The organism is Desulfuromonas carbonis (genome assembly GCF_054658035.1).
The window spans coordinates 166718-223438 of record NZ_BAAHXR010000003.1 but is presented as its reverse complement, the minus strand read 5'-3'; the positions used below and the strand labels follow the sequence as shown (position 1 = coordinate 223438).

Annotated in this window: 52 protein-coding genes (2 of these 52 only partly in view); 48 read left to right on the top strand and 4 right to left on the bottom strand. The window is 62.3% G+C overall.

What is annotated here, in order from left to right:
• The 27 genes from purH to ACYQ8E_RS07880 all read left to right on the top strand — a co-directional run.
• A protein-coding gene (gene purH / locus ACYQ8E_RS08010; protein WP_066728130.1) for a bifunctional phosphoribosylaminoimidazolecarboxamide formyltransferase/IMP cyclohydrolase crosses the window boundary here: on the top strand, positions 1-1530 show its 3' portion. The gene continues 36 nt to the left of window position 1, outside the view; 1530 of the gene's 1566 nt are visible here — the last part of the coding sequence; its start codon lies beyond the left edge, outside the window; the stop codon is at positions 1528-1530.
• 211 nt (positions 1531-1741) lie between these two features.
• Entirely contained in the window at positions 1742-3016 is a 1275-nt protein-coding gene (gene purD, locus ACYQ8E_RS08005; protein WP_066728128.1) for a phosphoribosylamine--glycine ligase, read from the top strand.
• A 33-nt stretch (positions 3017-3049) separates the two neighbouring features.
• A complete protein-coding gene (gene purE / locus ACYQ8E_RS08000; RefSeq protein ID WP_066728126.1) occupies positions 3050-3574 on the top strand; it encodes a 5-(carboxyamino)imidazole ribonucleotide mutase in 525 nt (174 codons plus the stop codon).
• A gap of 95 nt (positions 3575-3669) precedes the next feature.
• Positions 3670-5043, top strand: coding sequence for a cytochrome c biogenesis protein ResB (resB, locus tag ACYQ8E_RS07995; protein WP_066728124.1), 1374 nt, complete (start codon positions 3670-3672; stop codon positions 5041-5043).
• Positions 5044-5246: 203 nt separating this feature from the next.
• The gene (gene ccsB / locus ACYQ8E_RS07990; protein ID WP_066728123.1) at positions 5247-6104 is read left to right on the top strand and encodes a c-type cytochrome biogenesis protein CcsB; all 858 of its coding nucleotides are present in this window, start codon (positions 5247-5249) and stop codon (positions 6102-6104) included.
• 205 nt (positions 6105-6309) lie between these two features.
• Complete coding sequence (locus ACYQ8E_RS07985; protein WP_066728122.1) at positions 6310-8274, top strand: cytochrome c3 family protein; 1965 nt, start codon at positions 6310-6312, stop codon at positions 8272-8274.
• 289 nt (positions 8275-8563) lie between these two features.
• Positions 8564-9688 (top strand): 6-bladed beta-propeller, encoded by a 1125-nt coding sequence (locus ACYQ8E_RS07980; RefSeq protein ID WP_066728121.1) that lies wholly within the window; start codon positions 8564-8566, stop codon positions 9686-9688.
• Between the two features lie 309 nt (positions 9689-9997).
• Positions 9998-10987, top strand: a complete 990-nt coding sequence (locus tag ACYQ8E_RS07975) for a cytochrome c3 family protein (protein WP_459860609.1) — start codon at positions 9998-10000, stop codon at positions 10985-10987.
• A 36-nt stretch (positions 10988-11023) separates the two neighbouring features.
• Positions 11024-12139, top strand: coding sequence for an NHL repeat-containing protein (locus tag ACYQ8E_RS07970; RefSeq protein ID WP_066728118.1), 1116 nt, complete (start codon positions 11024-11026; stop codon positions 12137-12139).
• A gap of 204 nt (positions 12140-12343) precedes the next feature.
• Positions 12344-13039: a cytochrome c3 family protein gene (locus tag ACYQ8E_RS07965; RefSeq protein ID WP_066728117.1), complete on the top strand. Its 696-nt coding sequence runs from the start codon at positions 12344-12346 to the stop codon at positions 13037-13039.
• Between the two features lie 633 nt (positions 13040-13672).
• Positions 13673-15787: a hypothetical protein gene (locus tag ACYQ8E_RS07960; protein WP_157471903.1), complete on the top strand. Its 2115-nt coding sequence runs from the start codon at positions 13673-13675 to the stop codon at positions 15785-15787.
• A 316-nt stretch (positions 15788-16103) separates the two neighbouring features.
• Entirely contained in the window at positions 16104-17075 is a 972-nt protein-coding gene (locus ACYQ8E_RS07955; protein WP_459860607.1) for a glycosyltransferase family 2 protein, read from the top strand.
• 130 nt (positions 17076-17205) lie between these two features.
• Positions 17206-18942: a hypothetical protein gene (locus ACYQ8E_RS07950; RefSeq protein WP_459860605.1), complete on the top strand. Its 1737-nt coding sequence runs from the start codon at positions 17206-17208 to the stop codon at positions 18940-18942.
• Positions 18943-18947: 5 nt separating this feature from the next.
• On the top strand, positions 18948-20462 hold the full coding sequence (locus ACYQ8E_RS07945; RefSeq protein ID WP_066728111.1) for an ArnT family glycosyltransferase: 1515 nt from the start codon (positions 18948-18950) through the stop codon (positions 20460-20462).
• A 36-nt stretch (positions 20463-20498) separates the two neighbouring features.
• Entirely contained in the window at positions 20499-21701 is a 1203-nt protein-coding gene (locus ACYQ8E_RS07940; RefSeq protein WP_459860602.1) for a glycosyltransferase family 4 protein, read from the top strand.
• Positions 21702-21743: 42 nt separating this feature from the next.
• Positions 21744-22397: a winged helix-turn-helix transcriptional regulator gene (locus tag ACYQ8E_RS07935; protein ID WP_459860600.1), complete on the top strand. Its 654-nt coding sequence runs from the start codon at positions 21744-21746 to the stop codon at positions 22395-22397.
• Positions 22394-23728, top strand: a complete 1335-nt coding sequence (locus ACYQ8E_RS07930; protein ID WP_459860598.1) for a flippase — start codon at positions 22394-22396, stop codon at positions 23726-23728. Before ACYQ8E_RS07935 ends, ACYQ8E_RS07930 begins: the two co-directional genes overlap by 4 nt.
• A 17-nt stretch (positions 23729-23745) precedes the next feature.
• Positions 23746-24555 (top strand): class I SAM-dependent methyltransferase, encoded by an 810-nt coding sequence (locus ACYQ8E_RS07925; protein ID WP_459860596.1) that lies wholly within the window; start codon positions 23746-23748, stop codon positions 24553-24555.
• Between the two features lie 102 nt (positions 24556-24657).
• Positions 24658-26034, top strand: a complete 1377-nt coding sequence (locus ACYQ8E_RS07920) for a DUF362 domain-containing protein (protein WP_459860595.1) — start codon at positions 24658-24660, stop codon at positions 26032-26034.
• A gap of 3 nt (positions 26035-26037) precedes the next feature.
• On the top strand, positions 26038-27090 hold the full coding sequence (locus ACYQ8E_RS07915) for an ATP-grasp domain-containing protein (RefSeq protein WP_459860593.1): 1053 nt from the start codon (positions 26038-26040) through the stop codon (positions 27088-27090).
• Positions 27087-28247 carry a glycosyltransferase family 4 protein gene (locus ACYQ8E_RS07910; protein WP_459860591.1) on the top strand — a complete coding sequence of 387 codons (1161 nt, stop codon included), beginning with the start codon at positions 27087-27089 and terminating at the stop codon, positions 28245-28247. The genes ACYQ8E_RS07915 and ACYQ8E_RS07910 overlap by 4 nt, the downstream gene beginning before the upstream one ends.
• 5 nt (positions 28248-28252) lie before the next feature.
• On the top strand, positions 28253-29470 hold the full coding sequence (locus tag ACYQ8E_RS07905; protein ID WP_459860589.1) for a glycosyltransferase family 4 protein: 1218 nt from the start codon (positions 28253-28255) through the stop codon (positions 29468-29470).
• Between the two features lie 3 nt (positions 29471-29473).
• Complete coding sequence (locus ACYQ8E_RS07900) at positions 29474-30271, top strand: glycosyltransferase family 2 protein (protein ID WP_459860588.1); 798 nt, start codon at positions 29474-29476, stop codon at positions 30269-30271.
• A complete protein-coding gene (locus tag ACYQ8E_RS07895; RefSeq protein ID WP_459860586.1) occupies positions 30268-31341 on the top strand; it encodes a glycosyltransferase family 2 protein in 1074 nt (357 codons plus the stop codon). The genes ACYQ8E_RS07900 and ACYQ8E_RS07895 overlap by 4 nt, the downstream gene beginning before the upstream one ends.
• On the top strand, positions 31338-33104 hold the full coding sequence (locus ACYQ8E_RS07890; protein WP_459860585.1) for a tetratricopeptide repeat protein: 1767 nt from the start codon (positions 31338-31340) through the stop codon (positions 33102-33104). The genes ACYQ8E_RS07895 and ACYQ8E_RS07890 overlap by 4 nt, the downstream gene beginning before the upstream one ends.
• Positions 33101-34603, top strand: a complete 1503-nt coding sequence (locus ACYQ8E_RS07885) for a tetratricopeptide repeat protein (RefSeq protein WP_459860583.1) — start codon at positions 33101-33103, stop codon at positions 34601-34603. The genes ACYQ8E_RS07890 and ACYQ8E_RS07885 overlap by 4 nt, the downstream gene beginning before the upstream one ends.
• 26 nt (positions 34604-34629) lie before the next feature.
• On the top strand, positions 34630-35370 hold the full coding sequence (locus ACYQ8E_RS07880; protein WP_082820354.1) for a tRNA1(Val) (adenine(37)-N6)-methyltransferase: 741 nt from the start codon (positions 34630-34632) through the stop codon (positions 35368-35370).
• On the opposite strand, the gene ACYQ8E_RS07875 is transcribed toward ACYQ8E_RS07880, so the two are convergent.
• Together ACYQ8E_RS07875 and ACYQ8E_RS07870 are read right to left on the bottom strand one after the other, a co-directional pair.
• Positions 35352-35864 (bottom strand): DciA family protein, encoded by a 513-nt coding sequence (locus tag ACYQ8E_RS07875; RefSeq protein WP_066728092.1) that lies wholly within the window; start codon positions 35862-35864, stop codon positions 35352-35354. The two genes, ACYQ8E_RS07880 and ACYQ8E_RS07875, sit on opposite strands and share 19 nt — an antisense overlap.
• A complete protein-coding gene (locus ACYQ8E_RS07870; RefSeq protein WP_231875337.1) occupies positions 35861-36175 on the bottom strand; it encodes a hypothetical protein in 315 nt (104 codons plus the stop codon). The genes ACYQ8E_RS07875 and ACYQ8E_RS07870 overlap by 4 nt, the downstream gene beginning before the upstream one ends.
• Before the next feature lie 118 nt (positions 36176-36293).
• On the opposite strand from ACYQ8E_RS07870, the gene ACYQ8E_RS07865 reads away from it, so the two are divergent.
• The 13 genes from ACYQ8E_RS07865 to ACYQ8E_RS07805 all read left to right on the top strand — a co-directional run bounded on the left by ACYQ8E_RS07865 (position 36294) and on the right by ACYQ8E_RS07805 (position 45357).
• Positions 36294-36566, top strand: a complete 273-nt coding sequence (locus ACYQ8E_RS07865) for a putative Se/S carrier protein (protein ID WP_066728091.1) — start codon at positions 36294-36296, stop codon at positions 36564-36566.
• An 80-nt stretch (positions 36567-36646) separates the two neighbouring features.
• Entirely contained in the window at positions 36647-37999 is a 1353-nt protein-coding gene (gene ffh, locus ACYQ8E_RS07860; protein WP_459860581.1) for a signal recognition particle protein, read from the top strand.
• Positions 38000-38086: 87 nt separating this feature from the next.
• Positions 38087-38356 carry a 30S ribosomal protein S16 gene (gene rpsP, locus ACYQ8E_RS07855; RefSeq protein WP_066728089.1) on the top strand — a complete coding sequence of 90 codons (270 nt, stop codon included), beginning with the start codon at positions 38087-38089 and terminating at the stop codon, positions 38354-38356.
• Between the two features lie 62 nt (positions 38357-38418).
• Positions 38419-38652: a KH domain-containing protein gene (locus ACYQ8E_RS07850; RefSeq protein ID WP_066728088.1), complete on the top strand. Its 234-nt coding sequence runs from the start codon at positions 38419-38421 to the stop codon at positions 38650-38652.
• Entirely contained in the window at positions 38652-39191 is a 540-nt protein-coding gene (rimM, locus tag ACYQ8E_RS07845) for a ribosome maturation factor RimM (protein WP_066728087.1), read from the top strand. Before ACYQ8E_RS07850 ends, rimM begins: the two co-directional genes overlap by 1 nt.
• Positions 39181-39927, top strand: coding sequence for a tRNA (guanosine(37)-N1)-methyltransferase TrmD (gene trmD / locus ACYQ8E_RS07840; protein ID WP_066728085.1), 747 nt, complete (start codon positions 39181-39183; stop codon positions 39925-39927). The genes rimM and trmD overlap by 11 nt, the downstream gene beginning before the upstream one ends.
• Positions 39924-40481, top strand: a complete 558-nt coding sequence (locus ACYQ8E_RS07835) for an RNA methyltransferase (protein WP_066728083.1) — start codon at positions 39924-39926, stop codon at positions 40479-40481. Before trmD ends, ACYQ8E_RS07835 begins: the two co-directional genes overlap by 4 nt.
• 107 nt (positions 40482-40588) lie before the next feature.
• Complete coding sequence (gene rplS / locus ACYQ8E_RS07830) at positions 40589-40936, top strand: 50S ribosomal protein L19 (protein ID WP_066728080.1); 348 nt, start codon at positions 40589-40591, stop codon at positions 40934-40936.
• Between the two features lie 102 nt (positions 40937-41038).
• Complete coding sequence (locus ACYQ8E_RS07825; protein ID WP_066728078.1) at positions 41039-41680, top strand: ribonuclease HII; 642 nt, start codon at positions 41039-41041, stop codon at positions 41678-41680.
• A complete protein-coding gene (locus ACYQ8E_RS07820; RefSeq protein WP_066728076.1) occupies positions 41677-42042 on the top strand; it encodes a YraN family protein in 366 nt (121 codons plus the stop codon). Before ACYQ8E_RS07825 ends, ACYQ8E_RS07820 begins: the two co-directional genes overlap by 4 nt.
• Before the next feature lie 114 nt (positions 42043-42156).
• Positions 42157-44118, top strand: coding sequence for an NAD(+) synthase (locus tag ACYQ8E_RS07815; RefSeq protein WP_066728074.1), 1962 nt, complete (start codon positions 42157-42159; stop codon positions 44116-44118).
• Positions 44081-44968, top strand: coding sequence for a 16S rRNA (cytidine(1402)-2'-O)-methyltransferase (rsmI, locus tag ACYQ8E_RS07810; RefSeq protein ID WP_066728072.1), 888 nt, complete (start codon positions 44081-44083; stop codon positions 44966-44968). The genes ACYQ8E_RS07815 and rsmI overlap by 38 nt, the downstream gene beginning before the upstream one ends.
• Complete coding sequence (locus tag ACYQ8E_RS07805; protein ID WP_066728070.1) at positions 44968-45357, top strand: response regulator; 390 nt, start codon at positions 44968-44970, stop codon at positions 45355-45357. Before rsmI ends, ACYQ8E_RS07805 begins: the two co-directional genes overlap by 1 nt.
• Positions 45358-45388: 31 nt before the next feature.
• Here ACYQ8E_RS07805 and ACYQ8E_RS07800 read toward each other — a convergent pair whose 3' ends face one another.
• Positions 45389-45664 carry an acylphosphatase gene (locus tag ACYQ8E_RS07800; protein ID WP_066728069.1) on the bottom strand — a complete coding sequence of 92 codons (276 nt, stop codon included), beginning with the start codon at positions 45662-45664 and terminating at the stop codon, positions 45389-45391.
• Entirely contained in the window at positions 45651-47681 is a 2031-nt protein-coding gene (gene ligA, locus ACYQ8E_RS07795) for an NAD-dependent DNA ligase LigA (RefSeq protein WP_066728066.1), read from the bottom strand. The genes ACYQ8E_RS07800 and ligA overlap by 14 nt, the downstream gene beginning before the upstream one ends.
• 178 nt (positions 47682-47859) lie before the next feature.
• Here ligA and ACYQ8E_RS07790 point away from each other — a divergent pair, with 178 nt between their 5' ends.
• The 8 genes from ACYQ8E_RS07790 to mraY all read left to right on the top strand — a co-directional run.
• Positions 47860-49122 carry an HlyC/CorC family transporter gene (locus ACYQ8E_RS07790; protein WP_066728064.1) on the top strand — a complete coding sequence of 421 codons (1263 nt, stop codon included), beginning with the start codon at positions 47860-47862 and terminating at the stop codon, positions 49120-49122.
• 161 nt (positions 49123-49283) lie between these two features.
• Entirely contained in the window at positions 49284-49739 is a 456-nt protein-coding gene (locus tag ACYQ8E_RS07785; RefSeq protein WP_066728062.1) for a division/cell wall cluster transcriptional repressor MraZ, read from the top strand.
• On the top strand, positions 49739-50683 hold the full coding sequence (rsmH, locus tag ACYQ8E_RS07780) for a 16S rRNA (cytosine(1402)-N(4))-methyltransferase RsmH (protein WP_066728061.1): 945 nt from the start codon (positions 49739-49741) through the stop codon (positions 50681-50683). Before ACYQ8E_RS07785 ends, rsmH begins: the two co-directional genes overlap by 1 nt.
• Before the next feature lie 47 nt (positions 50684-50730).
• The gene (gene ftsL / locus ACYQ8E_RS07775) at positions 50731-51048 is read left to right on the top strand and encodes a cell division protein FtsL (RefSeq protein ID WP_066728060.1); all 318 of its coding nucleotides are present in this window, start codon (positions 50731-50733) and stop codon (positions 51046-51048) included.
• Between the two features lie 46 nt (positions 51049-51094).
• Positions 51095-53059 carry a penicillin-binding protein gene (locus ACYQ8E_RS07770; RefSeq protein WP_066728058.1) on the top strand — a complete coding sequence of 655 codons (1965 nt, stop codon included), beginning with the start codon at positions 51095-51097 and terminating at the stop codon, positions 53057-53059.
• A 36-nt stretch (positions 53060-53095) separates the two neighbouring features.
• Complete coding sequence (locus ACYQ8E_RS07765) at positions 53096-54619, top strand: UDP-N-acetylmuramoyl-L-alanyl-D-glutamate--2,6-diaminopimelate ligase (protein ID WP_231875336.1); 1524 nt, start codon at positions 53096-53098, stop codon at positions 54617-54619.
• Positions 54616-56004 carry a UDP-N-acetylmuramoyl-tripeptide--D-alanyl-D-alanine ligase gene (locus tag ACYQ8E_RS07760; protein WP_066728054.1) on the top strand — a complete coding sequence of 463 codons (1389 nt, stop codon included), beginning with the start codon at positions 54616-54618 and terminating at the stop codon, positions 56002-56004. Before ACYQ8E_RS07765 ends, ACYQ8E_RS07760 begins: the two co-directional genes overlap by 4 nt.
• 21 nt (positions 56005-56025) lie before the next feature.
• Positions 56026-56721, top strand: partial view of a phospho-N-acetylmuramoyl-pentapeptide-transferase gene (gene mraY / locus ACYQ8E_RS07755; RefSeq protein ID WP_459860575.1) — the 5' portion only. 381 nt of this gene lie beyond the right edge of the window; 696 of the gene's 1077 nt are visible here — the first part of the coding sequence; the start codon lies at positions 56026-56028; its stop codon lies beyond the right edge, outside the window.

Here is a 56721-nt window from a genome sequence, read left to right as displayed (position 1 = left end):
GACAAGACCGGCGTCGCCGCCCTGGCGCGGGAACTGGCCGGTTTCGGCGTCGAGCTTCTCTCTACCGGCGGCACCGCCAAGCTGCTGCGCGAGGAGGGGCTCACCGTCAAGGATGTCTCCGAATTTACCGGCTTCCCCGAAATGCTCGACGGCCGGGTCAAGACCCTCCACCCCAAGGTTCACGGCGGCCTGCTCGGTATGCGCGACAACCCGGCCCATGTCGCCAAGATGGCCGAGCACGGCATCGAGCCGATCGACATGGTCGTTGTCAATCTCTATCCCTTCGAAGCGACGGTGGCCAAGGCGGACTGTTCCCTGGAGGACGCCATCGAGAATATCGACATCGGCGGGCCGACCATGCTGCGCAGTGCGGCGAAGAACAACCGCGACGTCACCGTGCTGGTCGACCATGCCGACTATGCACCGGTACTGGAGGAGATGAAAAACGCCGGCGGCGCGGTCTCCCGCACGACCAACTTCCGTCTCGCCGTCAAGGTCTACCAGCACACCGCCGCCTACGACGGCGCCATCTCCAACTGGCTCGGCCGCCAGCTCGGGGAAGAGGATGCCACCTTCCCGCCGACCTACACCCTGCAGGTGCACAAGGCCCAGGGAATGCGCTATGGCGAGAACCCCCACCAGGGGGCGGCCTTTTATGTCGAGAAGAGGGCCAAGGAAGCGTCGATCGCCACCGCCCGCCAGCTGCAGGGGAAAGAGCTCTCCTACAACAACATCGCCGATACCGACGCCGCCCTTGAGTGCGTCAAGCAGTTCAGTGAGCTGCCGGCCTGCGTCATCGTCAAGCACGCCAACCCCTGCGGCGTCGCATTCGGCAAGGATCTGCTCGAGGCCTACCAGCGCGCCTTCTCCACCGATACCGAGTCGGCCTTCGGCGGCATCATCGCCGTCAACCGCGAACTCGATGGTGCCACCGCCAAGGCGATCTGCGATCAGCAGTTCGTCGAGGTGATCATCGCCCCCAAGGTGACCGCCGAGGCGATCGCCGTGGTCGCCGCCAAGAAGAACGTGCGCCTGCTCGAATGTGGCTTCTGGCCGGCCAAGCCGGCGCCGCGCCTCGACCTGAAACGGGTCAATGGCGGGCTGCTGGTGCAGGACGCCGACCTCGCCCTGCTGAGCGAAACCCGGGTGGTGACCAAGCGCCAGCCGACGGCGAAGGAGATGGAGGACCTTCTCTTCACCTGGCAGGTCGCCAAGTTCGTCAAGAGCAACGCCATCGTCTACGGCAGGGACGGCATGACCATCGGCGTTGGCGCCGGCCAGATGAGCCGCGTCAACTCGGCGCGTATCGCCGCGATCAAGGCCGAGCACGCCGGTCTCGCCGTCCAGGGCTCGGTGATGGCCTCCGATGCCTTCTTCCCCTTCCGCGACGGCATCGACAACGCCGCCGCCGCCGGCATCGTCGCGGTGATCCAGCCGGGCGGCTCGATCCGCGACGAAGAGGTGATTGCCGCCGCCGACGAACACGGCATGGCGATGGTCTTTACCGGGATGCGGCATTTTAGGCACTAGGAAGCGAGCACTTCACGCCGATCTCGGCGTTGCCCAGCGTGCGGACCTCGTCGACGTACGGTGTACGCCTCCTCGGGCCGCCCTTGGGCGCCTTGAGCTCGACGCAAATTGCTCGCTTCTTCATCAGGCTGCGGGGTCCGCAAATCCACTAATGGATTGGGGAGGGAATCAGTTTGGCGTCGGTTTTTGATTTAAACCAAGGAGTTTGCTGATGAAGATTCTGGTGGTCGGCGGCGGTGGCCGCGAGCACGCCCTGGTCTGGAAGATTGCTCAGTCGCCACTGGTCGACAAGATCTACTGTGCACCGGGCAACCCGGGCATCACGGAAATGGCCGAATGCGTCGACATCCCGGCCGACAAGATCACCGCCCTCTGTGATTTCGCCCTCGACCAGGCGATCGACCTCACCGTGGTCGGGCCGGAGGTGCCGCTGACTCTGGGTATCGTCGACCTCTTCCAGGCGGCCGGGCTTGCCATCTTCGGCCCCAGCAAGGCGGCGGCCCAGCTGGAGGGGAGCAAGAGCTTCTCCAAGGACCTGATGGCCAAGTACGGCATCCCGACCGCCGCCTACCGGACCTTCACCGAGCGGGAAGCGGCGGCGGCCTACATCCGCGAGCAGGGCGCGCCGATTGTCGTCAAGGCCGACGGCCTTGCTGCCGGCAAGGGGGTGATCGTCGCCACCAGCGTCGAGCAGGCCCTCGCCGCCATTGACGAGATCATGCTCGACAAGGTCTTCGGCGCCGCCGGGGCGAGCGTCGTGGTCGAAGAGTTCATGGCCGGCGAAGAGGCCTCCTTCTTTGCCTTTACCGACGGCAAAAATATCCTGCCGCTGGCTTCGGCCCAGGATCACAAGCGGATCTTCGACAACGACGAGGGCCCCAACACCGGTGGCATGGGGGCCTACTCCCCGGCGCCGGTGGTCACCCCGGAGCTGTCCGAAGAGATCGTCACCACCATCGTCCGGCCGACCATCGACGGCATGGCCGCCGAAGGGACGCCCTATTGCGGCATCCTCTACGTCGGCTTGATGATCGAGGCGGGGCGGCCGCGGGTGGTCGAGTACAATGCCCGCTTCGGCGATCCCGAGGCCCAGCCGCTGCTGGTGCGAATGAAGTCGGATGTCGTTCCGGTGCTCCTCGCCTGCGCCCGCGGCGAACTGACCCAGGCTGCCCTCGAGTGGCATGACAAGGCCGCCGTCTGCGTCGTGATGGCGAGTGGCGGTTATCCCGGAAAATTCGTCCAGGGCTACCCGATTCGCGGCATCGGCGCCGCCGAGAACCTGGACGATCTGGTCGTGTTTCACTCCGGCACCGCCCGGCGCGATGAGGTGCTGGTCAACGCCGGCGGCCGGGTGCTGGGGGTTACCGGGCTGGGGAGCGATGTCGCCGCGGCGATTGCCAGGGCCTATGCCGGTGTCGAAAAGATCAGCTGGCAGGACGTCCACTTCCGGCGCGACATCGGCCGCAAGGCCCTGCAGAGAACCTAAGTCACGGAACGAAACCCTTTCGGAGCGCGTGTCATGAGCGAAAACAAACCCCTGGTTGGCATCCTGATGGGGAGCGACAACGATTACGAGGTGATGGTCGAGGCCGCCAAGGCCCTCAAGGAGCTCGGCATCGGCTTCGAGATGACCGTCTCCAGCGCCCACCGCACCCCGGAGCGGACCGGCCACTACGTGCGCAGCGCCCGGGAGCGGGGGCTGAAGGTGCTGATCGCCGGCGCCGGCGCCGCGGCTCACCTCGCCGGGGTGATGGCGGCCGAGACCACCCTGCCGGTGGTGGCGGTGCCGATCGATTCCTCGGCCCTCGACGGGCTCGACGCCCTGCTGGCGACGGTGCAGATGCCGGCCGGGATCCCGGTGGCGAGCATGGCGATCGGCAAGGCCGGGGCGCGCAACGCCGGCATCTTTGCCGCGCAGATCCTTGCCACCAGCGATACGGCCCTGGCCGGTCGCCTGGCCGACCTGAAAAAGTCGATGGCGGCCGGCGTCGAGGCCAAGGCCCAGGCACTGCAGCGGCGCCTCGCCGAAGACAAGCTGATCTGAAGGTCGTACTCCCGGGAGGGGATTGACAGGCCTGCGGCACGATCCCTGCAGCCCTTCGCCGGTCACCGATCACCGCCAACCTCAGGAGACCTATTGTGAGTTCCCGGGACCAGAAATTCCTCACCGCTTTCTGGGATTTTTTCTGTTCCCTGAAGCTGACTATCGCCACCCTGATCCTGCTCGCCATCACCTCGATCATCGGCACCGTGGTGCAGCAGGGGAGATCGCCGCAGGAGTATCTGCAGGAGTACAGCGAGACGACCTACCGGGTGCTGACCGCGCTCAACTTCACCGACATGTACCACTCCTGGTGGTTCCTCGGCCTGCTCGAGATTTTCGCCCTCAACCTCATCGCCTGCTCGATCAAGCGCTTCCCCAAGGTCTGGAAGACGGTCCATGAACCGGTCCTGGCCCCCGCCGAGAGCTTTTACCGCACCCTGCCCAACAGCGAAGAGGTGGTGGTCAAGGGAGAGGGGATCGAGGCGCTGCGCGAGCGCGTCGCCGCCCTGCTCGGCAAGGCTTTCGCCACACCGGTGGTCACCGCCGGCGAGGAGGGAGCGGTTCACCTCTTTGCGCAAAAAATGCCCTGGGCCCGTTTCGGGGTCTACGTCACCCACCTCTCGATCATCATCATCTTTGTCGGCGCCATCATCGGCTCGCTCTGGGGCTACAAGGCGTTTGTCAATATCGTCGAAGGGACCGCCACCGACAAGGTCTGGGCGCGGGGGGCGAGCGAACCGATCGACCTCGGCTTCCAGGTGCGCTGCGACGACTTTTCGGTCTCCTTCTACGGTGGCGGCGGAGGCGGCCGGCCCAAGGAGTTCAAGAGCGTGCTGACGGTCATCGACGGCGGCAAAACCGTGGTCGACCAGCGACCGATCATCGTCAACGACCCGCTCACCTACAAGGGGATCACCTTCTACCAGTCGAGCTACGGGCCGACCGGCGAGCCGACCATCAAGCTGCGGGTCAAGGTTCGCGCCAGCGGCGAGGTGCAGGAGCTCGCCGGGCGCCAGGGGCAGCGTCTGATGTTGCCCGGCGGCGGCAGCGTGCGGGTCGTCGACTCGACCGAAGCGTTCCAGGATTTTGGTGCGGCGGCGCGCATCGAAGTGGTCCCGCCCGAGGGGGAGGCCCGCTCCTTCGTCGTCCTCAAGGCGTTTCCCGAGTTCGACGCCCAGCGCGGCGGCGACTACATCTTCAGCCTGCTCGACATGGAGCAGCGCTACTACACCGGGCTGCAGGTCGCCAAGGACCCGGGGGTGTGGGTAGTCTGGCTCGGCTGCGCGATGCTGGTGCTCGGCTCGATGACCGCCTTCTTCCTCTCCCACCGGCGCATCTGGGTCACCCTGCTCCCCCTCGCCGGCGGCAAGGTCGGGGTCAAGATCGGCGGCAGCGCCCATCGCAACCAGCCGGCCTTCGAGATCTTCTTCGACGACCTCAAGAAACAGCTCCGCGACGAACTCAAGTAGTTTCCGTCCGGAAACGGCTCTTTTCCGCCGTGGCGGCGTCAATCTTCGGCCTTGCTTGTGCGGCGTACCGGTGTACGCCTCCGCGCAAGTCCTCGATTTCCTTGCCACAACGAAAAATGCCTCGTTTCCGATTCGGAAACCACGCCGTGCCCATCTGGAGTTACTAGGCAGGATTTAAACGTCCTTAAGGAGGACCTAGCGCTATGACCAGCACAACGCTCTTCAATCTTGTCACCATCGGCTACTTCTCGGCGATGATTCTGTTCCTGCTCTACCTCGTCACCCACAGCAAGACCATCTCTCTGCTCGGCAACATCCTCGCCTACCTTGGCTTTGCGGCGCAGACCGCGGCGATCGGGCTACGCTGGTACGAGTCCTACGCCCTGCTCGGCGACGCCGGCCGGGCGCCGTTGTCGAACCTCTACGAGTCGGTGGTCTTCTTCACCTGGACCATTCTGCTGATCTACATCCTCGTCGACCTGAAGTACAAGCAGCGGGCGATCGGCGCCTTTGTTGTCCCCTTCGCCTTTCTCGGCATGACCTGGGCCCAACTCGGCCTCAACGACGCCATCGATCCGCTGGTGCCGGCACTGCAGAGCAACTGGCTGACCTACCACGTCATTACCTGCTTTCTCGGCTACGCCGCCTTTGCGGTCGCCTGCGGGGTGTCGATCATGTACCTGATCAAGGTCGGCAAGGAGGGGGGGAGCGGCGACGCCCCGGCCGGCGGCATCCTCGCCCTCTTCCCGAGCGCCAAGGTCCTCGACGACATCAACTACAAGGCGATCATGATCGGCTTTCCGCTCCTGTCGCTGGGGATCATCACCGGCGCGGCCTGGGCCAACTACGCCTGGGGGACCTATTGGAGCTGGGACCCGAAGGAGACCTGGAGCCTGATCGTCTGGTTCATCTACGCCGCCTTTTTGCACGCCCGCTTCACCCGCGGCTGGGTCGGCAAGCGCGCCGCCTGGCTCTCTATCATCGGCTTTGCCGCCACCATCTTCTGCTACCTCGGCGTCAACCTCGTCCTCTCTGGCCTCCACTCCTACGGCGGCGGCTGAACGGGCCGCTCCGCTCCTGTGGCGTGGAATTTGCACATTTTGCTCTCCCCATACCTGGTTTGCCCTGGCTGCTTCCGACATCCGGAAGGAGGCGCCGGGGTCTGCCTGTCTGCTGCAGCGGTCCCGGCCTTGGGCATAGCGCTTATGCTACCCCGTGGAATCGCTGGTCATGGTTTGTGATTGTTCCCGGGAGGAGAGGTCTGTTATGAAACGGATGGCCCTGTTGCCGACGGTCGCGGCACTGCTACTGCTGATGGCGGTGCCGGGTTGGGCGGCGGATAGTTGTGTGACTGCGAACTGCCATGCGGTGATGGGAAAGGCGCGCTTTGTTCACGGCCCGGTCGCCGCGGCCGAGTGTGACCTCTGCCACGAAGCGACCGGCAAGGCCCACCCCGGCGGCAAGGGGGCGTTCAAGCTGGCGGCAGCCGGGAGCGCGCTCTGCTATCAGTGCCATGACAACAAAAGCGACGGCATGAGCAGCGTCCACCCGGCGCTGGTCGATGGTTGCACCGGTTGCCATAGCCCCCACCAGAGCAGCTACCCCAATTTCCTCTACCAGGAGGGGACGGCCCTCTGTCTGAGGTGCCACGAGGATAAAACGGCCGGCATGGCCGACGTCCACCCGGCTCTCGAATCGGGGTGCACGAGCTGCCATGACCCCCACGCCGGTAAGGCGAAGGGGATGCTCCCTGAAGCCGGCGCCGCGCTCTGCCTGAGCTGCCACGACGATCCGCGCCAGGGGAAGGCGGCGTTGCACCCACCGGTCGCGGAAGGGGACTGCACCGCCTGCCACAACCCCCATGCCGGCAAGGCGAAGGGGATGCTGCCGGCGTCCGGGCCTGCCTTCTGCGAAGAGTGCCACGACAGCAAGACCGCCGGAATGGCGGATATCCACCCGATCATCGAGAGTGATGGCTGCACCGGCTGTCATGACCCCCATGGCGGCAAGGTGAAGGGGATGCTCCCGGCGAGTGGGGCCAAGCTCTGCTACAGCTGCCACGAGAGCAAGACCAAGGGGTTAAAGGTCCTGCATCCACCGGTGGCCGACGGCGACTGCACCGCCTGCCACAGCCCCCACGCCGGCAAGGCGAAGGGGATGCTGCCGGCCGCCGGCTCCGGGCTGTGCAACGAGTGCCACGAGAGCAAGACCGCTGGCAAGGCGCACGTCCATACCCCGGTGGCGGATGGCGAGTGCACCTCCTGCCACGGTCCCCATGGCGGCAAGACCAAATTCATGCTGCCGGCGACGGGCGCCAGGCTGTGCAATGAGTGCCATGACGACAAGGCCGCGGGCAAGGTGGTGCACAGCCCGGTCAAGGACGGGGACTGCACCTCCTGCCATGATGTCCATGCCAGCGCTGCGGAGAACCAGCTCGCCGCGCCCGGCAACGAGCTCTGCTTCATGTGCCACGACGACAAGGCGCAGCTGGGAACGATGGCCGATGTTCACCCGATCGTCGCTGACGGCTGTACCAACTGCCACAATCCGCACAGCGCCGGGCAGAAGTACCTGCTGCCGGCCCAGGGGGATGCCCTCTGTTTTTCCTGCCACGACCAGATCGAAGCCGAGACCAGAGGCTCTTCCCGGCATGGCGCCTTGACCGATGGCGGCTGCAGTGCCTGCCACGACCCCCACGGCACCGGCTATCCGAAGATGTTCTCGGGGCCGGCCGCCTCGATGTGCTATGGCTGCCACGAAGAGATGGAGCTCAGGATCAAGGCGCAGAAGTACGGGCATGAGCCGGTGGCGGCAGGCGAATGCTGGGCCTGTCACGCCCCCCACGGCTCGGATTATCCCCCTCTGCTCAAAGCGGCCTACCCGCAGGAGTTCTATGCCAGCTACAGCGCTGAGCGCTATGCCCTTTGCCTGACCTGCCATGATCGCACCGCCTTTGAGTACGCCCGTACTTCGGAGGCGACCAATTTCCGCAACGGCGACCGCAACCTGCACCGGGTGCATGTCAACAAGCCCGACAAGGGGCGGGTCTGCAAGGTCTGCCACGGTGTCCATGGCGCCGATCAGCCGAAAATGATCCTGAGCAAGGTGCCCGACTTCGGCCAGTGGGAGATTCCGATCAACTTTGTGCCAAACAAGGCCGGCGGCACCTGTTTCGTCGGCTGCCATAAGCCGAAGAGCTACAACCGCTACAAGGCGGTGGAGAACCCGTAAGGCGAGATTGGGGCTTGCGCTCCCGGCCCGGGCTGCTTATCCTTGGCGAGTTCGCAAGACCTTGAATCCAGAGTCAAGACCTGGTCGCCGCAGCAATTGCCGATGAATGTCGATAAGGCGGGGGCTTTTGGGTCTCCTGGTTTGGCCCTGGCCTGCGAAAATGTGTGTAAGGTTTTGGAAAGATAGGAGTTTCCCCGGCTCAGTACCGCAATTTCCGGGGCAAACGCAAGCAGTTTCTCCCCGCTGGTTGTTCGAATAGGGCGGGATGGAGCAGGAGAAGACAGTGACGATGGAACTTTCCGCTTCCAGGGTACTTCGTTTTGGCCTGATCCTCGGGGTCCTGCTGCTGGTTGGCGCCTGCGCTCCGCCGCCGGCCAAGGAGACCCAGCGCTTCTTCTGGCCGCTGCCCCCCAACCAGCCGCGGATCGAGTACATCGGCTTCATCCAAAGCGACCAGGACGTCAGGGAGGGCGGCGAAAATGCCTTGAAAACCGCAATTTTAGGGCGAGAGAGACCCCAGCCACTTTTCGAAAAACCAATGGCGGTGCTCGGGCGCAAGGATTCGGTCCTGGTCACCGACGCCGGGCTCGGCAAGGTCCTTTTTCTCGATTTTTCCGGGCACCAGATTCGCTACCTGCAGAACAAGGATGGCAAGGATATTCCCTTTCGCCTCCCCGTCGATCTCGCCGAGGATGACCAGGGACGGATTTACGTAGCCGACTCCCTGCAGAAGGCGATCTTCGTCTTTTCTCCGGAGGGCAAGGAGCTCTATTCCTTTAAAAGCGGGGAGCTGAACCGGCCGGTCGGCCTCGCCGTCGATTCTGCCCGCCAGCGGCTGCTGCTGGTCGATGCCGAACGCCAGGCCGTGCTGCTATTTGGCCTGGAAGGGGACTTCCGGGGAAGTTTCGGTAAACGTGGAAGTGGTGAGGGGGAATTCAACTTCCCGCTCGACCTCGATCTCGATCCGCAGGGGAACATCTACGTGCTCGATTCCCTCAATGCCCGGGTCCAGATCTTCGACCCCGAGGGGCACTTTCTGCGGACCTTTGGCAGCCGGGGTACCAATCCCGGGTCGTTTCAGCTGGCCAAGTCCATTGCCGTCAGTCGCTTCGGCCAGATCTACGTCACCGATTCGCTCGCTCACAACTTCGTGATCTTCGACCTCCAGGGCCGCTACCTGCAGACTATCGGCGGCAAACACTGGAGCGGCAGCGGCAAGGTCGTGCCGGGCGGGTTTTACATGCCCGAAGGGGTCGACGTCGATGCCGAAGGGAGCATCTGGATCGTCGATGGCCTGAATCGCATGCTCCACCACTACCAGTACCTGACCGAGGCCTACCTGCAGGCGCACCCCATCGAGCCGGGGCAGGCCTACCTTCCGCCAGCGCTGAAGAATATGGATAGGGTGCAGTGACGGCCGGGACCTTGCAATGCCGATCAAAATGATGCTGGCCACAGATGAACGCAGATAATGGCCGGTTCTTGAAACCCTGATCGGGTTTTGGATTTCCATCTGCTAAAAATCAGCGTGTATCTGCGCACGAATAGGGTTTCGGATCTGCCTCGTTTGTCGCCGCCAGCGCCATGGACGCGTTCGATTGCAGTGAGCAGAAATTTTCGCCAGCCTTGGCATGCGTGTCGCAGAAAATGTCGAAAGGACCCCGGATATTCGCGAAAACGCGAACCTGCCGGACTGAATCCCGTTAACAAGCAAGGGCGACTCATGAAAAAACTGACCAGGATTTTGCTGTACGTCTGGGCGCTCGGTCTGCTCGGCGCGCTGCCGGCCCGGGCGCTCCAGCTCGTCTACCCGGCCGACCAGACCTCCGTCCACCGCTCCGATTTTCTGATCATCAAGGGGAGCGATCAACCGCCGCTGGAGGGGATGTCGGTCGAGATCAACGGCGCCAAGAGCGACGTCATCGACATCTCCGGCGCCGATTACCGGGCCGCTTTCCAGGACTTCCTGATCCTGCAGCCCTCCTTCGACCCGGGGCGCAACGTCGTCAAGGTTGCCGGCTATCGCGGTGGCCAGGTGGTGGCGAACCAGACCGCGACCGTTTACTACCTGCCCGGACCCTACGATCTGCCACCGACGGACTTTCCGACTTTCGTCATGCACCGCCCGGAAAAGGAGGCCCTCTGCGCCGGCTGCCACAATATGAACCCGACTCCCGAACAGCTGGCCCAGACCACGCCGGACACCAACCCCTGCGCTGCCTGCCACCGGCGCATGTTGCAGGACAAGTACGTCCATGGCCCGGCCGGGGCCTTTCGCTGCGCCTACTGCCACCAGCCCGACAGCCAGCCCAACCGCTACCAGTCGCCGGATGGTGACGCCGGTCTCTGCAACCAGTGCCACCAGGAGAAGGTTGACGAGTTCAAAAAAAACAAGTTCGTTCACGGCCCGGTGGCGGTCGGCCTCTGCAGCGTCTGCCACGATGCCCATGCCAGCAACAACCCTGCCCAGGTGGTGCTGCCCATCAATGATCTGTGCCTGAGCTGTCATGCCAAGGTCTCAGGGGCCCCCCACGTAGTGCGCGGCATCCGGGGCGAGGCCCATCCCCTCAGGGGGGTCCAGGACCCCTCCCAGCCAGGTCGGGAGCTGTCCTGCGTAAGCTGCCACAATCCCCACGGCGGGAAGACGGAGTATTTCTTCGTTCGCAACATAAATGGGCGTTTCAGTCTCTGCGAACTTTGTCACCAAAAGTAGTTCGTTAATGGAACCAATTACTTTCAAGGATTACTGATGATGAAAAGAGAACTCTGCCGGACCCTTGTCGTTTTCGCTGGGCTGCTGATCTTTGCCGGCTGTGCCAAGCCTCCAGCCCCCATGAAGGTTTACTGGCCTGCACCACCCGATACCCCGAAGATGGAATGGATCATGACCTACTACTCCGAGGACAGCTTCCCCAAGACCGAGGGTGAGAAATTCGCGGAGAACATCGTCGGCAAGAAAGAGCTGCATTTCTTTCAAAAGCCCATGGGGGTCGCCTCCGACGGGCACGGCAAGATGTACGTAGCCGATATGGACCTGCACAACCTGCGGGTGGTCGACTTCAATGCCCGGACGATGGAGTTCTTTTCCAAGTCGCCGATCTTCGGGTTGCCAGTCGGCGTGGCCCTCGACGGCAGCGGGCGGATTTTCGTGTGCGACGCACAAGCCCAGCAGGTTTTTGTCTTCGCACCGGACCGTTCCCCGCTTTTCGTGTTCGGCAAGGGAACCTTGCAAAAACCTGGATTCCTGGCGTTCAACGAGAAACTCAAGCGCATCTATGTCACCGACGTAGTCGGCAGCAAAATCGAGGTTTTTGACTATGAAGGAGAGCATCTCTTTTCCTTCGGCGGCGGGGGAGAGAAGGGTGGCCAGATATTCACCCCCTACGGTATCGCCGTCGATTCCAAGGGTCGGGTCTTCGTCTCGGCTCAGCTCGAATCCCGCATTCTGGTCTACGACGCTGATGGAAGATATCTCTATGGTTTTGGTCAGCGTGGGGACGAGGCCTTCCAATTCGAGGGACCCCGCGGACTCGCCTTTGACAGTGAAGATCACCTCTACGTGGCTGAGTCCCGCAAGGCGGCGCTGCTGGTCTTCGATACCGAGGGCAACCCCCTGACCCGCATTGGTGGCGAACGTAGTGCTAGTCCGCTGGCGTTTTCCTTGCCGACAGCAGTTTCTGTCGATCAGAACGATCGTATTTTTATCACCGATGCCTTCAATCGTTCGGTGACCATCTGGCAGTTTCTGACGCCCAGATATCTGAAAGAACACCCCCTCGACCCGGAGATGCTAAAACGCATTGAGGAACGGGTCGAGCGTCGCCAAAAAGAACTCCAAGAAAAGGAGGGCAGCAAACCTCGGTGATTTGGCCAGCCACTTTGGGTCAATCAACTGATTCCAAGGCAATATCCAAAAAAGAACTGCCTTTTCTCTGAGTTTTCAGTATTGGCATTCAGATTGCAAACCGTATCGCTGGACTCATTGAGAGGCAGGCCGGAGTCCCGGACCCGGCCGATGGTTTAAATCGAGGGGAGCCAGAGCTCACCCAAAACACCAAGGAGGTAGGAAATGAAGAAGGTAATTGTTTTGGCGACGGCCATCGCGCTGCTCGCCACCCCGGCATTCGCCGCCATCCGTAACTCGAAGCACGACCTGTCCAGCAGCAGCGCGGCCACCGTCAAGTCGACCAACATTGACGAGTCCTGCGTCTTCTGCCACACCCCGCATGGTGGCACCACAGGGTTCCAAGCTCCCCTGTGGAACCGCAGCGGTACTTCGGCCAGCACCTGGTCTGCCACCGACCTTTACAACAGCTCCACCCTGGACAGCGCTTCCAGCCCGACGACTGTTCTTTCCAAAGTCAACGCTTCCGACGCCCCGCTCTGCTACTCCTGTCATGACGGCACCTCCCTCGCCGGTGGCCTGAATAATCCTCCGGCCAGTGCCAGCAACGCCCAGCCGACCTTCACCGCTCCCAATGACGTGGTCGGCGCCCAGGCCAACCTGAATGACGGTAGCTCGGCCCTGAAAAACGACCACCCGATCGGTATGGATTACGGCACTGTTCAGACTAACGCGGGTGCCAATGAGTTCGTGGTCGAGACCACCCCGAACCAGTTTGTTGACGTCCTGCCGCTGTTTACCAGCACCGGCGTGATGTGGTGCTCCTCCTGCCACGACGTCCACAATCAGGGTGCTGGTCAGCCACTCCTGGTTAAATCAAACGCTGGTTCGGCTCTCTGTACTACCTGCCACGTCAAGTAAGTTTCTTCCTGCGGGAAGTTGAAGGGCGGGAGAGGCAACTCTCCCGCCCTTTTTTTGGGTGCGCCAGGCATGGCGCACGGTGTGTAAACGCCGTCGGGCTGGTTATGGTGTCCTTCCGGCAACCGAGAGGGGAATGTGTGCGCCCAGGAATAGGGTTTGTCAGCGTTCTATTCGGTTTCATCCGCGGGGTGATTTGGGACTTGCCGTTGATTCGGGAATGGCTCCTGGTGTTCCCCCTGTTCGTAGTTTGCGAAGCCAGGCACCAACGGAGCCCGGTCCTGACGGGCTCCGCAGTTTTTTACCTGCTCCAGCGGCCTGGTGAGAAGACGGCAAAGGGCTTGCGATAGCGCGGGAATTCCCCACGGAGGTTCTCCTTTCAGGCCGGTTTAAGGGGTGTTGGCCCGGAGGTTCGGGCTGTTTCTTTGCCTCCATTAGGCGGTCGTGGAAGGAATGGAAATTGCACGCCTGCCTTGAAGAGTTTCATGCGCACATTCAACTAGGACTGGCAAATAGGGCCCAATGCGTCTTTTTTTCTTTATATATGCTGCGTTATTCCTCCTGATTTCGGTTGCCGATCCGGCCAGGGCCGACGTCGGAGGGACGGCGGAATTAAGTTACGCCACCTACCGGCGCATGGAAGACGACCAAAAGACCGTCGATGCCCACCATTTCACCCAGCAGTATTCCCTGCTCTGGTCCAAGAAGGGCCTGATCAACGGTGGACGCGGTGGCAAGTACGACCTGGCCCTGGGGGGGGAGCTCAACTATCTGGACTCTGCAATCAACGGTCAGGACATTTCCCTCGACAGCCTCAAAGTCCTCTACAATGGCGACCTGCTCCTCGCTCCCGGGGGCCTGCCCTTCCGCATGCACCTCTTTTCCAATGATCTGCATCAGTCGCAGTTTCTCAACGACGCCGTCGCACCGCTGAACAACCGTTTTCTGTTGCAGCCCGCTATCGCCACCGATCTTCTCAACGGCCAGCACTACGTCAGCGGCGCCAGTCTGCTGCTTGGTATCCGCAACGGTTCCTACCTTGGACGATACCGGGATACCCTTTCCCAGCTTCCCCGGATTCTGCTCGACTACAGGGAGAGCTACGTCAGGGACACCAACGCTCTCACCCCCAGCCATTACCGCGATCGGCAGCTCGCCTTCGTCTCGCTGAACAAGAAGGATAACTGGTTCCACTACCGTTTCAAAGATTTTGTTGACTACGAGGACCATGAAAACGACTATCAGACCAAGACCTGGATTCTGGGGACGGTCGACGAAACCATGCGGCGGCGCTGGATCAACATGGTCAACTGGATTAAGATTTCCGCCGATGGCTCCTATGAGGTCAATTCACAAAATCGCCGCACCCAGTACAACGATAAGCGTTACGATCTTAATCTTTTTACCGTTGCCAACCGCTCTGCCTGGAGCGTTTCAAACTTCACCACCTTCCATCGTATCAGCAACGGAAGCCGGGTCGAACGGGTTCTCGATGTTCCGGTCTTCGCCAATGGACGGCTCGCCCGGGATGCGAACTGGCGCCTAAAGTTGATCGGCCACAAAAAACAACAGGATTTATTCGACTCAACAAGCCGCGGGTTGCAGGACGACGACCTCTATCTCGATGCGCAACTTGAAGCTTACCGGTCCCGGCCCTACATCCTTACCCCGCGCCTGGAAGTGGAGACCCGGGACCAGGACTTCACTTCGGGCCAGGCGGCCCGCGCAACTCTCGAGGTCGCCAGCAATAGCAAGTATTCACCCAAGGTCGCCTGGTTCGGCTCCCTGTCCACGGCCTACTTCGCCGGGCAGGACAACTCCGCTCTGGCGGCCAAGGAGGAATTGTCCGCCTGGGAACAGGTTGCCGTGGGGGAGGTGGATGTCAAGGTCAGCCGGAAGCTTCGGACCTCGTTATTGCAAAAGTTCATCTATTTCACCGGCGATGCCGGGGCCAACATGACGAACCAGGTGGTTCCTCAGGCGTCGGGCAATCTGGTGGGAACCAACGACAGTAGGACCGATGTGAGCGGAACGACCTATCGCTCGACCAGCACGGCGCGCATGGATTACATCGGTGGCCGGCTGCGAAATGCCCTGGAAGCGACCTACGATTTCCTCCATCGCAACGACCAGGACCTGGATCAGTGGCTTTTCCGGCATGACCTCTCCTACAGCGGCCGGAATTTCCGGGCGCGGATGACCAACACTCTGACCCTCGGTGTGGAGCTGGCACAGCAGGGCGCCGCCAGCGTTGACTCGAATTTTGCCTTCCAGGGAAATGCCGACCGGGCCTGGCAGCACTCAACCGACCTCCAGTACTCGCCGGGAAGGAGCTGGGAGACGACCCTGCGCGCCGACTATTACTGGCGGGATCTTCCGCAAGGAGCGTCCCAGAGCTTGAGTCTGCGCCAGACGGCTCTCTACAATTGGTACACGGTCAACGGTCTGGTGCGCAAGATCGCCGAGTTGGAAGAGCGCATCGAGTCCGACTGGATTGATGTCCCCTTGCAAGGCAGTAGTCGCCGAAATGAATACGGCTTGCGTTTTAACTATTATCCGATTCATCGCATTCTGTTGGGGGCCCGGGCCCGGTATATCGATTACGATCTAAATTATTCTGGTGCCTTGATCAGCGGTCTGGTCGCTCAGTTCAATTATCCCAAGCTGCAGGTAGCCCTTTCCTACGATTACGGGACCTCCGGTAATGTCGACGAACAGCGCTGGGAGGTCAAGGTCCGCAAGATTTTCTAGGTCGATGGCACTTCGCTGCGTTGTCCTGTGATTTTCCTGCAGCTGGAAGAAGGCAAAAGCAGCGAATCAGGCATTAGCAGCAGGCTACCCAGATAACATGAAAGCCAAGGCCGCAAGAAGGCCGGTTGTCAGCCTCTGCCAAAATCTGCGTTCATCTGCGGCTACACATTTTCCTGCCGGCTATCTGTTATTGATTTTCTGCGGATCAGGTAGATAACTCAAGGTTTTCTTGCTCATTGATGCGCCTTCCCGGTAGGATGTCCCCTGTAAAGCAGGGCCGGCGACAGCGGCCTCCCCAACTTGGAATGGCACCCTTATGAAGCTCTCCCTGGTCGTCCCCGTATTCAACGAAGTCGAGAACCTGGCCGCCCTTCATGCTGAGGTCGTCGCCGCCATGGACCAGGCCGCCCTCGACTTCGAGCTGATCCTGGTCGACGACGGCAGCCACGACGGCTCGGTGCCGCTGATGCTCAAGTTGGCGCAGCAGGATCCGCGGGTCAAGGTGATCCTGCTGCGCCGCAATTTCGGCCAGACCGCCGCCATGGCCGCCGGTTTCGCCGCGGCCGGGGGGGAGGTGGTCATCCCAATGGACGGCGACCTGCAGAACGACCCGGCGGATATTGCGGCGCTGGTTGCCAAGCTGGATGAGGGGTACGACGTTGTCTCCGGATGGCGGGCCCGGCGTCAGGACCGCTTCTTCAGCCGCCGGCTCCCCTCGATCCTGGCCAACGGCCTGATCTCGCGCATGACCGGCGTGCATCTCCACGACTACGGCTGCACCCTCAAGGCCTACCGGCGCGAGGTGCTGGCCGAGGTCAACCTCTACGGCGAGCTGCATCGCTTTGTGCCGGCCCTGGCCAGCCAGATCGGCTGCCGGGTAACGGAAATCCCGGTCAACCATCGGGCGCGTCAGGCCGGCACCAGTAAATACGGCATCGACCGGACGTTGCGGGTGATCCTTGACCTGGTTACCGTCAAGTTCCTCCTCAAATACGCCACCCGCCCGATGCAACTGTTCGGGAAATGGGGAGTGCTGACCCTCCTGTTGGCCGGCCTGTCGGGAGCGACTACCCTGTGGATGAAGTTTTTCGACGGCCTGTCGATGAACCGCAATCCCCTGACCATCCTCACTGCCTTTCTGCTCTTCACCGGTGTGCAGTTTATCGTCATGGGCCTGCTCGGCGAGCTGGTGACCCGTACCTACCACGAGGTGCAGGACAAGCCGATCTACACCATCCGCGAGACCCGCAACCTGGACAGGGAAAATTCCCAACCCAAGGCAGGTTAGCCGGAGATGTCGCAGTTGGACGCAGATAAGGCAGATCGACGGCTTTGCTCTGAATGCTGTGGTTTGATCGGCGAGAATCTGCGTAAATCTGCCGATGAATTAGACTTTGTCAGCAACCTGGGTCCGATCTATGCTTCGCCTGAATAAAAGCCTGGTCTTTCTGGCCCTGTTCGCCCTGTTCGGGCTGGCCGCATCCCACATTCACGCCTTCGACATCTTCTGGCAGCTGCAGTCGGGCAAATACATGGTCGAGACCGGTTCGATCATTCGCACCGACCTTTTCACCCTCGCCAGCGATGCCCCCCGTTATGAACACTGCTGGCTGCATGACCTGGTGACCTACGCTGCCTACCGGCTCGGAGGATATCCGGCACTCAGCCTGCTCAAGGGCCTGCTCCTCGGCGCCATGGCGCTGTTCCTGGTTCTGGCGGCTCGCACCCGCAGCAGCTCCTGGCTGGCCATTCTGCTGGTATTGCCGATTCTGTTTGCGGGCATGGGGGGATGGTTGGCCCGCCCCCAGCTCTGGACCTTCTGCTTTTTTGCATTGTTCGTCTGGGTGTTGGAACGCCACCGGCGCAACGGGGGGCGCCGGATACTCTGGCTGATTCCGGTTGTGCTTCTGTGGGCCAACCTGCATGCCGGGGTGGTGTTGGCTGCCGCCCTGTGGCTCGCTTACGCTGCTGGAGGGTTCGCCAATCGGGTGGTGTTCGGAAAAGAGGAAAAGATAAACCTCAAACGGCTATTCTGGCTTGCCCCCGGCCTGATGGTAGCCGCGGCATTGACTCCCTATCCAGATTACCTCTGGTCGACACTGCGGGGGATTGCTCGGCTAGGCGCTCATAATTCAGCTGGGGGCCAGTTGGTCGGTCCCATGACCGCCATTTTCAACATGGACTGGCGGCCGACCACTTTTGCCGGGGAGCCGCAGTTCTTCTATGCCCTGATCGCGACGGCCCTGATCCTGCTGGTCGGCTGGCGGCGAAACCGGTTTACCGACCTCTTCCTGCTTGGCGGTCTGGCGCTGATGGGCTGGCGCCTGAGCCGGCACACGACCTTTCTTTATCTTGGAATGGTTGCCATCTTGCCGGCCTATCTTGATGTTGCCGTTCGTCCCCTCGCCGACCGGGTCTCCAAGCGCACCGCGACGGTCCTGGTGCTCTGCCTGACCCTGACGGGGGCCGCTTCTTTTGCCTGGTTCGCCAAGCCCCCGCTGGAAAAGTACGGCTGGTTCCGGCTGGGGTTGCGTCCCTTTCAGTATCCGGTCGCGGCGGTCGATTTCCTGAAAAAAGAATCGCTGCCGAAAAACCTCTACAACACCTACGACTGGGGCGGCTACCTCGCCTGGCAGCTCTTTCCGGAGTATCTTGTTTTCTGGGATGGTCGCCAGAACTCTGCAGAAATGTTCCGTTACGGCTGGGAGATCATGGCCGGCAAGCCGGGCTGGGAGGACCACCTCGATCGTTTCGCCGTCAACACCATCGTGACCCGCACCTGTACCATGGATACTGGCCAGTGCTTTCCGCTGCTGGACCGATTGCGGACGAGTCCGGACTGGGTCCTGGTCTTTCAGGATCCTGCCGCCCTGGTCTTCGTGCGTCGCAACGCGCTTCCCACCGCCTGGGTCATGGAACACGAGCTCCCCCCGGATAGGATCGACGATACCATTCTGGCCACCGGCCGGCGGCTGGTCGCGGACAACCCCAACCGTTATATTGCCTGGTGGGAGATCGCCCGGATCGAACTGGCACGGCGGAATTATGCCGAGGCTTTTACGTCGCTGGGAGAATACCTGCGGCGGACCCCGGTGCCCGATCCGACCGCTGAATATTACTACCGGATGCTTTATCCGACGCAGCAGGGAAGGTAGCCGAAATGTCCAGTTGGTGGCCCCACCACGGGGAAAAACTGTTGCTGCTCGGCCTGATGCTGGTCGTCTTCGCCGCCCGCCTGTGGCAGCTGCCCGCCTACCCCTTTCACGAGGACGAGATCGGCAGCATCGGCGTGATGCGCTCGATCGTCGAGACCGGCCTCCCCCTGACCGGAGGATCGCTCTACTGGCGGGCGCCGTTGGCCCACTACCTGATGGCCCTGCCGCTCCTGTTCGGCGACGTTTCGCCGGTCACCGCCCGGTTAACGAACGTGGTTCTGAGCCTGTTTCTGCTCCCGGTCGGTTACGGCGTCGGCCGCCAGCTCCAGGGGCGCACCGCCGGCTGGCTGGCAGCGTTGCTCCTCGGGTTTTCCGCCTACCAGAACCTGCTGGCCGCCTTCACCCGTTGGTACCAGCCCCTGCAACTCTTCTTCCTCCTTTCGATCTATCTGGCGGCTCGCTACTGGCTGGAAGGGAAGCGGAAGGGGTTGGCCTGGCCCCTCGGCCTGGCGGTGGTCGCCACCCTCCTCTGCGACAAGCCCGGGCTCTTCATCCTGCCGGCGGTGGCCTGGGCCTGGCTGCTGGCCGGGGACTGGGGACTGGTGCGCCGCTGGCGGTTCCTGCTGGCCGTCTTGGTGGTGCTGATGGTCGCCTGGCTGGCCGATGTCTGGACGCCGGCCGGCACCTATCGCAACACATTTGCCCTTAACCTGGCGCTCGGCGGGCTCAAAGACAAGTGGGCCTTCGCCCGCTGGTTCCGGGACCTGCTCCCCCTCGGCTGGACCCTGCTGCTGCTGGCCGTCGCCCCACTGGTAATGGAGGGCCGCCGCTGGTGGTATTACGGGGGCATTTTCGTTCTGGGGCTTGTCGGCACCTCGCTGCTCGCCCCGGGCGACAATCCGCGCTACATGGCCCACATCTTCCCCGTCGGGCTGATTCTGGCCGCCAGTGCCGCGGCCTGGTGGCTGCAGGCGGTCCGCTCTCTGCTCCTCCGGCACGCCCTGCCCGGGCGCGGCAGGCTGGCGGCGACCGGCGCGCTGCTGCTGGCTTCTGTGGTCTTCTTTGTCGGGGTCGACAAACACGATGTCTCTGCCGCCGTCGGCTACTACTTCAAGTTCGTCGACCAGAAGCCGGCCCATGATTACCTGGCCAGCCGTCTGCAACCACAGGACCGGGTGATCTCGGTCGACCCGGGGATCACCGACTTCTATCTCGGTTGTCCCGTCAATTACTTCCTGCGCCAAAAATTCGACCCGGTCAGCAACCGCTGGAGCCCCTACCCGGCAGGGGTCCGCTCCGACTACAATATCGACAGCCCGGAACGGCTCCGGGAGGTTCTCGATCAGGCGCCAGGGCGGGTCTGGCTGTATGCCAACTGGAAGATGGCATGGGCCGTCGACCCGGAGCTCGACCGGCTGGTGCGGGAGTGGTTCCGGCCGGTCTTCGCCCAAGGGGAGACCTGGGTGCTGGTCAGCAACCCCGGCGCCCTGCGACGCCTGGGGCGACCCGTTTCCCCCTGATCCAGCTTTGCGGCGCTCTGCCCGGGACGTACGACTATGCGGATTCTCATGCTCGCCCCCACCCCCTACTTTTCGGATCGTGGCTGCCATGTTCGCATCTATGAGGAAGCACGGGTCCTGCGCCGCCTTGGTCATGAGGTGCGCATCGTCACCTATCACCTGGGCCGCAACCTGGACGACATCCCCACCGAACGGATTCCGGCCGTCCCCTGGTACCGGAAGCTCTCCGCCGGCCCCTCCTGGCACAAGCCGTACCTCGACATCCTCTTGCTCTTCAAGGCCTGGCAGGTGGCCCGGCGCTTCCGGCCTGATCTCCTGCATGCCCATCTCCATGAGGGCGCTTTTGTTGCCGCCCTGCTCAAACCCGTACTGCGGCTGCCGGTAGTTTTCGATTGCCAGGGGAGTTTGACCGGCGAACTGCTCGATCACCGTTTCGTGCGCAAAGGTTCGCTCCTCTACCGGGGTTTCCACCTGCTCGAAGCCTGGATCTGTCGGCGCGCCGATGCGATTGTCACCAGCGCGACACCGACCGCCGAGCTGCTAAGAGCTGATTTCGCCGTACCGGCAGCACGGATTACGGCAGTGGTCGATGGCGTCGATACCGGTGATTTTCGTCATCACCCCGGTCAGCATGATCTGGAACGGGAGTTGGGTTTGCCGCCCGCCAAGCAAGTTGTCGTCTTTCTCGGCGCCATGAATGAATACCAGGGGGTCGATTTGTTGCTCGACGTCATCAAGGCGCTCTCTGCCCGTCGGCAGGATTTCCACTTTCTACTCATGGGCTACCCGGAGAGCGCTTACCGGGAGCGTGCGGTGGCTCTGAGCATTGCCGGGCTGGTTACTTTCACCGGCAAGATTCCTTACGACCAGGCAGCTCGTTACCTCTCCCTTGGCCAGATCGCAGTCTCCCCCAAGCTTTCCCGCACCGAGGCCAACGGCAAGCTCTTCAACTACATGGCTTGCGGGTTGCCAGCCGTGGTCTTTGATACCCGCATCAATCGGGAGATTCTGGGGGATACGGGGCTCTATGCCGAATTCGGCGATGCCGAAGCGCTGACCAATACGCTGGAAACGCTCCTGGACGACCCGGAGCAGGGTCGGCACTTGGGACGGATGGCGAGACAGAGGGCGCTGGCCGAACATTCCTGGGCTGGCCGGGCGACCCTGCTGGAACAGGTCTACCGCAGGCTCCTCGGAGTCGTTGAAGGTGATGTTCAAAATATGAACGGTAAGCGATAAAGCTGTTGAATTTCATTTAATTGTCGTGATAGTGTTCGCTTTATGAACACTGAGCGCGAAAACGGACAAGAGAATTACCGGGCATTTTTGCTCCTCGCCGAAATCGAGAAGGCGGAGAACCTTTCGCAACGCGATCTCTCCCAACGCCTCGGGATCGCGCTGGGGCTGGTCAATTCCTACCTGAAGAACCTTGTGGCCAAGGGGTATGTCCGGGTTAAGGCCTTCCCCCGCAACCGGTATTCCTACCTGGTAACCCCCAAGGGGCTGGCCGAGAAGAGCCGCCTCGCCTATCAGCACCTGAGTTACTTCACCGGTTTGTATACCACCACCCGGCAGGATTACCTGGGACTCTTTCGGCGGATGCAGCAGCAGGGTGCTCGGGAAGTAGTTTTCTGCGGTATCGACGAAGTGGCTGAAATAGCATTTATATCGTTACAGGAGACTAACTTGAGTCTGGTGTCGGCCATGGATGACAAACGGGCTGGAGAAATGTTTCTTGGTCATGTTATCCAGCCCCTTGCTGAGGTGTTTTCCTATAGGGGGCTCCCAATTGTGGTGACATCCCTCAAAAATGGCCCTTTATTGCGCGAAAGCTTGCTTGCATTGGGGGTTCGCCCGGCAAATATCCTAAGTGCCGAGGCCCAGTCGAATTGTTCTGGACAGGGTGGCCAGGGGCCAGGCAGTTTCGCCAAATGAGCAGTTTCTGGTTACAGTTCCTGCCGCGCCATTTTCGAGAAAGGCTCTTCGGGCGTGACGAGTTGCGAAAAGCAATTGACAATACTGGATGGCTGTTTGCCGACAAATTGATCAGAATGGGCCTCGGGCTTGTGGTCGGCATTTGGGTTGCCAGATATCTCGGCCCGACTCAATTCGGACTGTTAAGTTTCGTAGGGTCATTCGTTGCAATATTTACATCTCTTTCGCTGCTGGGACTTGACGGTATTGTTGTTAGGGACCTCGTAAAAGCACCGGAGCATGCAGCAGAGATCCTTGGAGTGACACTTTTTCTGCGTTTGAGCGCCGGGGCAACGGCCTACCTGGCAATGCTTGGTGCGATATTTTTACTCAGGCCCGATGATCGTCTTGCACAGGTATTTGCGGCCATCATGGGGGCGGGGCTGTTATTTCAGGCACTCGACACGATCGATTTGTGGTTCCAGTCAAAGGTTTGCTCCGTTTATGTTGTGTATGCCAAGTGCTCTGCTTTTATCGTAAGTTCGGTTGCCAAGATCGCGCTGGTCCTGATGCGGGCCCCCCTGATTGATTTCGTCATTGTCGGTGTCGCCGAGTTGGCGCTGGCGGCCATGGGTCTGCTGGTGGCCTATCGCTACCAAGGACAACGGATATCGGCCTGGCGAGTGAGCCTTGAGCGCGCTCGCAGGCTGCTTTCGGATTGCTGGCCGCTCCTCCTATCAGGGGTGGTGTTCATGGTGTATATGCGGATCGACCAGGTCATGCTCGGGCAGATGATCGACGACCATGAGGTCGGGATTTATTCTGCGGCAGTGCGCTTGGCGGAGGTCTGGTATTTCATTCCAACTGTCGTCGTGTCGTCAGTGTTTCCCAATATCGTTCGCGCACGGGAAGTTGACGAGGCCGAGTTCTACAACCGGCTCCAGAGGCTGTATAACCTGCTGGCATTTATGGGATATGCTGTTGCTGTGCCGGTGACCTTTGTCTCTGGGCTGGTCGTCAGCCGGCTGTTCGGTCAGGACTATGCGGCGGCGGCCCCCATGCTGGCGCTGCTAATCTGGGCAGGGCTGTTTGCCAATCTTGCCGTGGCCCGCAATGCTTATCTTCTGGTCATGAACTGGTCTCGGGTTTTATTCGGCATGGTGCTGGCTGGTGCGCTGGTCAATGTTCTCTTGAACCTGATGTTGATCCCCCGCTATGGAGGCATGGGGGCGGTGATTGCCTCCTGCGTGGCTTACTGGGTCGCAGCTCACGGCGGTGGATTGTTGTATGCGCCATTGCGAAAATCCACTCAGATGCTGACCCGCGCATTGCTTTGTCCGAAATTCTGGTAATTCACGGGTGACCTATTGTGAGAAATGATCTGACGGGAAAGTCGCATTGGGATCAGGTTTACGCGCATGCAGTTTGCGGTGAGAGTGGAGGTTGGCAACCTACGACCTATACGGAAAAATCTATCGAGTTTTTTCTGATGGAGGCGGTCCAGGCAGTCCGGCCGCGAAATATTCTTGAGGTGGGGTGTGGCAATTCCGTGTGGCTGCCCTATCTGGGCCAAAAAACCGGGGCAAAGGTCTTCGGTATCGATTATTCGGAAGAGGGTTGTCGACTTGCCAAAGAAAACCTTGTCAGGGAAGGTGTGACAGGTGAAATCATCTGTGGCGATATCTTTGAACTTGCTGCTGCCGATATCGGAACTTTCGACTTGGTTTATTCTCTTGGTCTGGTTGAACATTTCACGTCATTAACGGATATTCTAGGACGGCTCGCGCAATTTGCCGGGCCGTGTGGGACCGTTCTGACTGAAGTGCCAAATCTGTATTCAGTCCATGGATGTATGGCCGGCCTCTATCAGCCAGCCCTGTTGGCCAAGCACCGAACCATCAAAATGTCAGAACTTGTCAAGGCCTACCGGGACTGTGGGCTTGACGTTTCCGATTACGGGTATGCTGGGCTGTTCTCGTTCGGCATAGTTGCTTGGGGGCTAGACCAACGCTTTCCCCGGTTAGATGCACTGATTCTCCCGGTCGTCAGGACGCTGTCGAAAATGACAGAGAAACTCTTGGCAAAAACTGCTTATCACAAAGGCTGCTCATTACTTTCACCCTTTTTGTATGTCTATGGGAGCAAGCCTTCTCTCCGTGCTCGGGGCACTAGCGATTAGCTAGCTGGCATCATTAGGAATGAAGATGCAAATCCGTGGCGAGATAGTTTTCTTGAAATGGTCGGCAACTGCTGGCCGCACAACTGTTGGGGCCAGGGTACGATGGTGACTGAACATCATACTGAAAACAAAGTTGGGGTCTCTATTCGAATGAGTGGGTCTCCCGCCTACCCGGATGTTCAGGAATTGTCGGGCCTGATTCGGGACGCCATATACGCTGCGGGGGTTGGCCACAAAAACCGCCAGGCCCCTTTTTCTGAACTCATCGGTGAGGGGGCGACTGTCCTGCTTAAGCCCAACTGGGTTTTGCATGAAAACTATGGCGGTCATGGCATGGACTGCTTGGTGACCCATCCAAATTTCATCCTTGCCGTGTTGGCGGAGGTGCTCAAGGCCAAGCCTGGTCGAGTGGTCATAGGTGACGCGCCGATTCAGGAGTGTCACTTCGAGACTCTGGTGCCCCCTGAGTGGCGTGAAATGATCGTGGCCAAGTCTGATTGCCCGGTGGACATTCTCGATTTGCGACGGACCATTCTTCGCGACGGAGACCTGAGTCTCGGTCAGGATCAAGACGTTCGCAGCCTGGAACGCTATGTCCTCTTCGATCTGGGAAAGGCGAGTCTTCTAGAGCCAGTGTCAGATCCGGACAGCCGATTCAGAATTACCTGCTATGATCCCGACCGGCTTGCCGAAAAACATGGCCCCGGGCGTCACCAATACCTGCTCGCCAAAGAGCCTTTCGAGGCGGATGTCATCATCAACCTTCCCAAGCTCAAAACCCATAAAAAAGGGGGAATCACCGCTGCCCTAAAAAATCTTGTCGGTCTGAATGGGAACAAGGAGTATCTGCCGCATCACCGACTGGGGGGGAGCAAGGAGGGCGGTGATTGTTATCCCGGGACGTCCCAGGTAAAGAAGATGGCTGAATATTGCCTGGACGAGGCCAATCGACGAATCGGTACGGCCGGCTGTCAGAAGTGGCTGAAAAGTGCCAGATACCTGCTTAAAGCCCAGAATTTACTTGGTAATCCCGAAATTGAAGGCGGCTGGCACGGTAACGATACCGTCTGGCGGATGACGCTGGATCTGAACCGGATACTTCTCTACGGTACAATAGACGGTGAAATGTCAGACATGCAGCAACGGACCATTTTCTCCCTGACTGATGCGGTGATCGCCGGGGAGGGGGACGGTCCGCTCGCCCCCATGCCCGTACCCCTTGGCGCAGTTTCATTCTCCAGCAACTCGGCTTTTGCCGATTGGGTTCACGCGTCCCTCATGGGCTTTGATCCTCGCAAGATTCCGATGATCCGGGAAGCCTTTCAGAGATTCCCGTATCCGCTCACCACTCGGCCGCCCGGGGACTGCCAAGTCATCTGCAATGGGCGGAGTCTGGCCATTGACGAACTCAGAGATATATACGGTCGAGAATTTGTGCCCGCCTCCGGATGGCAGGGTCACATCGAGGGGCGAGGGTAGCGCATGCGCATCGGCATACATCCCGACAATATGTGGGGAACGAGTTATTCGGACCGTTGGGCAGAGTTCTTCAGGGTGCGTGGCGTGGAGGTGAAGTTCCTCGACCTGCTGGCCCCCGATTTTCTGGAACAGGCGAAGGAATGTGATGGCATTATGTGGCGGTGGTTCCACATCCAGGAACACAAGCAGTCTGCCAAGAACATCATGTATCTGCTGGAAACCCAGTTGCTGAAGCCGGTCTTCCCGAATACCGCAACCGCGTGGCACTTCGACGAGAAAATATTTCAATTCCACCTGCTGAAAACCCTGGCGGCCCCGGTTCCGGAGAGTTGGGTGTTCTGGGACTTTGCGGCGGCATCGGATTGGGCCCGTCAGGCATCCTATCCAGTGGTTTTTAAGCTGACGGTGGGCGCGGGGGCGTCCAATGTGTTGAAACTGGACAATGCAAGTGAAACGCTCCGGTGGTGTCGGAAAATGTTCAAGCAGGGGGTTTTCCCCGGAACGATGAACGAATTCCGCAGTCGTCTCATCCCGCGAAAAGTGAGGGAGATCAAAGCCTGTTTAGCCCGTCCAATGGCGGCTCTCGCCTATCTGGTCGCAGGCAAATACCCGCCATTGCCTGCGCCGTGGTGGAAGCCAGAATTTTCCTACAGCTATTTTCAGGAGTTCCTGCCGGGCAACAGTTTCGATACCAGGGTTTCAGTCATCGGAAACCGGGCGTTTGCCTTTCGGCGCATGAACCGGGCAGGAGACTTCCGTGCCTCAGGAAGCGGGAAAATCGACTGGGACCCCGCCGGGATCGACAGTCGTTGTCTGAAAATCGCCTTTGAAACCACCCGAAAAGGGCGTTTTCAGACGATGGCCTACGATTTCCTCTATAAAGAAGGGCAACCGGTGATCTGTGAAATCAGTTACGCATTCGTGGATGAAGCAGTCTATCAATGCCCTGGCCACTGGGATGCCGACCTCAACTGGCATGAAGGACAGATGTGGCCGGAGGAGGCCCAGGTTATCGATTTCATCGAAGCGATCAACCGTCTTGCCAGGCCGCGATGATGCTGCAAGAGGGAGATGATCTGCAAGGCCTGAAAATTGCCATTGTCTTCGGATGCCTCGAACTGGGCGGATCGGAACGGTTGGGGTTTCTGCTGGCACGTGCCCTTAAGGAACGATATGGGGCCGATGTCAGTATCTGGTCTTTGTCAAACGGGCCGGGGCGGCTGGTCTCCATGTGCGAGGCGGCGGGGATCCCCTGGCGCAGTATGCGGTTCAAGTGGTCGCGGTTTTTGCTCTACAACTTGTGGGAGCTGAGTCGCTTCGTCCGCTGGGCCAGGGCTGAGTCTCCCCATGTGCTGCTACCGTTCTATCGGTTGCCGAATCTGGTTTGCGGTCTGACCTGGCGGCGCATTGGCGCCAAAACGTGTGTCTGGAACCAGCGAGACGAAGGGCTGCTGCTTACCGGTGATTTTCTCAATGCGCGAGCGGTAGAGAAAACCCCTTTGTTCATTGCCAACTCGCAGGGCGGAGGAGATTTTCTGCTGAACAAGTATCGGATTGACCCGGCAAAAATGACTCTGGTTCACAATGGGGTCGAACTGCCGCCTCCGCGGCTTGGACGGGAAGGGTGGCGGGAACGTCTCGGTGTGACTGCCGAGGCCCTCCTGGTCTGCATGGTGGCGAATTTTACCCCCTACAAGGACCATGCGACCCTGATCCGTGCGTGGCGAATTGTCATGGATGAGTGCCGAAGCAGGATTGAGGTTGCGCCCCTACTCCTGCTGGCGGGAATGGAGGGGGACACATACGGCTCAGCAGTTACTTTGGCCAATGATCTCGGTCTCCATGATGCAGTCCGTTTTCTCGGTTCGGTTGAGGATGTGGCGGGTCTACTGATGGCGTCCGATCTTTATGTGCATTCTTCGCTCAGCGAAGGCTGTCCTAACGCGATCCTCGAAGCGATGGCAAGCGGGCTTCCCGTTGTAGCGACCGCAATACCTGGAAACCGGGAAGCGGTCGGTCCGGAAGGGGGGGAGTTCCTGGTGCCGGTGGGAGAACCGCGGGCCATGGCATCGGTCATCCTTGATCTGCTGGTGGACCGGACGCGTGCCGGGATTCTTGCCAGGGCCCAGGAGGCAAGGGCAGCAAAGGAATTTTCCCCGGTTGCCATGGTCGATAAGACCGTCCAGGTGATTCGGCGCGGGCTTTCCGGGTAGGGATCATGTCCGATTATGGTTTTTTCAAACTGACGCGGCAGCTCCTGTTCGGTGATCGAGATGACCGGACTGTCGTCCATCTGAATCAAACAGCTGTGCTGCGGCTGGTTGTCACCCTGTGTCAACTCCTGGGATGGCTATTGCCATTTTCCAACAAATCGGGGCTCTTCTTCTTTTTTCCGTTCTTTCATATTGGCGGTGCTGAGAAGGTTCACGCAGAAATCGTTGGGTGTGTTGCCGAGCGGAAACCCTGGGTCTGTTTTACCAAGAAATCCCTCAACAAGGCTCTTTGGCCGGCATTCGAGCAGGGGGCAAGGTTGTGGAACCTTTGGGCGTACTGCAGGTATCTTTATCCCTTGAGTGTGGGGATGACGGCGGGGTTCATCAATCGTCACCGACAACCGGTGGTTTTTGGCTCCAATAGCCTGTTCTTCGCGCTGCTGATCCCCTATTTCAAACCCCATGTACGCTGTATCGATTTAACCCATGCCTTTGGCGGTGGGGCGGAGGATTTCATGCTCCCGGCCGCTACGCGCCTCGATAAGCGGGTAGTCATCAACCGCAAGGCGCTTGATGACCTGACAGCCCAGTATCGGCAGTTCGGCCTTAAGCAGGCCCTGGTTGAGAGGATTGAAATCATCGGCAATGCCGTTCAGGTTCCTAGAACCCGCCCGCCTAAGACTCTCTCGGGGGAACTGTTGGTGTTGTTTGTCGGACGGGATTCGGCCGAGAAGCGTGTCCACCTGGTCGGGCAGATCGCCCGCCGTAGCCGTGACCGGGGACTTTCAGTCCGGTTTGTGCTGGTGGGGGATTTTCGACGTGATGCGGATAGGGACTGGGAGTGTTGCGAGCTTCACGGGGTGGTGACGGCAAGCGAGGAAATGGCGAGCCTTTATGCCCAAGCGCATGTTCTGCTGATTACCTCAAGCCGGGAAGGGTTCCCGCTCACGGTGATGGAGGCAATGGCCAGCGGCGTGGTGCCGGTTTCTACGACGGTGGGGGGGGTTCCCGAACATGTGCAACCCGGGAGGACCGGGCTTCTGGTGGAGAATCGTGAGGAAGAGCGAGTTGTGGAGGATTTTGTCGAGGCGATCGCTGGATTGGTGAAAAATCGAGGTGAACTCGCCCGCATGTCCGAGTCTGTCCATCGTTATGCACTCGATCACTTCGCCATCAAGGCGTTCCGTTCAAGTTACCGGCGTCTGCTGTTGGGGGAGATCTGACCGATGCCCAAAGTCAGCGTTATCATCCCCTGTTTCAACCAGGGGGACTATCTTGATGAGGCCGTCCAATCCGTTTTGGCGCAGACCTACGGCGATTTTGAAGTGGTCATCGTCAACGACGGCTCGACGGAAGCGGCGACCAACGACCTTCTGGCCGGCTACCGGCAGTCTCAATGCCGCGTGGTGCAGACCTCCAACCAGGGGTTGGCCGCTGCACGCAATAACGGTATCCGGGAGGCAACCGGGGACTACATCCTCCCGCTGGATGCCGACGACCGGATCGGTGCGAACTACCTGCAGGAGGCAGTGCGTATTCTTGATGCTGACCCCCGGGTTGGCATCGTCTACTGCGAGGCTGAAAAATTCGGCGCTCAACAGGGGAGATGGCGGCTGCCAGAGTTTTCGTTGCGCAAAATGCTCTTTTCCAATCTGATTTTCTGTTCTGCGGTTTTCCGTCGCGCAGACTGGGAACTGGTGGGGGGATATCGGACGAACATGAAGTCTGGCTGGGAGGACTGGGATTTCTGGTTGTCGGTTCTGGAACTGGGGCGGGAAGTGGTGAAGCTTCCGCAGACGCTGTTTTTTTATCGCGTCAAGGAGGCGTCGATGATCAAGGCAATGGATCGGGAGGTGCGTATCGCCATGCATCATCAGCTGATGGCCAATCACTGGCGGTTATATCACGCACAGGCCCTGCCGGTGCTGCGTTTATACTACAAGCTGATGGACTCGTCTGTTTATCGTGGGCTCAAGGCCCTGAGCCTGACCCGGCTGGCGGCAAACCGGTGGATTCGCAAGTGATTGCCGCCGCAAGTGAGCCGGAAGTGGCGGTGATCATCGTCAACTGGAACGGCCGCCAGCACATAGAGCAGTGCCTGCCGGCGCTACGAGCCCAGACCTTCCGGGAATTCTCGGTCATTCTAGTCGACAACGGCTCGAGTGACGGTAGCGTCGAGTGGGTCCGAGACCAGTACCCCGAGGTGCGGCTCATCCCCCTGGAGCGCAATCGGGGTTTCGCCCAACCGAACAACCTCGGTATTGCAGCGGCTTTCGCCGCCCCGCAGGTACACTTTGTCGTCACCCTCAACAACGACACCCGACCCGAGCCCGACTACCTGGCGGAGTTGGTCGCCTGTGCCGGCCGGCACCCCAAGGCCGGTTCGATCCAGCCGAAGGTCAGCAACTTTTTTGCGCCGGACACCATTGACAGTACCGGCATCCTGATCGCTGCCAATCTCAGCGCAGTGAACCGGGGGCTTAAAGAGCGGGATGTGGGCCAATTCGAGCGCGAGGAAGAGATCTTCGGCGCCTCGGCCAGTGCCGCTTTGTATACCCGTACGGCATTGGAGCAAACGGCTTTGGTCGGGGCGGATGGAGGGCCGGAATATTTTGATGCGGACTACTTTGCCTACTACGAGGATGTCGATCTCGCGCTGCGCCTACGCCTGGCGGGATTTGACAGCTACTACACTCCGGCGGCGCGGGTCTGGCACGTGCACAGCGCCACCGGCAAGAACTACTCACCATTGAAGGCCTTCTATATCCACCGCAACCAGTATCTGAATATGATCAAAAATCTGCCGCTCCTCCCCCTGGCAAAGGCTCTGCTGCTCATGCCGCAATTATACTGGCAGTCTCTGCTCAGTGTGCTGCGGCGGCACGGCGCCGCCGGGGAACTGGCGAGACAGTCCGCCGGGGGCGAACATCCAGCACAGCTGGTGCTGCGGGGGTGGTGGCAGGTACTGTTGCTGCTGCCACGCATGCTTCGAAAACGTCAGCAGGTACAACGTTCTCGGCTGGCCGGGCACCGGGAGATCGCGTCTTGGTTTAAGCGGTACCGGGCCGATTTTGACAGGATTGTTTCGGGGTGATGACAGGCAAAACCAATCTCCACGAATTGAACACGCAAGCGCACCGGCGTTTGCAGTTGCTGTGGGTCACAGGGCTCTTTCTGCTCGCCATGCGCCCTATAGAAGCTTTCGATACCTTCTGGCAACTGCAGGCGGGGAAGTATATCTGGCAGACCGGCGCGTTTCTCTATCGCGATACCTTCAGCCTGGCCGCTGACGCCTATCGCATGGAGCACTGCTGGCTGCATGACCTGATCCTCTATGGCCTCTATTCCACCGGCGGATACTTCCTCCTCTCGCTGTTGAAGCCGGTGCTGATCGCTCTCTGCGGGGGCTTGCTGCTACGCTGGGCGCAGCAGCGTGGTGGGAATCCGCTGGTGGTGCTGCCGGTGTTGACGCTTTGCCTGATCGGTTCCAGCGATTCCTGGCTGGTTCGGCCCCAGCTCTGGACCTTCCTGCTCAGCATCCTCTTCCTGGTTTTCCTCTATCGCGGGCGGGAGCGAGGGTGGCGTTCCTGGCTCTGGCTACCGCCGCTGATGCTCCTCTGGGCCAACCTGCATGCCGCCTGTATCTTCGGTTTCGCCTTGATTGGCGCCTTCTGGGTCGGCGAGTGCTGGCGAGCCTGGCGCGGGTCCAGCAGCTGGCGCACTTTAGGTCAGTTGAGTGTTTGTGGCGTGCTGACATTTGCCGCTGCTTTCGTCAATCCTTATGGCTACCGGATTCCCCTCGGCGAACTGCTGGCCCATTTCAACCAGCTCCAGGTCCTGACCGGGAACGCGCCGGTCGGCATGGCGGGGAACATGGAGTGGCTGCCGCCGACGTTTGCCCAGGTCCCCTGGTTCTACCTGATTATGGCACTCTGGGGCGCCACCCTTCTCTCGCGGTTGTGGCGACGGCAGCTGGAGGTCGCCGAACTGGTTTACTTCGCTGGTTTCTCCTACATGGGCTTCAGCCAGATCCGGCATACCACCCTGGTGGCGCTGCTGGCCGGATTTTTCCTGCCCTTAGCGATCCAGGAGCTGCTGACCGGTAGGGAACGAACCCGGACCTGGCTGGCCCGACCGGTCCCCTGGCACTGGTTGCCGGGCCTGATGCTTTTGGCCGCGCTGGTCTGGGGCGCCGCTGGAGCAGGACGTTTGGGGCTGGGGGTGCGCGCTGACCAGTACCCGGTAGCGGCGGCAGATTTCGTGGCCACTAACCGTCCCGCCGCCAACCTCTACAACGCCTATGACTGGGGCGGTTACCTGATGTGGCGGCTTTACCCCGACTACCTGGTCTTCATCGATGGCCGCTCGACCAGCCCGCGCCATTTCGCCGCCTCCGATATCCTCGACAATGGCTGGGAGGGATGGCGCGCCCTCCTCGACGAGTATGGGATCAACACCATTGTGACGCGGACCTGTTTTTATGATAGCGGAGGGCCGCTTCCCCTGATCGATGGTCTGGTCCAGGACCGCGACTGGTCCCTGGTCTTCCAGGACGCGGTGGCGGTGGTTTTTGTCCGCAATGACGCCGCCAGTCGGGAACTCCGGGGGCGCTTCGCCATCCCCTCGCGGCAGGCTTACCAGACCATGCTGGAAGAGGCAGGGCGATTGCAGCAGGAGGGATATGAGCGGCCGCGGACCTGGCTGGCGCTGGGGCGGGCGGCCTTCAACCTGGGCGATGGCCGCCGCGCCATGGCCGCCTATCGGCACTTTTTAGAAGTCGTTCCGACCGACCTGGAAGCGCAGAGCCGCATTGCGTTGCTGCAACGGTTCTACCCCGGGGAGGAGGCCGGGCGATGAAGATCGATCGGAAGATTCTGGCGGATCAAAACCTCTTCCCGCTGCTGGTCCTGTTGGGGCTGGCGACCCTGGTCTATGGGCGGACCTTCGGCGCCACCTGGACCTATGATGATTTCCCGGTCATTGTCGATAATCTCGATATCCGGTCGATCGGCGCCTTTCTGAAGAACAGCTACCCGGGGCGACCGCTGCGCGAGATTACCTATCTGCTCGACTATGCGCTCTTCGGCTACCAGCCGGCCGGCTGGCACCTGCAGCAGATCTTCTGGCACGGGCTCAATGGCTGGCTCGTCTTTCGCTTGGCGATGGCCCTGCAACTGAACCGGTTTGGCCGCTGGTGCGCGGCACTTCTCTTTCTGCTTCACCCCTTGCAGGTGGAGGTGGTGGCCAACCTTTCCCATCGCAAGGATGCTCTGGCCACCGCCTGTTGCCTGGTGGGAATTCTGGCCTATCTGCGATATTTTCATGGCCGCCAGTGGCGCTGGTTGCTTGTCGCCGCCGTTGCCTGGGGGTTGGGTTTGGCGGCTAAACAGACCGCAGTAGTGCTGCCGCTTCTCTTCCTGGCTTATGAAGCCGTGTTTTTGCCCCCGGCGCAGCGGCTGTTATTGCGGCGCTGGTGGCCGTGGTTGACTCTGCTGGCGCTGGCTGGGGCGGGTGTCGGCGCATGGTTTTTTTTCTTCGGTGGGCTCGCCGAATATACTCAGGCCTGGCGCGGCCTGCTCGTCGCCAAATCGAACTATTTCGGACCAGCCGCTCTCTTTCTTTACCCGCTGGTCATGATCAAATCCTGGGCGTTCATGGCGCTCAAGCTCTTCTGGCCACAACAGTTGGCACTGGAATATACCATTGCTGTACCAGGGGGGATGACGGATCCCTTTCTGCTCGGTGGCTGTCTTGGCCTGTTCGTGCTGGTGGGTGTTTTTTTCTGGAGTTGGCGGCATTGCCGGTCGGTATTTTTCGGGCTCTCCTGGGCCTGCTTCTTCTGGGTGCCGGTTTCCAACCTCTGGCCGCTGGTCTATCTGGCGGCAGATCGCTACTGGTACACACCAATGGCGGGACTGGCCCTGGTGGCTGGCCACCTTGCGGGGCGACTTCCAGATCGCTGGTGGCGCTGGACTGGCACGGCAATTGTCCTGATGGTGTTCGGAATTCTCAGCTGGCAACAGACCGCAGTCTGGAAGAACCCCGAGGCGCTCTGGACCAACGCCTACCACGTCAACCCCAATTCGACCTTTACTCTGAATAATCTCGGTAACGTCAATCTGCTCAAGGGGGACCTGATCGCGGCACGCCGCTTCTATACGGAATCGGTCGCCCTGAATCCGACAAACGGCCCGGCTCATTTCAACCTCGGAATTATTTTCGAACAGCAGGGTGAACTGGATGGCGCCCTTGCCCATTATCAACAATTCCTTCGGCTCGACTCGCCCCTCTATCGTAACGAAGCGGCCACCCTGCGCCGGCGACTGGCCTTGCAGTATGGCGTCAGACTAAATTAGGTTCCCCTTAGAGTGTTCATTCGCCAATGACCGAAAGAGTGAATAGCGATGAAACCCTTGATGAAATGCGTTCAGCAGGATTGGGGCTGATCCAGGCGCGGAAGGGGTATCGCTTCTCACTGGATCCTTTGCTGGTGGTCACGTTTGCTGATTTCAAGAAGGGCGACCGCGTCGCCGATCTCGGCACTGGCAGTGGTGTCATCCCGCTTTTGGTCGCACGCAGGTGTGCTTCAACCCGGGTGGTTGGTATTGAAGTTCAGGCCGATTTGGCTGACCGGGCCCGGCGCAGTGTGGCTCTAAACCAAATGACAGGTCAGATAACGATAGTTGCCGGTGACCTGCGCCAGTCCCAGCCGGAACTCCCCTCCCAGTCCTTTGACGTCGTCCTCGCCAATCCCCCTTACCGCCGGCCCGGCAGCGGTCGGGTGGCGCCTGGGGTGGAGCGGGCTGCCGCCCGTCACGAACTGGCCGGCGGGCTCGAAGATTTTCTTGCCGCCGCGGCGCGGCTGCTGCGGGACGGGGGAAGATTTTACCTCGTCTTTCTTGCCGAACGGCTGGCGGAACTCTTCGTATCGATGCGCCAGCACCAGCTCGAACCGAAACGGCTGCGTTCAGTGCATGGGCGCAGCGGCGACCCGGCGCGGATGGTCCTGGTCGAGGGGCGCAAGCGGGGCGGGGCAGGGCTGGTGATCGAAGCGCCGCTCTTCATTTACGATGGGGAGGAATATTCGGCGGAGGTGCAGGCGATTTACGCGGGCAAGTCCTGATCGCTGCGGCGGCGGGCGTCGAGTTGGGCCTGACGGCGCAGCAGTTGCGCCAGGCCCCGGCGCAGGTCGTCGTCGGCGAGGTCGGCCACGGTGGCCCTGATCTGTTCCTCCGTTGCCGGGTCCAGGGGAGGGGGCGGCGGCAGGGGCGCCGCTTTTTTTGTGACGGGGGCGGTCGCGACCTGGCCGCGCCGCAGGAAAAGATCCCGGAAGAGGGCGGCGCCGAGGCGTTCGTTGAGCCGGGCGAGGAGTTTCGGTTTCAGCAGCTGCAACTGCTGCATCCAGACCGGTTGGTCAACCCTGATCTCGAGGATGCCATCACGGATGCCGCAGGGTTGGGCGTGGGCGGCGATCTGCGGGCCGACCACCTCGTTCCAGACCTGCCAGGCGCGGTACTCGCGCAGGCGCTCGCTCATCCCCTTTTGCTGCAGCAGTCCCTGGAGGACGCCCCCGATGCCGGCGGCCCGGCGCAAGCGTGGACGGGGCGGGGCTTTCATCGCCGTGCCCGGCGCCGGAAGCGGCCGCCGACCATCTGTCCGGCCACGGCACAGCCGAGGGTGAAGGGAATGACCCGCCAGCCAAAGCCGTAGGCGAGACGCAGGGCAATGATGATCGGGATCGAGAGGTGGATGTAGAGAAACCAGCGGAAGGAGTATTTGTCGGTCCCCTCCCGCAGGTAGCCGAGGGGGAGATTGGCGAAAAAAGCAAAGCCGAGCAGGGTGATGAGGGTGATGATCTGGTGGGGTTCCACGAAGCTGCCTTTCCCGAGGCGCGGGGCCATTGCGCTGCTGTTGCGGCCGATTTTCATCCGGAGGTCCAGGGTGCTGCTAAGTCTACCCGCAACGCGCCGGAGCTGTCAATGAAAGCCCCTTGCCCGACCGCGGCGGGCGTGGCATGATGGCCGAAAACCAATAAGGACGCAAGCAATGGTAAAAGAAGGTGACCTGGTGGCGATTTTTCACTCCATTCACCGGGTGATGCAGGCGGAAAAGCTCCTCAAGCAGCAACGGGCAGAGATCCTGCTGATCCCGGTGCCGCGCCAGCTGACCTCCGACTGTGGCCTGGCGATCCGCTTTGCTGAAAGTGACCGGGATACGGTCGAAGCGATCCTCGCTGCGGCCGGCTTGCAGGCGGTTGAAACCTGGCGCCGTGAAGGGAAGGGGTACCGGTTGCTGGAGGGCGGGAACCCCGGGGTTTGAAAAGGTTTTTCCCTTGACAAGGGGGTGCCCCTTCACTATAGTCCGTATTTTGCGGCCGCTCTGCGGTCGTCCGGGTCTCTATGTTCGATAACCTGACGGAAAAATTTGACGCGGTTTTCAAGAAACTGCGTGGCCACGGCCGGCTGACGGAAGAGAATATCCAGGAGGCGCTGCGTGAAGTGCGCCTGGTCCTGCTGGAGGCCGATGTTAATTTCCGGGTCGTCAAGGACTTTATCGCCTCCGTGCGTGAGCGTGCGGTCGGTCAGGAGGTTCTCAGGAGCCTGACGCCGGCCCAGCAGGTCATCAAGGTGGTGCGCGAGGAGTTGGCGCGGCTGATGGGGGAGGGGGAGGATAATGCCCTCGATCTCGCCGCCCGGCCGCCGGTGGCAATGATGCTGTGCGGCCTGCAGGGCGCCGGCAAGACGACGACCTGCGGCAAGCTAGCCCTGAAGCTGCGCAAGGAAAAACGCTCGCCGCTGCTGGTCCCCGCGGATATCTACCGGCCCGCGGCGATTGAACAGCTCAAGACCCTCGGCCGGCAACTGAATGTGCCGGTCTTCGATTCCCGGGCCGATATGGACCCGGTCGACATCTGCCTGCAGGCCCGGCAGTTTGCCGAGCTCAACGGCTACGACACGCTGATCCTCGATACCGCCGGCCGTCTGCACATCGACCAGGCGCTGATGGGGGAGTTGCAGCGGATCAACGCGGCGCTGGCGCCGCGGGAGGTCCTCTTCGTCGCTGACGCCATGACCGGGCAGGATGCGGTCACCGTGGCCCAGGCCTTCAACGAGCAGCTCACCCTCACCGGGGTGATCCTGACCAAGCTCGATGGTGACGCCCGTGGCGGCGCCGCGCTGTCGGTCCGGGCCGTGACCGGCAAGCCGATCAAGCTGGTCGGTCTCGGCGAAAAGCTCGATGCCCTGGAGACCTTCCATCCCGACCGGATGGCACAACGCATCCTCGGCATGGGCGATGTCCTGTCGCTGATCGAAAAAGCCCAGGAGGCGATCGATCAGGACGAAGCCGCAACGATGCAGGAACGGTTGCGGAAAGAAGGGTTTACCCTCGAGAATTTTCGCGATCAGCTCCAGTCGATCAAGAAGATGGGGTCGATGGAGTCGATCCTCAAGCTGATTCCCGGCGCCGGCAAGGCTCTCAAGGAGATGCAGGGCGCCCAGCTCCCCGACAAGGAGCTCAAGAAGATCGAGGCGATCATCAATTCGATGACCGCCCGGGAGCGGCGTGACCACCGGGTGCTCAATGGCTCGCGGCGGCTGCGTATCGCTCGCGGCAGCGGCACCACGGTGCAGGACGTCAACCAGCTGCTGAAGCGCTTTTCCGAAGCGCAGAAGATGATGAAGAAGATGCAGAAGATGGGACCCCGCGGCCTCAAGGGCATGCTCGGACGCGGCGGCGGTCTCCCCTTTTAAGCCCAGGGCTCGGGAGCCGGGAATCGGTTCGGTCCCCTATCCTGAAACCCGACCACAGTTTGGAAAGATCGAGGAGGAAGAGTTACTATGTCCGTTAAGATCCGGCTCGCCCGCGGTGGCGCCAAGAAAAAGCCTTTTTACCAGGTCGTTGTGGCTGACGAGCGTTACCCGCGCGACGGTCGCTTCATCGAAAAGCTCGGCCAGTACGATCCGAAGCAGGACCCGCCGCTGGTGACCCTGAAGGAAGACCGTACCCTGGAGTGGCTGAAGCAGGGGGCGCAGCCGACCGACACGGTACGGCAGCTGCTGCGCAAGCAGGGCCTCTGGGCCCGCTTCAAGCAACCCCAGGAGGCCTGATCGTTCAGGCCGGTGCAGCCCGACGGAGTTTTGCCGCTTTCCCCTCCCGGAGGACGGACTCCATGAAAGAGCTCATCGAATTCATTGCCAGATCCCTGGTGGAAAATCCTGCCGCGGTGACCGTTTCCGAGGAAGAGGCCGACGACGGTTCGATCCTCGTCAAGCTGGCGGCCGCCCAGGAGGACATGGGGCGGATCATCGGCAAGCAGGGGCGGACGGCCAAGGCCATGCGCACCCTGCTCAATGCCAAGGCGACCCGGGAAAACCGCCGCGCCAACCTCCAGATCATGGAATAGTGACCGCGCTGCAAACTGAAGACCTGTTCCAGTATGGCACCGTCATCGGTACCCACGGTCTCCGTGGCGACCTCAAGGTGCGGCCGCTGAACGCGGATTCGACCTCTCTGCAGGAAGCCCGGGAGGTGACGCTGCGCAAAGCCGATGGCTCGCTGCAGCTCTTTCGGGTCGCGCGCGCGGCAATGCACAAGGGGCTCTGGCTGTTGCGCCTGGCTGGCCTTGAGACGATCGAGGCGGTGCAGCCGCTGGTCGGCTGCGACCTTCTGCTGGCCTGGGACGAGCTGCCGGAACTGGCGGAAGATGAATACTACTGGCACCAGTTGCAGGGGCTGAAGGTGCTCGATCGCCAGCTCGGCGAGCTGGGGGTTCTCAGTGAATTGCTGACCACGGCGGCGCACGATATCTATGTGGTCACAGGGCCCCTTGGCGAGGTCATGATCCCGGTGGTCAGCGCGTTTATTACCGAGATCGATCTGGAATCGGGGGTGGTCCGGGTCGACCTGCCGGAGGAGCTGGCCCGGATCAATCATGATCTTTGATGTTCTGACGCTCTTTCCCGGCATGTTCGACTCCCCCTTCGCCGACAGCATCATCGGCAAGGCGGTCGAGAAGGACCTGCTGCAGATTTCCGCCCATAACCTGCGGAACTGGGCCGAGGGGCGGCACCAGGTCACCGACGATACCCCCTACGGTGGCGGGGACGGCATGGTGATGAAGCCGGAACCGGTGGCCCGGGCACTTGCCGACCTGCGCCGGGAACGACCGGGGTCCCGGGTCTTGCTGATGTCCCCCCAGGGGAAGCCCTTCCGGCAGCAGGATGCCAGGGAGCTGGCCCTGGAACCGGGGCTGATCCTGGTCTGCGGGCGTTACGAAGGATTTGACGAGCGGATTCGTCCCCTGGTCGACGTGGAGTACTCGCTGGGCGATTTTGTTCTCACCGGCGGTGAACTCGCGGCGATGGTGATCATTGACGCCGTGGCCCGGCTCATTCCGGGGGTTCTCGGCAGCCAGGGGAGCGCCGTCACCGACTCTTTTTCGGACGGACTGCTCGAGCATCCCCATTACACCCGGCCGGTGGAGTTTGCCGGGGAACGGGTACCGGAGGTTCTCCTCTCCGGCAACCATGCCGCGATCGCCCGCTGGCGGCGGCGCGAACAGCTGCGGCGCACCCTGCTGCGGCGCCCGGAACTGCTGGAGACGGCCTCCTTGAGCGCCGAAGACCGACGCCTGCTCGAGGAAGTGCGCAACGAGCTGGCTGACGGCGGCCCGGCATGATGGAGCGTCTGGCCCTGGCCCTGGTGCACCACCCGGTTCTCGATCGCAACGGTGCGGTGGTCGCCGCGGCCGTGACCAACCTCGATCTGCACGACATCGCCCGCATCGGTCGCACCTATGGGGTCGGCCGCTATTATGTCGTGACTCCGGTTGCCGAACAGCAACAGCTGGTCGCCCGGATTCTCCAGCACTGGCGGGAAGGGTATGGCGCCGGCTACAACCCTGACCGTGGCGCCGCCCTGGAACTGGTCGATATCGTCCCTGATCTCGCCACGGCGGTCGCTGCCTGGAGCAAGCACTGCGACTCCCCGGCGCTGCCACTGTTGACCGGCGCCCGGCGCAGCGACGGTATCAGCCTCGCCACGGCCCGCGCCCTGCTCGGCCACCAGCCGGGGGTGCTGGTGCTCGGGACCGGTTGGGGGTTGGCCCCCGCATTCTTCACCCATGGCTGGCCGGTTCTGGAACCGATCAGCGGCGGGAGCGACTATAACCATCTGCCGGTACGGGCGGCAGCGGCGATCCTGCTCGATCGCCTCCACCGTGCCGCCAGCTGAAGCGATTTGCCGGACTGGGCGTTGTTGCGCAGCCCGCCCCCGATTACGGGACCGATTTGACCAACCACCTGACGATTACCAAAGCATCGCCGATAGAGGAGGACGTAATGAACAGCATCGACCGCATCAGCATGGAACAGATCAAGAAGAACATCCCGGTCTTCAAGGCCGGCGACACCCTGCGGGTGCATGTCAAGATCACCGAAGGGGACAAGCAGCGCATCCAGGTCTATCAGGGCGTCTGCATCAAGCGGGTGAACCGCGGCCTCGGCTCCACTTTTGCCGTGCGCAAGATTTCCAACGGCTTTGGCGTTGAGCGTATCTTCTCCCTCCACTCGCCGGCGGTCGACAAGATCGAGGTGGTGATGGTCGGCCAGGTGCGGCGCGCCAAGCTCTACTACCTGCGTAACCTGCATGGCAAAAAGGCCCGCATCCGCGAGAAGCGCCAGGCCTGATCCGATTACTGCTCCTGCGCGGCCCCGGTCCCCCGACCGGGGCTCTTTTTGTCCGGGAGCACTCCGCCCCATGGCCCTCTCTGCCCCCCCTGGGACGCGACCATGAGCGAAGCCCTCTTCGATTTTCCCGACCCCTCCACCCTCCATTTCGAGGGGCTCGCCCGCGCTCGCGGCTTCCGGGCCATTGCCGGCGTTGACGAAGCCGGGCGTGGCCCGCTCGCCGGGCCGGTGGTCGCTGCCGCCGTCATCCTGCCGCAACAGTTCGACCTCGCCGGACTCGACGATTCCAAGAAGCTGAGCCAAAAAGAACGGGAGCGTCTCTTTCCGCTGATCCGGGCCCAGGCCCTGGCGATCGGTGTCGGTTTCGCCTCGCCGGCCGAGATTGATGCCATCAACATTCTCCAGGCAACCCTGCGCGGCATGTCTCTCGCCGTAAAGCGCCTGCAGCTTCCTGCCGACTTCCTCCTTATTGACGGTATCACCCCGCTGCCGTTGCCGATTGCCCAGCAGACCCTCAAAAAAGGGGACAGCCGCTCCCTCTCCATCGCCGCCGCATCGGTGATCGCCAAGGTGGTCCGCGACCGCGTCATGGTCGGTTACGATCGGCGCTACCCGGGGTACGGCTTCGCCCGCCACAAGGGGTACGGCAGCCGTGAGCACCTCGCCGCCATTGCCCGCCTCGGGCCGTCACCGTTGCACCGCGCCACCTTTGGCGGGGTTCGCGAACACCTGGTGCGGCCGTGAGCGAGGAACGTCTTGCCCTCGGGCGCTGGGGCGAAGAGGCCGCCTGTCGTTTCCTGGAGCACAGCGGTCACCGCATCGTCGCCCGCAACCTGCGCACCCCGGTCGGGGAGCTCGATATCATTGCCCGGCGCGGGTCCCTGCTGCTGATCGTCGAGGTCAAGACCCGGCGCAGCCGCGCCTTTGGCACCCCGGCCGAAGCCGTCGGCCCGGTCAAGCAGCGGCAGATCCTGCGGGCGGCGCGCTGGTACCTCGCCGATCATCCCCCCGGCCGGATGCAGCCCCGCTTCGACGTCATCGCCGTCATGCCGGGGCCGGATGGCGCTCCCTGCTGTGAACATATCGAAAACGCCTTCGGGGCGTGACCCGCAAAAAGAGGAAATCCCCCCGCACCCATTGCATTTTCCCGCCGGGTCTTTAGAATAAAGGGCATTTCCGGCATTTCCGGCCGGCATAACCATCGCCAACAGGGCCATTGCATGTGCAAAAATCTCTCCAGCTTCGGCTTCCTGCGGGTCGCTGTCGCCAGCCCGGCGCTGCGGGTCGCCGACGTCCCCTACAATCTCGAACAGGCGGCGGCCGCCGTGCGCCTGGCCGGCGAACGCCACTGCCGCCTGCTGGTCCTGCCGGAGCTCGCCCTCACCGGCTACAGCTGCGCCGACCTCTTTCTGCAACCGTTGCTGGTCGCTGCTGCGGCCAGCGCCCTCGACGAGTTGGCTGCCGTCGCTGCCCGGGAGGGCGTGGCGCTGATCGTCGGCCTGCCGGTCGCGATCGGCGACCGGCTCTTCAACTGCGCCGCCTTTCTCGCTGGTGGGCAGCTCTGCGGACTGGTGCCGAAACAGTTTTTGCCCAACAGCCAGGAATTCTACGAAAAGCGCTGGTTTGCGCCGGCAGCGCTGTTGCGCCAGTCGACTCTCGACTGGCGGGGGAGGACGGTGCCGATCGGTACCGACCTGATCTTCCGGGCGCAAGGGTTCGACGCCTGCCGGATCGGCATCGAGATCTGCGAGGATGCCTGGACCGTCAATCCGCCGAGCGGCCGGTTGGCGACCCAGGGCGCGACCCTGTTGACCAACCTCTCGGCCAGCCCGGAACTTCTCAGCAAGGCGCGCTATCGCCGCGAGCTGGTCTGCGGCCAGTCGGCCCGCTGCCTGGCGGCCTATGCCTACGCCTCGGCGGGGCCCGGGGAGTCGACCACCGACCTCGTCTTCTCCGGCCATTCCCTGATCGCCGAGAACGGCCAGCTCCTTGTCGAAAGCGAGCGCTTCCGTTTCGAAACCGTGGTCAGCCATGCCGATGTCGATCTCGGGCGGCTGGTGGGGGAACGGCTGCGCAGCAGCAGTTTCGTCGACGCTGCCGCCGATGAAGTGCCGCGCTTCATCGACTTCCCCTTGGGCGAGACGCCGGCGGCGAGCTTTTCCCGCCCGGTGCCGGCCATGCCCTTTGTGCCGGGTGATGACGATGAGCGGGCCGAGCGCTGCCGGGAGATTTTCGCCCTGCAGACGACCGGTCTCGCCAAGCGCCTGCTGCATACCGGGAGCCGCCAGGTGGTGCTCGGCATTTCCGGCGGCCTCGACTCGACCCTGGCGCTGCTCGTCACCTGCCGCGCCTTTGACCGTCTCGACCTGCCGCGCAGCGGCATCGTTGCGGTCACCATGCCCGGCTTCGGGACCACCGCACGCACCCGCGACAACGCGGTCGGGCTCGCCGGGCAGCTCGGGGTGCAGCTGCGCACCATCCCGATCGACGCGGCGGTTCGCCAGCATTTTGCCGATATCGGCCACCCCGAGTCCCAGCATGACATCACCTTCGAGAATGCCCAGGCCCGGGAACGGACCCAGCTGCTGATGGATATCGCCAACCAGGTCGGCGGCCTCGTCATCGGCACCGGCGACCTCTCGGAGCTGGCCCTCGGCTGGTGCACCTACAACGGCGACCACATGTCGATGTACGCGGTCAACTGCGGGGTGCCCAAGACCCTGGTCCGTTACCTCGTCGACTGGTGCGCCGAGGAGGAATTCAGCGGCCGCTGCGCCGCAATCCTCCACGATATCAGCGCCACCCCGGTCTCCCCTGAATTGCTGCCGCCGGCCGCCAACGGGGAGATCGAACAGCGCACCGAGGAGCAGGTCGGTCCCTATCTGCTGCACGACTTCTTCCTCTACCATGCCCTGCGCCTGCAGTTTCCGCCGGCGAAGATTCTCTTTCTCGCCGAGCGGGCTTTTGCCGGCAACTATGACAGGAGCCAGCTGCGCCGCTGGCTGCGCCTTTTCTACCAGCGCTTCTTCAGCCAGCAGTTCAAGCGCTCCTGTCTGCCGGACGGGCCGAAGATCGGCAGCGTCGCCCTCTCGCCGCGCGGGGACTGGCGCATGCCCAGCGACGCCGTGGCGCGGCTCTGGCTCGATGAGCTCGATCGCCGCGAAGGTGCTGCGGGTGAGTGAAGTGGCGGTGAACGGTGGCGGGACCCTCTACGTGGTCGCGACGCCGATCGGCAACCTCGAGGACCTGACGTTCCGGGCTCTGCGCATCCTGCGCGAGGTCGACCTGGTGGCGGCGGAAGATACCCGCCACAGCCGCAAGCTCTTCAGCCACTACGGCATTGCCACGCCGCTCACCTCCTGTTTTGCCCATAACGAGCTGCGCAAGAGTGACGAGCTGCTGCGTCACCTCGCCGCCGGGCGTTCCCTCGCCCTGATCACCGATGCCGGAACGCCGGCGATTTCCGACCCCGGCTACCTGCTGGTGCGGCGCTGCCTCGAGGCGGGCCATGCGGTGGTGCCGGTCCCGGGCCCGGCGGCGGCCATCACGGCCCTGTCGGTGGCCGGCCAACCGGTCGATCGTTTCGCCTTCGAGGGGTTCCTCCCCAGCCGGGCGGCGGCGCGGCGCAGCCAGCTCGAACGCCTGGCTGCCGAGGAGAGGAGCCTCGTCTTCTACGAGGCGCCCCATCGCCTGCTGGCTACCCTGAAGGAGTTGGTGGCCGTCTACGGAGCGGAGCGGGGGCTGACGGTGGCGCGGGAGTTGACCAAGCTGCACGAGGAGATTTTCCGCGGCACCGTCGGCACCGCGCTGGAACATTTCGGCGCCGGTCGGGTTCGGGGCGAGCTGGTACTGGTGCTCGCCCCGGCGTTACCGGTACGACCGGAGGAGACGGTGCGCGAAGCGCTGCTGCGCAAACGGCGCACCAGCGACCTGCCGCCACGGCAGCTGGCGCGGGAAGTCGCCAGGGAACTCGGCGTCTCGGGGGATGAAGTCTATCGCGAGGTGCTGCGGATGAAGGACGAGGAGGCGTAATGGCGGGGGAAAAGAAGGTTCTGCTGGTCGATGATCACCAGAGCGTGTTGCGGTTGCTGGAGACGATTCTGCGCCTGCGCGGCTACCAGGTGGTCTATGCCAGTGACGGTGTCGAGGGGATCGAGATGGCGCAGAAGGAACGTCCCGACCTGATCCTGCTCGATGTGATGATGCCCAACCTCGACGGCTTCAAGGCCTGCCGGATGCTCAAGGAGGATCCGGCGACCCGGGAGATCCCGGTTATCTTTCTCTCGGCCCGCAATGAGAAGGCCGATGCTGAAACCGGGCGCCGCGCCGGCGCCGTCGCCTTTGTCCACAAGCCCTTCAAGAGTCAGGAAATCTTCTCCCTCCTCGACCGCTACCTGGCCCCGGCACCACTCCCCGCCTGAACAGCAGCGTGAGGCAGGCTCCGGCCTTGGGTCAGCGGATCGAAAAGTCGATCAAGGTGTCGCCGGGCTGCTGCCAGCTGCAGTGCAATTCCTCCACCCGGGAGGCGGGCGGTCCCTGGCGACAGGTCGCCAGCGCCTCCTCGATCGTCGCTCGCTCCCCTTCAAAGAGTGCTTCCACGTCGCCATTGGGCAGGTTGCGCACCCAGCCCCTCAGCCCGAGCTCCCGTGCGGCGCGCAGGGTGAAGTAGCGGAAGCCGACCCCCTGGACCCGTCCACGGATCGTGACCAGTACCCTAGCCGGCTCCATCGGTCTTCCCCTCCTCCAGCAGGCGCAGGAATGCCTCCTCATCCAGCACCGGTATGGCGAGCCGGTGCGCCTTGTCGAGCTTGCTCCCGGCGTCGCTGCCGGCGATCACGTAGCTGGTCTTGCTGCTGACGGAGCCGGCAACCCGGCCGCCCCGGCTCTCGACCAAGGCTTCGGCCTCCGTGCGCGACCAGCGGCTGAGGGTGCCAGTGATTACCAGCGTCCTGCCGGTCAGGGAGCCATCGCGGTCGACGGTCACCTCCGGCTGTGGGTCGACGCCGACCGCCTGTAGTTCGGCGAGGAGTTGCAACTGCTGCGGATTGCGGAAAAAGTCGGTCAGCGAGTCCGCCACCTTGTCGCCGATTTCGTGAATCCGCTTCAGCTCTTCGCGGTCGGCGGCGGCAAGGTCGGCGATGGTCGCGAATCGCTTGGCGAGGATTTTGGCGGTATGCTCGCCAACGTGGCGGATACCGAGGGCGAAGAGAAAGCGGGACAGGGGGCGTTTTTTGCTGGCGGCGATGGCGTCCAACAGCTTCTCCGCCAGCACCTCCCCCATCCGTTCCAGGGCAAAGAAATCGTCCTTTTTCAGGCGGTAGAGGTCGCTGAAGGTTTCGAGCCGCCCGAGGCCGATCAGTTCGGTGAGCTGCTTTTCGCCCAGCCCCTCGATATCCATGGCGTCACGGGAGACGAAGTGGCGCAAACGTTCGATGGTGCGTGCCGGGCAGTGGGCGTTGCCGCAGCGGGGGACCACTTCCCCGTCGCGGCGCGAGACCGGCACGCCGCACTCAGGGCAGCTGGCCGGAAAGGGGATCGGGGTTTCCTTGCCGCTGCGCTTCTCCTTGACCACGGCGACGATGTCCGGGATAACATCCCCGGCCCGTTCGACGATGACATGATCGCTGATCTGCAGGCCGAGGCGCTCGATTTCGTCCCAGTTGTGCAGGCTGGCCCGGGAGACCGTCACGCCACTGACTTCCACCGGTCGCAGGTGGGCGACGGGGGTGATGGCGCCGGTCCTGCCGACCTGCAGTTCGACCTTTTCAAGGATGGTCTCCCGCTGCCGCGGCGGAAACTTGCAGGCGACGGCCCAGCGTGGCGAGCGGCTGATCTCCCCCAGTTCCTCCTGCAGTGCCAGGGCATTGACCTTGACCACCATGCCATCGATCTCGTAGGGGAGCTGGTCGCGGCGTTGCTGCAGGGCGTGAAATGCCGCGATGACCGCTTCACCGCCGGTCGCCAGGGAGGTCTCGGCGAGGTTGACCCGCAGGCCGCAGGCGGCGAGCCGTTCGAGAAGCTGGCGATGGGTTGCCGGCCGCTCTCCCTGCCAGCGCCCGATGCCGTAGCAGAAGATTTTCAGCGGGCGCTGCGCCGTCACCCGCGGGTCGAGCTGGCGCAGGCTGCCGGCCGCAGCATTACGCGGGTTGGCAAAGGTCTTCTCCCCCTTTTCCTCCTGCTGCCGGTTGAGGCGCTGGAAGTCGCGCAGCTCCATGTAGACCTCGCCGCGGACATCGAGAAGCGGCGGGAAGGGAGGGGTCAGTTGCCAGGGGATCGTCGCCAGGGTCTTGAGGTTGGCCGTGATCTCTTCGCCGACCAGGCCGTCGCCGCGGGTGCTGGCGTACTGCAGCCGCCCCTCTTCGTAAACCAGTTCCACCGCCACGCCGTCGAGTTTCATTTCGCAGACATACTCGATTTCGCTGCTGGCACCGAGAAAAGTCTGCCGCAGGCTCTGATCGAAATCGACGAATTCCCCGGCATTGCGGACATTTTTCAGCGACAGCATCGGCAGGGCATGGGGAATCGGGGTAAAGCGGGTCGATGGCGGCGCCCCGACCTGCTGGCTCGGGGAGTCCGGCGTCACCAGCTCGGGGTGGGCCGCTTCCAGCTCCTGCAGCTGGCGGAACAGGCGGTCGTACTCGGCGTCGGAAACCTCCGGCTGGTCAAGAATGTAATAACGGTAGTTGTGGTGGCGAAGCTGGTCGCAGAGTTCGCGGTACTGATCCAGGGTTGCTTTGTCTGCCATGAAAAGGTTCCTGCCGAGGGTGTTGGCCGCTGTGCGGCCGGGTGGTTCTCTTCATAGCACAGTGGGCCCATGCCTGGCAATCGCCAGTCACAACTTGTTTGTCAGCGCCGCCGACTTGGGGTATGATCCCCCCAAAACACCGGCGGTTGCCGGGACGATCTTCCCTTCAGGGTCACTCATGTCCGAAGCACAACTGTTCCACCTCGCCACCCTTGGCATTCTCTTCGTCCTTTCCGCCTTCTTTTCCGGTTCGGAAACGGCCCTGATGTCGCTCGACAAATTGCGCCTCAAGTACCTGGTCGAAAAACGCCGCAGTGGCGCCGATCGTCTCGAGGCCGTCCTCGAGCACCCCGACCGGCTGCTGAGCGCCATCCTGGTTGGCAATAACCTGGTGAATATTGCCGCTTCGGTCTTCGCCACCACACTCTTTGTCGAGCTTTATGGCGATCGTGGCGAGTTGATGACGATCCTCGTTTTGACCCCGCTGCTGCTGATCTTTTCCGAGGTCTGCCCCAAGACCTACGCCGCCCGCTACCCGGAAAAGCTCTCTTTCCTGGTTCTGCGGCCGATCCTGGTGGTGATGTGGGTCCTTACCCCGGTGGTCTGGATGGTGACCGGCGTCTCCCGGCTGCTGACCCGGCTGCTGAAGGGAGAAGCGGCGCGGCCGCTGATCTCCGAGGACGAGATTCGTTCGATCATCTCGGTGGGCGAACAGACCGGGGTGGTCGCCAAGGAACAGCGGCGCATGCTCCACGGGGTCTTTGAACTGTCGCAGATCCGGGTCCGTGATGTCATGATCCCCCGTACCGAGGTCGTCGGCATCGAAGTCGGCGAGTCCTTCGAGAGCGTGCTGCCGATCGTGCAGCAGGCGCGGCACTCCCGCTTTCCGGTCTACGAGGGGAGTCTCGACAATGTCGTCGGGGTGATCCACTCCAAGGACATCCTCAATTTTGTCGGCAACCGCGGTGAGTTCTCGCTGCGGGAACTCGCCCGGCCACCCTATTTCGTCCCCGAGTCGAAGCCGATCGAGACCCTGCTGCAGTCCTTCCGTCGCCGTCATCTGCACCTGGCAATGGTGATCGACGAATATGGCGGCGTCGAGGGGATCGTCACCCTGGAGGATATCGTCGAGGAGATCATCGGCGAAATACAGGATGAATACGACGTTGAGGAGGTGCTGGTCCGCGAACTCGGGCCGGGCCGCTTCCTGGTCGACGGCAGTGCCTCCCTGCGTACCCTCAATCGCCGTTTCAAACTCAAATTCTCCGAAGAACACGCCAATACCCTTGCCGGCCTGCTGATGCGCACCCTTGGCACCATTCCGCAGGAAGGGGACGGCTGCCAGGTCGACGGCGTCACCCTGACAGTTCGCAAGGTTGTCGATCGCCGCGTCGAAGCGATCGAAATGCTCCTCCCGGAAGGTCCCCGGCCCACCCCCTGAACTTTCTCCCCGCGACCCATCCTCCCGCCGTTTCTCTCCCCCTGCCGGCGCTCCCTAACCCCTTAATTAAGTGGAAAAACTCCTTGACAAGGTGTGGGGTGGCCGATATAGTCGTGCCAATTGGTGGGATTTAGTGGGTATTAGTGTCATTGTGAGGTGGGATGGAATTCAGCGGCGCCTATGTCAACACCATTGACGCCAAGTGGCGGGCCAGTATTCCCAAGGAGTTCCGGGATCTGCTCACGGCTGCGGGTGAAGATGGCCTGGTGCTGACCCAGAACCGCGACCGCGGTCTGACCGCCTTTCTACCGGCCGATTGGGCCGCCTTCTCCCGCACCATCCAGCAGCATCCGAGCGCCGCTGAGCGCACCCAGCTCAACCGTATCTATATCGCACCCCATACCCCGGTCAAGTTCGACGCCCAGGGGCGTATCCCCCTGAGCAAGCCGCTGCGCCTCTGGGCGGGATTGAACGATGACGAGCGGGACGTGGTGATCGTCGGCAATTTCCAGCGGATCGATATCTTCAGTCAGCGTCGTTATGACGAGGTCGTCAGCCAGGCGGTCGATGCCCTGGCTGCCAACCCTGATCTGGTCGAGACGCTGGAGCTCCCCTGATGGGAGGCGACTTTCAGCATCTCTCGGTCATGCCCGGCGCGGTCCTCGACCTGTTGCAACCACGACCTGGGGGGGTCTATCTCGACGGGACGGTCGGTGGTGGCGGTCATGCCCGGCTGCTGCTGGAGGCGAGCGGCCCGGATGGTCGCCTGATCGGCCTCGATCGCGATCCCGCGGCTCTGGCCAAGGCAGCGGCAACCCTGCAACCCTATGCCGGCAGATTTGAGTTGGAGCATGCCAACTTCGCCGATGCCGGCGCCATCCTCTCCGCCAAGGGGATCGCGGGGGTGGACGGCATCCTGCTTGACCTCGGGGTCTCCTCGCACCAGCTCGATGCGGGGGAGCGCGGCTTCTCCTTTCGCCAGGATGCTCCTCTTGATATGCGCATGGACCCGACCCGGGGAGCGACGGCCGCCGAACTGCTGGCGGAAGCGAGCGCCGAGGAGTTACAGCAGATTTTCCGGGAGTTCGGCGAAGAGCGCTTTGCCGGGCGGATCGCCCGCAAGATCGTCGCCCGGCGCCAGGAGGCGCCGCTGTTGCGGACCCTGGAGCTGGCCGAACTGGTACGGGATGTCGTTCCCGGTGGGCGGGTGCCGGCGCGGATCCATCCCGCGACCCGGGTTTTCCAGGCGCTGCGCATTGCCGTCAACGGCGAACTCGACCATGTCGCCCGGGGCGTTGCGGCGGCGATTGGCCTGCTCAACCTTGGTGGGAGGTTGGCGGTGATCAGTTTTCATTCCCTGGAAGACCGGATCGTCAAGCGGCTTTTCGTCGAGGAAGCCAAAGGCTGCATCTGCCCGCCGCGGCTGCCGATCTGCCAATGCGGCCACACCCCGCGGGTGGAGCTTTTGACCCGGCGCGGACTGCGGGCCGATGAGACCGAAGTCGAGACCAACCCCCGGGCCCGCAGTGCGGTGCTGCGCGGGGTTCGCCGTATCAACTGAACTGCCACGGCTCCCCCGGCGGGGGCCTGCTATTTACGGAGGGCGTTATGTCCCAGACCATCCTGAGACCGATCCCCAAGATTAACGGCTTTGCTCTACACCGGCCGCGGCTCTTGCCGGTGCTGCTGTTCATGGCCCTGCTGCTCGCGGTTTCCCTCTTTTACGTCTGGTCGCGACTGCAGGTGACCAACCTCGAGTACGACATCTCCAGCCTCGAAGGACGACTGCGCAACCTGCAGCAGGAATCCCGCGGGCTGCAGGTGGAGGTGGCAAGCCTGAGCAGCCCGCAGCGGATCGAGCAGGTGGCGCGCCAGCGGCTGGGACTGCATCTGCCGACCCCGCAACAGGTGATTACCGTGAACTGAGCGATCTCCCGGTCTGTTTCCGGTGGATCGCTGATCGAGGGTGAGTATGGAGAAGTGGGTTCGGGTACGCATTCGCCTGGTAGGCCTCTGTTTTCTGGCGGCTTTCGGGTTTGTTGCGGCGCGTGCCTTCCATCTCCAGGTTCTGGGCCAGGCCAACTGGGAACGGCGTGCCGAGCGCCAGCATCAAAAGGTGATCCCGCTGATCCCAAAACGCGGGACGATTTACGATCGCAACGGGGAGTCGCTCGCCGTCAGCCTGGAGGTCGATTCGGTCTACCTCGAACCGACCAAGGTGACTGACCGCCCGCGGACGGCGCGCCTGCTGGCCGATGCCCTCGGTCTGAAGGTCGCTGCAGTCCGCGCCAAGCTCGATTCGGAGAAGGGGTTTCTCTGGCTGAAACGCCAGATCACCCCGCGCGAAAGCGAGCTGGTGCGGGCGCTGAACCTCGAAGGTGTCGGCTTTACCCGGGAGCATCGCCGCTTCTATCCCAACTCGGAACTGGGCGCCCAGGTCATCGGCTTTACCGGGCTCGATCCGGAAGGGCTGGAGGGGCTGGAGCTCAAGTATGACTCGCTGATTCTCGGCCAGGGGGGCTTCCTGGTGATGGAACGGGATGCGCTTGGGCGCGGGATCGGCGGCGGCGAGGAGATGGTGCAGGGGGGCGAGCAGGGGAGCGATCTTCACCTGACCCTCGACAAGAACCTCCAGTTCATCGCCGAGAAGGAGCTGGCGGCCGGCGTCAAGGGGAGTCATGCGCGGGCCGGAACGGTCGTGGTTCTCAACCCGGCCAACGGCGAGATCCTGGCGATGGCGAGCCAGCCCGACTTCAATCCCAATGCCTTTTACCGCTACCGGCCCGGGCAATGGCGCAACCGGGCGCTCTGCGATACCTATGAACCGGGGTCGACGATCAAGATGTTCCTGCTCGCCGCCGCTCTCAACGAAGGGGTGGTGAAGCCAGGGACTTTCATCAATTGCGAAAACGGTTCCTGGCGGGTGGGGGGCAAGACGATCCATGACCATCATCCCTATGGTCGTCTGAAACTGCCGGAGATCCTCAAGGTCAGCTCGAACATCGGCGCGGCCAAGATCGGCAAGGCGCTGGAACGGGAGAAGTATTACGGCTACCTGCGCGACTTCGGTTTTGGGGAAGTATCCGGCCTGGAACTGCCGGGTGAGCAGTCGGGGCTGTTGCGGAAACCGTCCCAGTGGTTCGAGATCGACCTGGCCGCGATCAGCTTCGGCCAGGGGCTGACGGTAACGCCGCTCCAGGTGGCGATGGCGACGGCGGCTATTGCCAACGGCGGTTACCTGATGAAGCCCTACGTGGTGGCGAGTGTCGTCAATTCCTACGGCGAGGTGGTCGAAAGCCACCGCCCCAGTGTGCGCAAACAGGTCATTTCGACGGCGGTTGCAAAGCAGATCCGGGACATGCTGGTGGAAGTGACCGAAGAGGGGGGGACCGGAACCCTGGCGACGGTCCCCGGTTACCGGGTCGCGGGCAAGACCGGCACGGCGCAAAAAGTCGACCCGGTCACCGGGACCTATTCAACCGACAAGAATGTCGCCTCCTTTGTCGGTTTCGTTCCCGCCGACGACCCCAAGCTGGTGATCCTGGTCGTCCTCGACGAGCCGGAAGGCCAGACCTACGGTGGCCTGGTCGCCGCTCCGGTCTTTTCCCGGATTGCTGCCCAGGGGCTGCGCTATCTCAAGGTTCCGCCCCGGGAACCGGTAGGGCCGGGGGGGCTGCCGTCCCTGGATGAAATTCTCGCCCGGAACGAGGTCTCCACCGATGTTCCGGTTGCTGTACCGGGGCGGAAGGAAGGCGATGCGCCGGTCATGCCGAACTGCCTGGGGATGAGTTACCGGCAGGTGCTGCAGACCATGGAGAACGTTAAGCTGAATATTCGCCTGCAGGGGAGCGGCCGGGTCGTTGACCAGTATCCCAAGCCCGGCTCGTTGATCAACTTTGGCAGTGAAGTCTGGGTCCGGCTGGCGCCGCCGGCCTGAGCCCTTTATTTGACACGATTCCCGCGAGGGAAGAAAATGCCAGGTACTATGCTGTTTTCCGGGCTCATTCCGCAACACCTTGTAACGCATCGCCAGGGACCGGGCGACTGCGAAGTCAGCGGTCTGGCCTACGACTCACGGCAGGTTAGTGCCGGGACCGCCTTTTTCGCTCTGCGCGGCACCGCGGTCGACGGCCATGCCTTTATTGCCGACGTCCTCGCCCGGGGGGCCTTGGCGGTGGTCAGCGAGGAGGCCGTCGCCCTGCCCGAGGGGATTGCCGGATGCGTGGTCGGCGACTCCCGTCTTGCCCTCGCCCTGGCGGCTACCCGCTATTACTCCGCTCCGCCTGCCGGCACCCCGGTCGTCGGGATCACCGGCACCAACGGCAAGACCACGGTCAGCTACCTGGTCGAGGCGATCCTCCAGGCCGCCGGCCGTTCCCCCGCCCTCTTCGGGACTATCAGCTACCGCCACGGCGACCAGTCGCTGCCGGCCTCGCACACGACTCCGGAATCCCTCGACCTGCTCCGCCAGATCAGCGCCTTCTGCAACGACGGCGCCGACAGCCTGGTGATGGAGGTCTCCTCCCATGCGCTGGTGCAGCATCGGGTCGATGGCATCCCCTTCAGTGTCGGGGTCTTTACCAACCTGACCCCGGAACATCTCGATTACCACGGTGACATGGCGCATTATTTCGCCGGCAAGCGCCGCCTCTTCAGCGAACTGCTGGCGCGCCATGGCGGGCGTCCGGTCTTCAACCTTGACGACCCCTACGGTCTCCGCCTCGCCGAAGAATTCCCCACCGGGATCGGCTGCAGCAGCCGGCCAGGAGTCGGCGCGGTGCATCCCCGCCACGTAACGGTCGACCTGGACGGCATTCACGGCGAACTGCAGACCCCGCAGGGGGTGCTGCGCATCGATTCGCCGCTTTTGGGGCCCTTCAATCTCCAGAACATTCTTTGCGCGGCCGCTGCCGGTCTCGCCCTCGACCTCGCGCCGGACGCGATCGCGCAGGGGCTCTCTGCCTGTCCGACCGTGCCGGGCCGTCTGGAGCGGGTCGCCAATCGCCTCGGCGCCCTCGCCCTGGTCGATTATGCGCATACCGGCGATGCCCTGGAGAAGGTGCTGACGGCGGTGGCAGAACTGGCGCCGCGGCGGGTTATTACCCTTTTCGGCTGCGGCGGCGACCGCGACCGGACTAAGCGGCCGGTCATGGGGGAGGTCGCCGCCAGGGCCTCGAACCTGGTCATCCTGACCTCCGACAACCCGCGGACGGAAGATCCCCTGGCAATTCTTGCCGAAATCCGTCCGGGAGTCCTTAAGGTTACCGACCGGGAACTGACGCTTGCCGCGGCCGCTGCCGGGGAGGAGGGGTTCCTGACGATTCCCGACCGCCGCGCCGCCATCGACTTCGCCGTCTCTCTCCTTGTCGCTGGCGACCTGCTGCTGGTGGCCGGCAAGGGACACGAGGATTACCAGATCGTCGGCCGCCAGAAATTCCATTTTGATGATCGCGAAGAATTGGCCCGGGCCCTGCGTCAGCGGGAGGAAGAGGGATGAAGCTCGAGATTCAGCAGATTGCTGCGATGACTGGGGGACGGATCTTTCCGCCGGCGGCGCGCGCCACGGTCTCCGGGGTCTCGACCGACAGCCGGACGATCCGGCCCGGTGATCTCTTCGTGCCACTGCGGGGGCCGAGTTTCGATGGTCACGACTTTCTCGCGGAGGCGGTCCATCGCGGCGCCGCAGTCTGCCTGAGCGAGGATATCATCGCCGGGTTCCCGGTGCCGGTGGTCGGCGTCGTCAATACCCTGACCGCCCTCGGCGACCTTGCCGCCGGATTGCGGCGGGGTTTTGCCGGGCCCCTGCTGGCGGTAACGGGGTCTTCCGGCAAGACCACCACCAAGGAGATGCTCGCGGCGATCCTCTCCCTCGACGGGCCCGGCCTGAAGACGCAGGGAAACTACAATAACCTGATCGGATTGCCGCTGACGCTCTGCCAGTTGACGCCCGAGCACCACTGGGCAGTCCTCGAAATGGGGATGAGCGCCCGTGGCGAGATCGCCCGGCTCGCCGAAATCGCCGCTCCGACCATTGGGATTATCACCAATATCGGGCCGGCGCATCTTGAGGAGCTGCTGACCCTGGAAGGGGTCGCCCGCGCCAAGGGGGAACTCTTTGCCGCGCTTCCCGCCGGCGGAACCGCGGTGATCAACGCCGACGACGAACGGGTGACGGCGTTGCCGGTGGCCAACGGCGCCCATCGCCTCTTTTACGGTCTGGCCGCCACTGCCACGGTGCGCGGCGCCGACCTGGCGCCGCAGGAGAACGGAATCTCTTTCACCCTGCAGCTGCCGGAGGGTGCGCAGCGGGTCAACCTTGCTGTCCCCGGTCGCCACAACGTGTCGAACGCGCTGGCCGCGGCCGCCGCCGCCCATGCCCTCGGCATCGCCGGGGCGGTTATCGCCCGCGGCCTGGAGCAATTTCGCTCCCGTGCCGGGCGGCTTGAAGTGGTGCCGCTGGCCGATGGCATGGTCCTCTTCGATGACAGCTACAATGCCAACCCCCTCTCGATGAAGGCCGCGTTGAAGACTCTGGCCGAGAGTGGTGGGGGAGGCAAGTTCGCCGTTCTGGGCGACATGCTCGAACTCGGAAGCCAGTCCGCACCCCTGCACCGCGAGGTTGGCGCCGCGGCTGCCGGGGTCGATGGCCTGGTGGTCCTGGGCAAATTTGCCGCCGAGCTTGCCGCCGGTGCGCGGGAGGCGGGGCTGGCGCCAGCGAAAATCCGCGTCGCCGCCGACCACGCCGAAGCCCTGGCGATGCTGCGGGAATGGCTTGCGCCCGGGGCCCGGATTCTGGTCAAGGGATCCCGGGGGATGCGCATGGAGCAGATCAGCGCCGGACTGCGTGGCGCCGCCACCAGCCCCACGGCCGGCAACTGTTGACGGGGCGAGGAGACTGACAGGATGCTATACCACCTGCTCTATCCACTGCACACCCAGTATTCGGTCTTTTACGTCTTCCGGTTTATCACCTTCCGGACGATCTATGCGGCGATTACCGCCCTGGTGATCTCTTTCATTATCGGCCCCTGGCTGATCGGCAAGCTCCAGGATTTGCAGATCGGGCAGAGTATCCGCAAGGTCGGCCCCGAATCCCACTTCAAGAAGGAGGGGACGCCGACCATGGGCGGCACCCTGATCCTGCTCGCCATCGTTCTGCCGACGCTGCTCTGGGCCGACCTGACCAATATCTATGTCTGGGTGACGCTTATGGTGACGGTCGGTTTCGGTGCGGTCGGTTTTGTCGACGACTACCGCAAGGTCAAACTGAAGAACAGCGACGGCCTCTCGGCCCGGCAGAAGATGTTCTGGCTCATCCTGATCTCCCTGGCCGGCGGGCTTATCCTCTACTATTACCCGCCGTTCCGGACCACTTTGGCCTTCCCTTTCTTCAAGGGATTGCGCCCGGACCTCGGCATCTTCTACATCCCCTTTGCGGTCCTCGTGATCGTTGGCGCCAGCAATGCGGTCAATCTCACCGACGGCCTCGACGGCCTGGCGATCGGACCGATGATCATTGCCGCCGGCACTTACCTGATCTTTGCCTACGTCGCCGGTAACGCCAAGCTCTCCGACTACCTGCAGATCAGCAGCGTCCAG

Excerpts from the sequence above, each read along its gene's own strand:
- trmD (WP_066728085.1), top strand. The coding sequence starts at position 39,181 with ATGATCTTTGATGTTCTGACGCTCTTTCCCGGCATGTTCGACTCCCCC.
- rsmH (WP_066728061.1), top strand. The coding sequence starts at position 49,739 with ATGGGAGGCGACTTTCAGCATCTCTCGGTCATGCCCGGCGCGGTCCTC.
- ACYQ8E_RS07960 (WP_157471903.1), top strand. The coding sequence starts at position 13,673 with ATGGAAGACGACCAAAAGACCGTCGATGCCCACCATTTCACCCAGCAG.
- ACYQ8E_RS07915 (WP_459860593.1), top strand. The coding sequence starts at position 26,038 with ATGCGCATCGGCATACATCCCGACAATATGTGGGGAACGAGTTATTCG.
- ACYQ8E_RS07865 (WP_066728091.1), top strand. The coding sequence starts at position 36,294 with ATGGTAAAAGAAGGTGACCTGGTGGCGATTTTTCACTCCATTCACCGG.
- ACYQ8E_RS07885 (WP_459860583.1), top strand. The coding sequence starts at position 33,101 with ATGAAGATCGATCGGAAGATTCTGGCGGATCAAAACCTCTTCCCGCTG.
- ACYQ8E_RS07980 (WP_066728121.1), top strand. The coding sequence starts at position 8,564 with ATGGAACTTTCCGCTTCCAGGGTACTTCGTTTTGGCCTGATCCTCGGG.
- ACYQ8E_RS07950 (WP_459860605.1), top strand. The coding sequence starts at position 17,206 with ATGCTTCGCCTGAATAAAAGCCTGGTCTTTCTGGCCCTGTTCGCCCTG.
- ftsL (WP_066728060.1), top strand. The coding sequence starts at position 50,731 with ATGTCCCAGACCATCCTGAGACCGATCCCCAAGATTAACGGCTTTGCT.
- ACYQ8E_RS07905 (WP_459860589.1), top strand. The coding sequence starts at position 28,253 with ATGTCCGATTATGGTTTTTTCAAACTGACGCGGCAGCTCCTGTTCGGT.
- ACYQ8E_RS07870 (WP_231875337.1), bottom strand. The coding sequence starts at position 36,175 with ATGAAAATCGGCCGCAACAGCAGCGCAATGGCCCCGCGCCTCGGGAAA.
- ACYQ8E_RS07785 (WP_066728062.1), top strand. The coding sequence starts at position 49,284 with ATGGAATTCAGCGGCGCCTATGTCAACACCATTGACGCCAAGTGGCGG.
- ACYQ8E_RS07930 (WP_459860598.1), top strand. The coding sequence starts at position 22,394 with ATGAGCAGTTTCTGGTTACAGTTCCTGCCGCGCCATTTTCGAGAAAGG.
- ACYQ8E_RS07955 (WP_459860607.1), top strand. The coding sequence starts at position 16,104 with ATGAAGCTCTCCCTGGTCGTCCCCGTATTCAACGAAGTCGAGAACCTG.
- ACYQ8E_RS07920 (WP_459860595.1), top strand. The coding sequence starts at position 24,658 with ATGGTGACTGAACATCATACTGAAAACAAAGTTGGGGTCTCTATTCGA.
- ffh (WP_459860581.1), top strand. The coding sequence starts at position 36,647 with ATGTTCGATAACCTGACGGAAAAATTTGACGCGGTTTTCAAGAAACTG.
- ACYQ8E_RS07910 (WP_459860591.1), top strand. The coding sequence starts at position 27,087 with ATGATGCTGCAAGAGGGAGATGATCTGCAAGGCCTGAAAATTGCCATT.
- ACYQ8E_RS07965 (WP_066728117.1), top strand. The coding sequence starts at position 12,344 with ATGAAGAAGGTAATTGTTTTGGCGACGGCCATCGCGCTGCTCGCCACC.
- ACYQ8E_RS07835 (WP_066728083.1), top strand. The coding sequence starts at position 39,924 with ATGATGGAGCGTCTGGCCCTGGCCCTGGTGCACCACCCGGTTCTCGAT.
- ACYQ8E_RS07945 (WP_066728111.1), top strand. The coding sequence starts at position 18,948 with ATGTCCAGTTGGTGGCCCCACCACGGGGAAAAACTGTTGCTGCTCGGC.
- ACYQ8E_RS07790 (WP_066728064.1), top strand. The coding sequence starts at position 47,860 with ATGTCCGAAGCACAACTGTTCCACCTCGCCACCCTTGGCATTCTCTTC.
- ACYQ8E_RS07815 (WP_066728074.1), top strand. The coding sequence starts at position 42,157 with ATGTGCAAAAATCTCTCCAGCTTCGGCTTCCTGCGGGTCGCTGTCGCC.
- ACYQ8E_RS07805 (WP_066728070.1), top strand. The coding sequence starts at position 44,968 with ATGGCGGGGGAAAAGAAGGTTCTGCTGGTCGATGATCACCAGAGCGTG.
- purE (WP_066728126.1), top strand. The coding sequence starts at position 3,050 with ATGAGCGAAAACAAACCCCTGGTTGGCATCCTGATGGGGAGCGACAAC.
- ACYQ8E_RS07970 (WP_066728118.1), top strand. The coding sequence starts at position 11,024 with ATGATGAAAAGAGAACTCTGCCGGACCCTTGTCGTTTTCGCTGGGCTG.
- ACYQ8E_RS07850 (WP_066728088.1), top strand. The coding sequence starts at position 38,419 with ATGAAAGAGCTCATCGAATTCATTGCCAGATCCCTGGTGGAAAATCCT.
- ACYQ8E_RS07985 (WP_066728122.1), top strand. The coding sequence starts at position 6,310 with ATGAAACGGATGGCCCTGTTGCCGACGGTCGCGGCACTGCTACTGCTG.
- rplS (WP_066728080.1), top strand. The coding sequence starts at position 40,589 with ATGAACAGCATCGACCGCATCAGCATGGAACAGATCAAGAAGAACATC.
- ACYQ8E_RS07875 (WP_066728092.1), bottom strand. The coding sequence starts at position 35,864 with ATGAAAGCCCCGCCCCGTCCACGCTTGCGCCGGGCCGCCGGCATCGGG.
- rsmI (WP_066728072.1), top strand. The coding sequence starts at position 44,081 with ATGAGCTCGATCGCCGCGAAGGTGCTGCGGGTGAGTGAAGTGGCGGTG.
- ACYQ8E_RS07760 (WP_066728054.1), top strand. The coding sequence starts at position 54,616 with ATGAAGCTCGAGATTCAGCAGATTGCTGCGATGACTGGGGGACGGATC.
- ACYQ8E_RS07900 (WP_459860588.1), top strand. The coding sequence starts at position 29,474 with ATGCCCAAAGTCAGCGTTATCATCCCCTGTTTCAACCAGGGGGACTAT.
- ACYQ8E_RS07765 (WP_231875336.1), top strand. The coding sequence starts at position 53,096 with ATGCCAGGTACTATGCTGTTTTCCGGGCTCATTCCGCAACACCTTGTA.
- purD (WP_066728128.1), top strand. The coding sequence starts at position 1,742 with ATGAAGATTCTGGTGGTCGGCGGCGGTGGCCGCGAGCACGCCCTGGTC.
- rpsP (WP_066728089.1), top strand. The coding sequence starts at position 38,087 with ATGTCCGTTAAGATCCGGCTCGCCCGCGGTGGCGCCAAGAAAAAGCCT.
- ACYQ8E_RS07800 (WP_066728069.1), bottom strand. The coding sequence starts at position 45,664 with ATGGAGCCGGCTAGGGTACTGGTCACGATCCGTGGACGGGTCCAGGGG.
- ACYQ8E_RS07770 (WP_066728058.1), top strand. The coding sequence starts at position 51,095 with ATGGAGAAGTGGGTTCGGGTACGCATTCGCCTGGTAGGCCTCTGTTTT.
- ligA (WP_066728066.1), bottom strand. The coding sequence starts at position 47,681 with ATGGCAGACAAAGCAACCCTGGATCAGTACCGCGAACTCTGCGACCAG.
- ACYQ8E_RS07940 (WP_459860602.1), top strand. The coding sequence starts at position 20,499 with ATGCGGATTCTCATGCTCGCCCCCACCCCCTACTTTTCGGATCGTGGC.
- ACYQ8E_RS07825 (WP_066728078.1), top strand. The coding sequence starts at position 41,039 with ATGAGCGAAGCCCTCTTCGATTTTCCCGACCCCTCCACCCTCCATTTC.
- ACYQ8E_RS07935 (WP_459860600.1), top strand. The coding sequence starts at position 21,744 with ATGAACACTGAGCGCGAAAACGGACAAGAGAATTACCGGGCATTTTTG.
- ACYQ8E_RS07880 (WP_082820354.1), top strand. The coding sequence starts at position 34,630 with ATGACCGAAAGAGTGAATAGCGATGAAACCCTTGATGAAATGCGTTCA.
- ACYQ8E_RS07975 (WP_459860609.1), top strand. The coding sequence starts at position 9,998 with ATGAAAAAACTGACCAGGATTTTGCTGTACGTCTGGGCGCTCGGTCTG.
- ccsB (WP_066728123.1), top strand. The coding sequence starts at position 5,247 with ATGACCAGCACAACGCTCTTCAATCTTGTCACCATCGGCTACTTCTCG.